Here is a 57,671-nt window from a genome sequence, read left to right as displayed (position 1 = left end):
CTGGAAATGTTTACATCTCCCATGTTGCCGCAATCTCCACCTTCTTTACTTACAGAGCCCAGGTTGAGGTTTTAGCTACCCCGAGAAAGTCTGTTCAAAGAATCGCTCGTTACGCATCCAACCTTAAAATTGGTCTTACCAATTTACCACAAAAATATTAACACAGAGCCGCGCTGTCGGCATCTGATATCGGCCTTTCCCCACAGGGAAAAGCTAAATTTTGCGAGCAGGTTAACAATTGTATGCCATAGCGCCGACACTGGGGGATCCGCCGACAGTCTATTTAAGTAAATCCTTATTCCTGCGGCCTCACAAACTGGTGTCAAAGTTTGAGTCAGGTCTTGAATTTTGGGCCGTTGTGACCTGTTCGGGAGCAGGCTCAGGGCTGTGAGTCCTGTCATGGTTAATTCGGCATGCAGTCAAAAAGTTAACGGAATATCATCAGGTAACCGGGTGATAACTTTATCCCACAACCAAAGCGTAACTTGAGTCATGCCTTGGCACTCGGGGGAAGAGTTGATTAGAATCAACGCTTTCTTTTTGCTGTCACGCTCCAACCCCAGGAGCAATCCAAGGAGGCCGTTATGCCATCCATGGCACGTCTGGCCATCATACTTACCCTGATTTACGCCCTATTGTGGGCTCTGGGGCCCCTGTTGACCGATATGGGTGTCTGGGACTCAAAACCTGACTATTACGGCCTGCCTTTATGGTTTTGGCTGTCCTGTATCCTGACCCCGCTGTTTTTCATTATGGGACTCTTCTACCTGTTTGGCCGGGGAGGGCATAAAGAGTGACCACTCTTATCCCGGTATTACTTTATCTGTTGCTCAGCCTGGTGTTGACCCGCTTTATAGCCGCCAGACAAGACAAGGCCAGCCTCTATCAGGATAAGGCGGCGCGCTTTTTTATCGGTGGCCGTTTTCTCAATGGCCCCATGTTGGCCTTGACGCTGGTGGCCACCTATACCAGCGCCAGCTCTTTTATCGGTGGTCCGGGCGCCGCCTACAAGATAGGTTTGGGCTGGGTTTGGCTTGCCTTGATCCAGGTGCCGGTTGCCATGCTGACCCTGGGAGTACTGGGGCCGAAGATCCTGGCGGCCAAGGCGCCTTACGCCACCTTGATTGAGTGGTTGGATGCCCGCTTCGAGCATAAAGGGGTCAGCGTGTTGGCGCTGGGCTCCTTGGTGCTTGGATTTATTGCCATGATCACAGTGCAGTTTATCGGTGGCGCCAGGTTGTTTGCCGGGGTCAGCGGTATCGACTACAGCCTGGGGTTGGCACTGTTTGTGGTGACAGTGTTGGCTTACACCCTGAGCGGTGGTTTTAGGGCGGTGACCATCACAGATGCCTTTCAGGGAATAGTAATGCTAATGGGGCTCTTGCTGCTGTTTTTCACCCTGCTTGGCCATGGTGGGATGACAGAGTTGATGTCCAAGGTGGCCAGCGAAGATCCTGCCTTGTTGCAGCCCCACGGCAATGAAGGGCAACTGGGCTGGCCCATGATGCTGTCGTTTTGGGTGCTTATCTGTTTCGGCACCTTGGGGCTGCCACATACTGTGGTGCGTTTATTGGCGGTTAAAGATACCCAGGCGCTCAAGAAAGGCATTATTTGGGGCACCCTTATCAGTGTTTTGATGACACTGTTACCGCATCTTATCGGTTTGATGGGCAGGGCACTTTATCCCGATTTGCAGGTACCGGATGAAATCATGCCTACCTTGATCTCCGGACTGTTTTCGCCACTTTTGGCCGGGGTGTTGCTGGCGGCGCCCATCGCCGCTGTGATGTCGTCGGTGGACTCCATGTTGCTGCAGGCGGCGGTCAGTCTGGTGCGGGATGCCTGGGTTAAGGTGAGGCCACAAACCTCGGCGCAAAGCCAGCTGCGTTTGAGCCGCATCGCTATGTTGATGATTGCTGCGCTCGCCTGTTACTGGGCGCTAGAGCCGCCGGCCATGATAGTCTGGCTCAATCTGGCGGCTTTCGGCGCGCTGCAGGCGGTGTTTCTCTGGCCAATACTGGCGGCGGTATTCTGGCCTTCATTGACTGGCAACTCGGTGTTTGCCGCGATGATTTCCGGATTGCTGAGTTATGGAATGCTGCAATGGCTGGCCTTGCCTTTGCCGCTTCATATTCACCCTGTGGTACCGGCCTTGCCGGTTTCCCTCGTGGCCATGCTGGGCTGTCAGGCATGGTTGCCGGTACGGGAAGTTTTGGTTACCACACAGGACAAAGCGGAATGAAGCTCCATGCTTGATTGTTGAGGATGGAATTAAACAAAAAAAAGCGCAGTCAATGACTGCGCTTTTGGCTATTAAAGCGCTTATCAGAAGCGGATCTGATAACCCGCGTAGACTACGCGACCGATAATGTTGTGGGTATCGGCGTCATAACCTGGGTAGGACAGCTCATAGTTCACCGCAGGCATGGCATCGAACAGGTTACGGGCACCGACTGTGACTTTACCGAACTTGTCAAAGTCATAGTTCATGGCCAGATCCCAAGTGGTGAAGGAACCGAAGTCCTGCTTGTCGATGTTGGCAGCTTGCTGCTGTGGCGTTTCACCGGCATAGGAGTCTATGTACTTGGCGATCAGCGAGGCGCTGAAGGCATCATACTCATAGCTGAAGGTGGAGTTGAAGCGCAGCTCTGGATATCCCTTGGTACCCAACACATCGTAACGTGGGTCGACCGGGCTGGCCTGCTCTGTGTATTCCAGTGCATAAGTGCCTTCCAGCGCGAACTTCAGGTTACCGTAGTTACCCAGCTCGAAGCGCGAGCTGAAAGAGACGTCCAGACCCGAGGTTTGTACCCCGTCCATGTTGATGTAGCCGGCGCCAATCTCTTCAATCTTGCCGTCGGTATCACGCTTCACATAGACATATTTAGGATCGTACGCACCGAGGCCGGTTGTGGCTTCCAGATCCAGAATAGTCTGGGCACCGACGTAGCTGACCTGGTTGCTGATCTCTATGTTGTAGTAGTCCACAACCAGGGAGATATCATCAGTGATGTTCCACACTGCACCGAAGGCATACTGATCAGACTCTTCAGGTTTCAGCTCCGGATTACCTGAACTCTTGCGCAGATACTGAGTTGATTCACACACATCAGCGCCTTCGCGTTGGTCAGCCGGCAGCATCTGACAGCCTTTGGTGTCGATCACTCTGTCATAACTGGTAGCGGCTTCGCCCAGCAGATCATCCAGTGACGGAGCACGGAAACCCTGGCCGTAAGAGGCGCGCAGTACCAGGTTATCCAACAACTGGTAACGCAGGTTGATAGAGCTGGACAGCTGGCCTTCGTCCGGCAGGCTGTATTGGTCATAACGGCTGGCCAGTTTGATGTTCAGATCGTCAGTGACCGGCAGTTCCAGCTCAACAAAGGCAGCCTTGTAGTTACGCTCACCGGCGGAGTCACCACCGTAAGTACCCAGTACTTTGCCGGCAGCTTGCTGCGCGTCGCGGCGATCGCTGAATTCCATCTTCTGGTACTCGGCACCCACGGCATAACCTATGTCACCGCCTGGCAGTGCGATAGGCGCCAGCGCAGCCCAGGAAATGGCAGTCGCTGTGGTCTTGGAGTCAGCTTGACGGGTGGCGGTGTGCAGGAAGCTGTCCAGGGTTGCCTGAGTCGCATTGCCGCCCAGAACAAATGGGTTGTACAGGCCGGCGTCTACGGCTTGTTGCAGGTTGTCTTCAAACACATAGGAGTCAGTGCTTATGTCTACCTGCTGATCTGAGTACTGTACATACCAGTTCAGTGAACCGGCATCCAGCTCCAGGTTCAGACCGGTAACCACGTCAATCACATCGGACTTGAACGTCGTGCTGCGATCGGCCACACCGGTAAGACGGTGGTAAGCCTGTACTTCGCTGGCGTTGGCCGTGCCATAAGTTGGATTCAGTGGGTTGTCGGCAGCTATGTACAGGTTAGGGGTCCACAGTGCGGTAGAGGAAGTCGTGGACTTGTCACGCATCACAATCGCCTGACCGAACCATTCCAGGTTGTCGGTAATTCTGTAAGTCAGGTTGCTGAACAAAGAGTCTTTGGTCTGATCCGGCAGGTAATCGGTGCCTTCATACATGCTATAGCCACAACGTGGACCATCTTTGCTCTGAACGATTTGATCGGCCGGACAGTCTTTACCCGGTACATAGTTACCTGTGTAGGTTGGCGTTTCAAAGGTTCCGTCTTCTTTTTTGCCTGGGCGAGCAGCCACAGGGCGCCAGGTACCTTCCGGTGCATACAGAGAGCTGCGGCCATAGGCCTCATCCCAGTTGGCGGTCAAATGATCACGCTGACCACCCTTGAGAGGATCAAACTTCTTGTGCTCTATGATTACCAGGCTGGTGCTCTTATCGCCTGTGTTACCGAAGGTCATCGACGCCGACATTTCATCACGGCCACCCTGAGTCGGGTTGGCGTATTTCAGATCGAATCCAAGACCGTCATAGTTCTTCTTCAGAATGATGTTGATTACACCACCAATGGCATCGGAACCATAGATGGCAGAAGCGCCGTCACGAAGGATCTCAATGCGCTCGATGGCGTCCATAGGGATCAGGTTAAGGTTGGTTGCATCGGCACCAAAAGTGGCTGATGGTGCGATACGACGGCCATTGATCAGGGTCAGGGTGCGGTTTGAACCCAGACCACGCATGCCTGAGCTGGCATGGTTACTGGCAGAGCTGCCGGCGTCGCTGATGAAGCTGCCCGCAGTGTTGTATGGCATTTGTGCCAGTACCGCAGAAACATCTGTCAGGCCGGTTTTGGCTATGTCTTCAGAACTCATCACAGTTACCGGCAGTGCCGATTCCATGTCGGTACGCTTGATACGTGAACCGGTAACTTCGATGCGCTCCAGTTGTTCGTTTTCGTTGGCTTGAACTGCAGGTAGGCTAAGAGTGGCCGCTGCTGCACCGCCAAAGAGGGCGAAGCGCACAGCTTTGCTGACACTGAGATTCATCATTTATATCCTTTTATGATATTTATTTTGTCTTTTTGTATTTATTCGAGCCGGCATAGAACAATTCGGCGACAAAATGTAACCATTAAGATACAAATAACGCAAGCGGTTAAATGCTTGTTACCCGATTATTTATTGTAATAAAGATGTAATCAGATGTTTTGAAACCATTAAAGAACATTGGCCACCATATTTAAAAACACAATAAAAACATTTAATTAACATTTTTGGGTAATTGAATAAATAATAAGCGGCGCAAAATGCGCCGCTTATTTACCGAATAATATTCAGTTTAAATGAGCTTAGAAGGAATAGCTCAGACTGGTGTAGTAGAAGCGACCGACGTTATCGTACACTGCAGAACCTGCTGTGGTACCGGTCGTACCATAAGGCAAGTCTTTATCGAACAGGTTATCGATACCGAACTTAAGCGTTATACCGGCTTTTAAACTTCAGAAAGCCAGGTTCTTAGGTTCGTGATAAAGGATCTTCGGGGAAGAAATGAGCATAAAAAAACGGCACATTATGATGTGCCGTTTTTGTTGTTGTGGAACGATTAGAACTTCACTTCACCTTCAATGAACCACTCTCGCCCACGGGCATTGTATATGGAGCGTGGGTAGTGAGGCCATGAAGTATAAGTTGGGTCAAAGTTTGGACCCGCATCGAACATGTTGACTACACCGGCAGTGACTTTGATGCTGTCTGTTATGTTGTAGGCAGCAGTCAAGTTCCAACGTGTTTGAGATGCAACTTCGTGGGCGCTCTCATCAAACTGTTCACCGTTTTTGATAGCTGAACGTTTGAATGATTTGTATTGTAGGCCGTGCATACGGGCTGTATGGTATGCTCCAAGAGTCGCTTCAAAATCATCTATATACCAGCCCAATACCAGGTTGGCACGATAACGTGGGAGACCACCATCATCCAGATCGTCATCAATTTCTGCTGTAGGATCTGTTTGACCTTCTGACAATAAGATATAGGTACCATTGAAGTTCAGTTTCAGTTCACCGAATTCGTTTAGATCCCAACCATAACCTGCGGTCAGGTCAATACCGCGAACTTTTTGGAACGCCAGGTTTTGAGCAACCGCGTTGATGTGAGTAATGGTTCCAGCATCGTTACGGGTGATCATATCGGCGTAAGTATCGTACTCACGAGCTGCTTTTTCGGCACTGATATCACTGACCATATCGTCCAGTTTCCACTCCCAAATGTCTAAAGAGGCATTCAGAGCATCGCCACCATAAACGGCACCAATGTTTGCGGTGTAACCTTCTTCAGCCTTCAGATCCTTGTTGGCACCTGTAGTACTGTCGATATGAAGTTCTTTACATACTTCATTGAGGGTCGGATTGTTGTCATAAGCTTCACCAGGTATTCCACCCAACGCTTGGCATTGCTTGAAGTCGATAACAGTGGCGTAACCTTTGGTGGCATCGCCATATACTCTGTGCATATCGGGGGCACGGAATACTTTACCTATGGCACCGCGCAGCAAGAGTTCGTCGATAGGACGATATTCAATGGTCAACTGTGGAGACAAGTTGCCGCCAAAGTCATCATATCTGTCATAGCGAACCGCCGCATCGACCACCAATTGCTCTGTTACAGGAACGCGAAGCTCTGCATACGTTGCCCAGAATGAACGTTCACCTGCACCAGACGAACCACCTCGGCTGAGGATGTTACCTTTAGTTGATTCGGAATCAGATTCAGTTTGATAATCTTGTTTGGTCCACTCTGCACCGAAGGCAAACTCAGCATCGCCGGCTGGCAGTTCAAACGCAGGTCCGGAGATATTGGCTTGAACGTTCTTCTGAGTTGATTGGGCACGCTCGAAAGGTGAGTAGCTAGTGTTCTTGACATCTGAGGCACTCATAGGTGCAAGGAAAGAAACACCATCTTTGCCTTGGGCTATGTAGTTATACATGTTGGCAACACTGGCGAAGCCACTGCTGTATACATCAACATTGGTACGACCATAATTGACGGAGGCGTCCCAAGAGTAGGTATCGGCCAGCATGCCTTCAAGACCAGCAGTGAAAAAATAATTGCGGGTATTGGTTTCACCGGCACGATGACCAAACTCATGCAAACGTCGTACATAGGTGTAATCGCCATCAGTTGCATTGGCAAAGTCACCACCGAGACCGGTTGTCTTATTAAATGTTTTACTCAGCGTAGAATCTAAATCTGTCGTCAGAGTCAGAGTGTCACCGGCAACCTTAACTTTGAAGTCATCGGTAGCCATAGGCTCGATACGAGTTGTAGATTTGGCTTGAGCAAAGTCAAGACGACCAACAAAAGTCAGGTTGTCAGACAATTCATAGTTGAAGTTGGTTGAACTAATGAAACGGCTGCTCTCAGGTGCCAGATCTCGCCATTGGGTGCGATCAAAGCCACAGGTACCATTGTTCCACAAGTAACCTTCTGCGATACAGCGATCCATTGGCAAGCTGCCTACTGCTGGGCTACCCGCTGGGCCTGTAATACGTGCGCCGTACGAACTGTATGCAGAAAACTCACTGTAAGGTACTTTGTCCGTATGCAGGCCAAAATTGTCCCTGTCAGTTGCTTTCAACTGTTCAGTGTCAGTGAATTCGATAAAAGTAGAAATGTTACCGCGGTCGTTCGATGCACCCAATGAAAGGGCAATACGATCGCTGGCGCCACCGCCATTGGTTGTATCCCCATGGCGGTATTTCAGGGCAACGCCTTCAAAGTCTCGCTTAAGGATAATGTTAACTACACCACCAACAGCGTCGGCACCATAAATAGCTGAACCACCAGACTGTAATACTTCAATACGTGCAACTGCTTCCATTGGCAGGTTCGCAGTATCAACGAAATTGTCAGTGCCACCAGCAGGCTTTGGATACTGATTCAAGCGTTTGCCATTGATCAGCGTCAGGGTACGACTCGCTCCCGCGCCGCGAAGGCTGATGGAAGATGCCGCTGGGGTAAACCCATGTACGGCCTGAGTTGTCATAGCACTTGTCGTTGAAGTCAAGCTTTCCAACGCATCTTGGACGTTGGTAAAGCCTTGTTTGGCCATGTCATCGGCACTGAGCACTGTCACTGGAGTAGCCGTTTCCATATCGGTACGCTTAATGCGTGAGCCCGTTACTTCAATACGTTCCACTTTTTCGCCATCATCTGCAGCTTGAACAGTGGGGATGGATATAGCGGTTACTGCTGCGCCACTAATTAACGCAAAGCGCACCGCTTTGGCTAATTTAGAATTAGCTTGCATGTTTTTCTCCCTGATACTTTTGTGTGTTTTTTATTTTTTTCATCCGAATTAATTAAATAATGTTTCCGGATGTATCAGGAATATAACCTTAGTGAAATAAAAAGTGCAACAAGGATGATACAGATGTAATTAAATTAGCCTGAAACCAAACTTAATCATTTTTTTATCATAATTATAACGTACAGCATTTATTTATTGTGATTCTTGGTCATGCTGACTAATTAGTCATATTAATTAGTAAACTATTCCTTGGTGTGAATTTATATGATCGAAAATGTATTTTATTTGTTTAAATTTGTTCGGAATAAAAAATTGAATTTGCTTTGTCTAGGAGCTTGAGTAGATTTCAATGGACCATTGAAGATTCAATAAATCGCAAAAGCGTGATGCAAATCACGCTTTTGCAGGTTTCTGTGTATGGGAATTTCAGTTTCCCAGAGACCAGGGGCGGTAGTGTCTGAGGTAACTGATAGCGACGAAGCCGACAATAGCACTGGCTATCACAAGCTCAATATTGCCAAGTAGCGCCAGTGGCCGGTGCAGCGATTGCAGCATGGGTTGGCTGTTGCACCAGGCGGCTGTTTTCAGTAGGGCAGTGGCTCCTATCACCATGGGGAAGGTGTAGGCAGCAAACCCAGGGCTGAAAGGGAGGCGCAGCAAGTGCAGGAAGGCCAGATAGATGACCAGGGTCATCAGCAGGGCCAGACTCAGCAGCAGGGCGACCAACCAAAGCTCAGGCTCCGGGGTCAGGGTCAGATAGCCGGCCAGAGACAGGCTGGCCGGTGCTGCCAGAATCGCTATGGTCGGCTTGGCTGCATCCGCGACCGGATTACAGAAGATCAAGCGATAGAGCATCACAGGCAGCATCACCAAGTAACTCACCAGGCCGAACATAAGAATGATGTGAGCGATTTGGGCGCCTAACTCGCCGGCTTCGGCGCCGGGAAAGGTCACGGCGGCCACCACCATGCCGATAGGGGGCACAAACCAACTGGGCACCATATGCTCCAGGTTGAAGTCCATTGCTCGATGTAGCACAAAGGCCGTCAGTAAACAGCAGTGAATGGCGATAGCCGTCAACCAGATCAGGAAGCCACATAAAGGAAGATGGATCCCTACGGCTTTGGAGATCACCATCAGTGCCATGGCAAAGGTGGGCAGCACACTGCCGACCACAGGGTGGCGCAGTTCTTCATTCAGTAATTCAGGATGCAGAATGAATTTGACTGTCAGCAGAGACAGTAATATGCCGGCAACCGCCGCGCCCAATGCCAGGCCGGGAAATTCTGCTGACACGTTTTCCCAGGCCCAGCCCAGGCTGGCGATAGCCAGCGCCAATCCGGCCAGTGGGCTTGGCAGCCGCCTGAAGGCGGCTTTACTGAATTTGGACTCGCGAGTGCTGAGTTCTTCAGTGGTAGTGGCAACGAGTTTCATACTGTGACCTCTAGATTCCGATTTGATGGTCCTAGTCTAAAACCGGCCTTTGATTAATAAAATTGAAATTAAATTATTCATTGATTCAAATTTATTTAAGCTTGCAGCGCAGCAGAGTATGCCCAAGCCCTATGTCATCGATATCTTCATCGACATAGAAACCTGCCTGTTGCAGTAGTTTCAGCAGTACCTTGGAGTGATACATACGACTGTTGCCATTGGCCATGGCTGTGAAGTAGAGCGAGGTGGCATTGACACAGTAGGCGGAGGCGGCATTGGGCTGCCTGTCCCAGAAGGTTTCCAGAATGCAGAGCTCGGCTGTCGCCGGCATGGCTTTGGCACAAGCCTGCAGGATGGCCAGGATTTGTGCCTCGCTGAAACAGTCGAGGAATTGGCTCATCCAATAGAGATCGCCGTCGGTCACAAAGGGGCCGTCAGGGGCAAGCAGATCGCACGCCAGGCCGGATATCCGCCCGCTCAAACCTGCGGCTTTTGCTGCCTCGGCGGCCAGCTCAAGCTGGGGAGCAAGATCCATTATGGTTACCCGGCACTGTGTATTGTAGCCGGCACATTTCAAGGCCCATTTGCCGGTATTGCCGCCGATATCCACCAAATGAGCCGGCTCTTTGGCAAATATGCGCGGCATCAGGCTGTCAAAGGCGTGATCTGAATAATAGTGATCGAAGGCGAACCAGCTGTGTTTGGCCTCTGTCGGTAACTGGCTCAGGGCTGGGTAAATAGTGGGCCAATCGCCGAATACTTTCAGTCCCTCGGGAGAGCCTTGCTCCAGCGCCTGTTGCAGATGAAACAGGCCTTGGTAACAGATGTCGTGGATAAAATTGAGGTTGGTGGCGGCCATATCGTCATGCAGCAGAAACCAGCCTGTCTTGTCGAGGATGTAATTGTCTCCCTTGTGCCAAACTAGCCCCATGGAGAGCGCCATATCGAGCAGAACGCCCAGAGCATATTCTGTCAGCCCGGTTTGTTCTTTAAGTATCTCAAGGTGTATGCCCTCATCGCCTGCGGCATCTATATGCTTGAGGATGTCGAACTGCAGCAGGCAGCGGGTTACCTGAAAACTGACCGGAGCGAAGGCGATTTTTTGTGCTTCAAATTTGGCTTCGAAGGCACTGAGTTTGGCGGGTTCACTGAAAAAGGGCATTGTCTTGGGAGCCGTGGGAAAGGTTCAAAAAAATCCTTTATGGCCCAAAGCCCAAGTCAAGTACAGGCCAGTTGCATAAAACTTTGATCAAGAGGGCAAATATGTGATTACTGCTGCTTTGAATTGTGGCATCAAAAGGGGTCTTCAGTTCGCTGCATTTGGGGTGATAGCGTTAGAGGCATAAAAAAGCCCCGTCATTAGACAGGGCTTTCAAGTTGCGGTTTATGCTTACTTATTGCACGTTTTCCTGATCGCCGAATTGGCCGACAAACAGGGCCGAGGACAGATAACGCTCGGCGGCAGATGGCAGGATCACCACTATGTTTTTGTCTGCAAATTCCGGTAGAGCGGCGATGCGGTTGGCGGCAACGACGGCGGCACCGGAGGAGATCCCCACCAAAATGCCTTCTTCTTTCATCAGCCTGTGAGCCATCTCTATCGCTTCGTCATTGGTGACCAGCTCTACCTTGTCAATCAGCTCCAGATCCAGGTTACCCGGAATAAAGCCGGCGCCTATACCCTGGATCTTGTGCGGACCCGGCTGCACAGGTTGGCCCGCCAGAGTCTGGCTGATCACGGGGGAGTCGGCTGGTTCAACGGCCACAGCAGTGATCGCCTTGCCTTGAGTGTTCTTGATATAACGGCTCACCCCTGTGATGGTGCCGCCGGTACCGACACCGGCAACAAATACATCGATTTGACCATCGGTATCGTTCCAGATCTCAGGACCTGTGGTTTTTTCGTGGATCTCGGGGTTGGCCGGGTTGTCAAACTGCTGCAGCAGCAGATATTTATCCGGCGCCGATTGGCGGATTTCCTCGGCCTTTTCGATGGCCCCTTTCATGCCCTTGGCACCATCAGTCAGTACCAGGTTGGCGCCCAGTGCCTTGAGCAGCTTGCGGCGCTCGAGACTCATGGTGTTGGGCATGGTCAGAGTCAACTTGTAACCTCGGGCGGCGGCAACATAGGCCAGCGCAATACCCGTATTTCCCGAGGTGGGCTCAATCAGCTCTTTGTCTTTGGTCAACAGGCCTTTTTTCTCGGCGTCCCAAATCATATTGGCACCAATACGGCATTTGATACTGAAGCTTGGGTTACGGGCTTCTACCTTGGCCAGCACCTTGCCGTTGCTGACGCGGTTAAGACGAACCAGTGGAGTGTTACCAATGGTGTAGGAATTGTCTTCGAAAATTTTGCTCATGGCTTGCTGGCCTCCTTTGATTGCATCCCTAAAGCATAATCTCCATGAGATCAAAGAGAAGTGAATCTTTGTTCTTCTTTATTCTTTTTAGTTATTACATGAATCTCTGTTATTCGTAACTTCGGAGTAAGCCAGTTTAGCTTTATGTTAATCTCAACGCCAATTCGACGTTAACCAAAAATCAACATTCTATTCCAAATAGGAGAGCAGGCTTGGATCATAACTTCAATGCCGAGGAGGCAAATCCGAATCGAGCCGGGGAACAGAGCGGCTTTAAGCTGTATCCGGGCAAAGATCCCCGCAGCATAGTGACACCGGCCGCATTCAGTGTGGCGCCGGAGCTACTCTACACCCCCTTGGCAAAGCCTTGGAAACGGGCACTGGCTATCACGATAGACGGTTTGTTGATAGCAGTACTGGCCGAACAGGCCGGCCCGCTGTTTGTGCTTTTGGTGTGCCTGCTGGCTTATTATATACACAATCACGCCAACAGGATCTCCACTTGGGCCAAGGGGCTTTTGTACCTGTTTATGGCGGTGGTTTTGCTTTGGTCTGCGGTGCCGCAGATGATAAAAGTCAACGGCCTGCAAGAGCGTCGCGATAATGAAATTCAGGGGCAGACACTGCTGACCTTGACGCCGCAGCTGTTGCGTTTGAGTTTGTGTGAGGACAAGGCCTGTGCCCAACATGAAGCGGGTTTGCTGGTCAATGCCGCGGCTGAGGCAGGGCTGTCACGTACCCAGGCCGAGACCATGCTGCAAGGTGCATTGGATAACTTGCCGCTTGCTTCAGCCGATATTGCGGCGATAAATGCAGACTTGATGCCGCAGTTGGCTTCAATCAAGCCCGAGTCTGTAGCGGCACTCAATGAAAGGGCTAACGCACAAACCGATGCAAAAAACGATGTAAAAACCGATGCAAAAATCGATGCAAAAATCGACACACAAACCCAACCAGCATCTGCCGAAGACGACTCAAGACCGGAAGCTGAAGAAGACGAGCAGGAGGAAGAAACACAATACAGTTTGCTCGCTTGGGCCAAGGGGATGCTCAATGACCTCGGGTTTGGATTTGGCTGGGCGGCATTCTATTTTACCTTGTTCACTGCCTGGTTTGATGGTCAGACTTTAGGCAAAAAAATCATGCGGGTGCGGGTGATTGCCCTCGGAGGTGGTAAGCTTTCCCTATGGGACGCCTTTGGCCGTTACGGGGGATACGGTGCAGGCTTTGCCACTGGACTGCTGGGTTTCTTGCAGATTTTTTGGGATGCCAACAGGCAAGCCATCCAGGATAAGATCTCAGCAACAGTTGTTATCGATCTGAGTAAGCCACGCATGAGTCCAACAGAGACGGTGCTGCAGGCGGATCCGGTCACAAAACAATAAGAAGGTAGTTTATGAAGGATGCGATTGTCATTTCCGGTACCGGGCTGTTTACCCCTCCGGAAGGAATAACCAATCAAGAACTGGTGGACAGCTTCAATCAGTATGTTGACCTGTTCAATACCGAAAACCGTGCCCAGATAGATCTTGGCCATGTGGCGGCGCTGAATTACTCATCGAGTGAGTTTATTGAGAAAGCGTCAGGCATCAAACACAGATTTGTGATGGTCAAAGAGGGGATCTTGGATCCTGAAGTCATGATGCCGCTGATCCCTGAACGTGCCAGCGACAGCCTGTCACTGCAGGCTGAAATGGGCTTGCATGCGGCCAAGCAAGCCCTTGATAATGCCGGCCTCAAGGCGGATGACATTGACTTGGTGATAGTCGCCTGTGCCTACACCCAGCGGGCCTATCCGGCGATGGCGATTGAAATTCAACAAGCCCTCGGCACTCGGGGTTATGGCTTTGACATGCAGGTTGCCTGTTCCTCGGCGACTTTTGCCCTGGTGACAGCGGCCAATGCCATTCGCAGTGGTAGCGCCGGGCGCGTGTTGGTCATCAATCCTGAGATATGTTCGGCTCAGGTCAATTATCGTGACCGCGATAGCCATTTTATTTTCGGTGATGTGGCCACAGCCTTGGTATTGGAGCCGGCCGCAACTTGCCGCGCCCAGCAAGCCTTTGAAATTTTGTCGAGCCGCTGCTTTACCCATTACTCGAACAATATCCGCAGCAACTTTGGTTTCCTTAACCGTTGTGATCCGGCCACTTCCGGCGAGGCAGACAAGTTGTTTCATCAACAGGGGCGCAAGGTCTTTAAAGAGCTGCTGCCCATGATATACCAGCATTTGGATGCGCAGCTCGAAGAAGCAGGTATCACGCCGGAGCAGTTCAAGCGTCTGTGGCTGCATCAGGCCAATATCAATATGAACCAGTTTGTGGTGAAAAAGCTCCTGGGTGAAACACCCGAGCCTTTGAAGGCGCCCGTGGTGCTGGATCAATACGCCAACACGGCATCGGCCGGCTCGGTAATCGCTTTCCATAAATATCACCAGGACTTCAAACAGGGGGAGTTGGGCCTGTTGAGCTCCTTCGGTGCGGGTTACTCCATCGGCAGTTTAATTCTGCGTGCCTGTTAAGACAGAGCTTTCCTCAGCAATAAAAATGCCTGCAACTGCAGGCATTTTTGTGTCTCAATTGGCCTTACGGCGCTTAATCTGGTGCTATGGCCGGATTGCGATAGGCTTCGCGATACTTGTCGACCCACATGGAGGTGGCACCGCAAATGGCAACCGGCATCACGATAAAGTTGACTATCGGGATCATGGAAAACAGGGTGACGGCGGCGCCGAAGCTCATACTGCTGCCCTTGGTATTTTTCAGGGCAAACTTCATCTCTTTGAACGCCACCTTGTGGTTATCGAAAGGATAGTCACAGTATTGGATGCTCATCATCCAGGCACTGAAGATAAACCAGACCACAGGGAAAACGGTTTGGCCAATCACAGGAATAAAAAACAGCAGTAAGATCAGTATGGCTCGCGGCAGGTAATACACCAGCTTTTGCCATTCGCGGCCGAGGATCCGCGGCAGATCCTTGATTAAATCCAAGGTGCCGCCGGTATTGAGCGGCTTGCCGGTCAGTAGTTGCTCCACCTTTTCGGCCAACAGGCCGTTAAATGGCGCTGCCAGCCAGTTCATCACAGAGCTGAAGATAAACGACAGCAGCACCAGCAGGGTGATAATCGCCAGTGGCCAGAGGATCACATTAAGCCAGCTGAGGTAGTCGGGCAGTTGGCCTTCGAGCCAGGCAAACACATTTCCCAGTTGGCCTATGGCAAAATAGATGACTCCGGCAAACAACAGCAGGTTGATCATCAGCGGAATAAACACAAAGCTGCGCAAGCCCGGACGTTTGATTAGGCTAAAGCCTTCGAGAAAATAGTTGACGCCGCTCTTGGCGGGTCTTGAAGATGCGGACATGTACCACTTACTCTCAATAAAAGAACACTTAGGGCCGATTTTGAGCAACCAAGGCCACGAAAACAAGGGAAAAACGCAGCCAAGGGAATAAAAAGCGTTACAAAATGCGGCCCGCTTTGCTAAAGTGACAGCGCTTATACAGCTTATTGGGCCAGGACGGCGGCGTTTCAATCAGGCTATTGAATTTCCTTCAGGATTGGCCCGCAAAACAAAAACAATCGGCACTGACATCCAACGGCAAATATGAGACTCAAACAGATAAAACTCGCTGGCTTCAAGTCATTTGTCGATGCTACCAAAATCCCTTTTCTCAATCCGCTGACGGCCATTATCGGCCCCAATGGCTGCGGTAAATCCAATGTGATTGATGCCGTGCGCTGGGTGCTGGGTGAAAGCTCGGCCAAACACCTGCGCGGTGACTCCATGGCCGATGTTATCTTTAACGGCTCCAGTGCCCGTAAGCCTGTTTCTGTCGCCGGCGTTGAGCTGGTATTCGACAACACCCTTGGGCGTATCGGCGGCCAGTATGCCAACTACGGCGAAATTTCCGTCAAGCGCCAGGTCTCCCGCGATGGCGAAGCCCTTTATTTTCTCAACGGTCAAAAATGCCGCCGCAAGGATATTACGGATATCTTTATGGGCACCGGCCTTGGGCCGCGCAGCTACGCCATCATAGGCCAGGGCACCATCTCCCGCTTGATCGAATGCAAACCGCAGGAACTCAGGGTCTTTATCGAAGAGGCCGCAGGCATCTCCCGTTATAAAGAGCGGCGCAAGGACACGGAAAACCGTATTCGCCATACCCGCGAAAACCTTGAGCGCCTGGGGGATATTCGCTCCGAGCTTGGTAAGCAACTGGATAAGTTGACGATTCAGGCTCAGGCCGCCAAACGCTATCGGGAATACAAGCAAAGCGAGCGGCGCTTGCATGCCGAACTCTTGGTGATGCGTTTCTTGGAGCTCAATGAGCAGGCCGAAGCGCAAAACAGCGAGATAGAAAGGCTGGAGACCGAGCTGGCCCAGCAGCAGGCGCAGAAGCAAGAGTTGGAGTTGAGCCTGACTCGGCAAAAGCTGGCTCAGGATGAACTCAGTGAAAAGGAGCAGCGCCAGGTTGCCGATTTTTATCACAACAACACTGAAATCGCCCGTATCGAGCAGCAGCTCAAGTATCTCAAAGAGCGGGATAAACAGCAGGCATCTGAATTGGGTGCACTGCAACAGCAAATCGCCACATTGAATGAACAGCTGGCTCAGGCCAAGCAGCAGGAGCAAACCCTGGATGACAGTTTGCAGCAACATTTGCCGCGCCAGGAAGAACTGGAAGAGCAGCAGTTTGAACTGACCCAGCAGTATGAAGCGGCGCTCTCGCAAAGTGAAAGCCTTGCCGGCGAGTTGCAACAGGCGGTGACTGCGGTCAGAGATATCAAGCATCAACAGGAGCTGGCCGCCACCCGGGAGCAGCATCTTAAGCAGCAACATGCCCAGCGCAGCGAGCAGCTTGATAAGCTCAGTGCAAGATTGCAGCAACCTGAGGCCGATAACGGGGCAAACCCGGCTGAGCTTCAGCAGCAGGTCAGCTTGTGTGAGTCACAATTGGCGGCAGCTAAAACCGATGTCGAACGGCATGGCGCAGAGTTGACCAAGGCCCAGAACGCGTTGGAGCTGGCAAGACAAGCGGAGCAACAGTTGGTGCAGCGCCGCTCGGGGCTAATTGGCCGCCTGGAGCTGATAAGTCAGTGGCTCGAAGGCGCCGCTCAAGCAACGCAAGAAACACAAACTGCCTTGACTCAGCTTTGGCAGGACATTCAGGTTGAGGCCGGTTGGGAGCAAGTGGTTGAGGCCTGGCTTGGGCCCTTGATGCGCGCCGCTGTCTATCCTGACTCCAAACCATTTGATGGCAAAGGTTTTGCTCAGACTCGTCGCCAAAGTTGGGGGCCGGTCAGCGCCAGCGTCAACTTAAGCCCCTGGCTTAACAGGGTGCGCTGGGCCGAGTCGGCGCAGCAGGCATCCAACTTGCTTGAGCAGGGGCTGGCAGAGGGGGAACTGATCCTCTGCCGCGATGGCAACCTTTTTGCGCATGATGTAAAGCTGACACTTGCCGAGGATGGCCAGTCACTGGTGAAGCTTACCGCCGAGCAGGGCGCCATTCAGGCCGAGCTCGATAAGCTTGCAAGCGAGAGCCGGCAGGCGCAGCAACAAACCACTGCGGCTCAGGATAGGTTCAACGAATTAAGGCAGGCTCAGCAGCTCAAGTCCGAGGCGCTACAGCAACAGCAACTGGCGTTGACCCGCGCAGTGATGGCTTGTGAGGCGGCCACCGAGCAGGCGGCACGCGAACTCAGACAAAGGCAACAGATAGAAGCGGAAATCGCCGAGTTGAAAGAGCGCCTCGAGCAGGAGCAGTTTGAGCTGGAGACGCTGATTGAGAGTCAGTTTGCTGCCGATGATACTCTGTATGAGCGCCAGCGGCAGGAGCGATTGCTGAGTGAGCGCCACAACGAGGCCAATCAGCAAAAAAACAGCCTTAAAGTCAGCCTGAGCGAACTCGAGCGCCAGTTAAAAACCTTGAACGGGACTCTGGCGGAGCAGAAAACCGCCTTGGCGTTGGCATCGCAGCGGCGTAAACAGTTGACCGAGCAGTTGCAGCAGGCCGAGCACAAGCGCAGGGAATTGTTGGATAAACCGCAGCAAGATGCAGATACAGCCGAGCTGCAACCGCTGGAGCAACGCCTGGAAGGATTGCTTGCGCAGCAACACGGGATGCAGACGGAGCTTGAGCGCACCCGGGCCAAACTTGCCGAGCAGCAACAGCAGTTGGATAGTACAGCTTTAAAGCAAAAACAACAGCTTGGACAACTGGAGCACTTGACTCAGACAATCAGCACGTTAAAGTTACGTCGCGAGGGATTGAAAGGTCAGGCCGACAGCCAATTGGCGCAGCTCAGCGAGCAGCAGATCAAGCTGCATGAAGTGGCGGCAAACCTGCCGGATGAAGCAAAAATAGCGCCCTGGCAGGATGAACTGGAATCAGTTCGGCGCAAGATAAGTCGCCTCGGCGCCATTAACTTGGCGGCCATTGAAGAGTATGAGCAGCAAAAAGAACGTAAGGCTTATCTCGATGCCCAGGATGAAGATCTCAACAAGGCGCTGGCCAGTCTCGAAGAGGCGATCCGCAAGATAGACAGGGAAACCCGCAGTCGCTTCAAGGCGACTTTTGAGCAGGTCAATGCCGGACTGGGCGAGTTGTTTCCCAAGGTATTTGGTGGCGGCAGTGCCTATTTGGCACTGACAGACGATGATTTGCTCGATACCGGAGTGACCATCATGGCCCGGCCACCGGGCAAGAAGAACAGCACGATTCATCTACTTTCGGGTGGAGAAAAGGCTTTGACGGCTTTATCATTGGTGTTTGCGATTTTCAGGCTCAATCCGGCGCCTTTTTGTATGCTGGATGAGGTCGATGCACCCTTGGATGACGCCAACGTCGACAGATTCTGCCGTCTTTTGCAGGAGATGTCGGACAGCGTACAGTTTATCTATATCAGCCACAATAAACTCACCATGGAGATGGCTGATCAGTTGATAGGTGTCACTATGCATGAGCCGGGTGTCTCTCGCATAGTCGCAGTCGATATTGAAGAAGCGGTGGCTATGGCCGACGCCGGATAACCATAGGAAAACAGGTAACCAATGGAAAATTTGCAACTGGTATTGTTTGTGTTGGGTGCGATTGCCATCATCGCCGTGCTGGTTCACGGTTTCTGGTCTATCCGCAAACAGCAGCCCAAGTCGCTGAAAGAAAATCCGCTGACAGGTTTCTACAAGGACCAGGCCCGGCGTGACAGCGAAGGTTTCGATGCCGATGGAATTGGTGAGGTGAGGGTGCGTAAAATTTCGCCGGACGAGAAGCCGCCCAAGCTCAAGAGCAGCAAGTTGCGTAAACCTGGTTTCCAGCCGCCTCAGCAGGATGAAGTTGAAGGCGAACAGTCGTTTTCCCTCTCAGGCGCCAAACCCGAGCCGAGAGTGAACAGCAAGCCACAACGGCAAGAGCCTGTGTTACATATCGATGATGAAGAAGATACTGCCGAAATGCAGATGGAGCTTGGGCTGGGCGCGGATAATCACAGCGACACTCAAACCACGGCCCAGGCCGGTCATCAGGTAAACAGCCAGCCAGAGCCACAACTTGCCACTGAACAACAGACCCGCGAGCAGGCCAAGGAAGAATCGCGCCACGATGAGTTGCCCGATCCCACAGATGTTTTGGTACTGCATGTGGTTGCCAAAGAGGGCGAGAGCCTCAGCGGTGCTGAGCTGCTGCCTTGCCTGTTGGCACTGAATTTCAAGTTCGGTGACATGAACATTTTCCATCGCCATGAAGACAACGCCGGAACAGGTCGGGTGCTGTTTTCCCTGGCCAACATGGTTAAGCCCGGGGTGTTTGACCCGGACAACATGGAGCAGTTCAACACTCAAGGGATAGTCCTGTTTATGACCTTGCCTTGTCACGGTGATCCACTGATGAACTTTTCCATCATGCTCAATTCCGCCCATCAATTGGCGGATGATCTTGGTGCCGATCTGTTGGACGGCCAGCGTCAGCCATGGCATCAGGACACCAAACAAGCTTACCTGGGCCGTATTCGGGCTCAGGGCTGATATCCATCAGGGAGCCTGTGTGAGTCTCTCTATCCAAGGCCGCCTCTGCGGCCTTTGTTTTGTGCGGAATTTTTATGCAAGCCATTGAAAACGAAATTGATCAGCTGATAAGTACCATTAACGAGCACAACATTCGCTACTATGTGGATGACAATCCCAGCATTCCCGACGCCGAATATGACCGCCTGATGCAGCGGCTCAAGACACTGGAGGCTGAGCACCCTGAACTGCAACGCAGCGACTCTCCAAGCCTCAGAGTCGGTGGTCTGGCGCTGGCCAAGTTTGAACAGGTGACTCACCTCAAACCTATGCTCAGTCTGGACAACGCCTTCAGTGAAGAAGACTTTGCTGCCTTCCATAAGCGGGTGACTGACAGAGTCGGCGAGTTCAGCTATTGCTGCGAGCCCAAGCTCGATGGTCTGGCGGTCAGTATCCTCTATCGTGATGGCGTGTTGGAGCGCGCCGCCACCCGGGGCGATGGCGCGGTCGGTGAAGATATTACCGAAAACGTTCGTACCATTCGGGCCGTGCCGCTGAAACTCAGGGGCAATGATTATCCGCCGCTGTTGGAAGTGCGCGGTGAAGTATTCATGCCCAAGGCGGCCTTCGAGGCGCTCAACGAGCGTAACCGAGCCAAGGGAGACAAGCTGTTTGTCAATCCGCGTAATGCCGCCGCCGGCAGTTTGCGGCAGCTGGACTCCAAGATCACTGCCTCCCGGGCACTGGCGTTTTACGCTTATGCATTGGGTGTGGTTGAGCCGGAATCCTTCCCGCTGGCGGACACCCACCTTGGGCAGTTGCAGCAGCTTAAAACTTGGGGATTGCCGATCAGCAGTGAGATCCGCCTTGCCAAGGACCTCAGCGAAGTGGATGACTACTACCGGGATATTATGGCGCGCCGCAGTGCTTTGGCCTATGAAATCGATGGTGTGGTATTCAAGGTCAACAGCATAGAAGCGCAGCAAACACTGGGATTTGTCTCCCGTGCACCGCGCTGGGCCATCGCCTACAAGTTTCCGGCCCAGGAAGAGATGACTCTGCTCGAAGGGGTCGACTTTCAGGTAGGCCGCACCGGCGCCGTGACACCGGTCGCCAGGCTCAAGCCTGTGTTTGTCGGTGGGGTGACAGTTTCCAACGCCACTTTGCACAACGCCGACGAAATCGCCCGCCTTGGGGTCAAAATTGGCGATACAGTGATCATTCGCCGCGCCGGTGATGTTATCCCGCAAGTGGTTGCCGTGGTGCCGGAAAAAAGACCTGAGGATGCCAAAGAGATCTGTTTCCCGGCGCATTGCCCGGTTTGTGGCTCTCAGGTGGAACGCCTCGAGGGGGAAGCCGTGGCTCGCTGCACCGGTGGCCTGTTCTGCGAAGCGCAGCGCAAGGAAGCCATCAAACACTTTGCCTCCCGCAAGGCGCTGGATATAGACGGCATGGGCGACAAGATAGTCGAGCAGCTGATTGATAAGGAGCTGGTGGAGAGCCCGGCGGATCTGTTCTCACTCACGGCTTCGGCCCTGACCATGCTGGAGCGGATGGGGCTCAAGTCGGCCACCAATCTGGTGCAGGCCATAGAAGCGGCCAAGCAAACAACCCTGGCCAAGTTTCTCTACGCCTTGGGGATCCGTGAGGTGGGTGAGTCTACCGCCGCCAACCTGGCGCGGCACTTCAAAGAGCTCGATGCCCTCAAGCAGGCGAGTGTCGAGCAGCTTATTGAAGTGGAAGATGTCGGTGCCATAGTGGCTCAGCATGTGGCGCACTTCTTTGCTCAGCCCCACAACCTTGAAGTGATAGATAAACTGCTGGCCGCCGGGGTGACCTGGCCGGCCATCGAAGCGCCGTCTGAAGACGAGCAACCGCTCAAGGGGCAGATCTGGGTATTGACCGGCACCCTGAGCCAGATGAGCCGCACTGACGCCAAGGCGCAGCTGGAGGCGCTCGGCGCCAAAGTGTCCGGCAGTGTTTCCAAGAAGACAGACTGCGTGGTGGCCGGCGAGGCCGCTGGATCCAAATTGACCAAGGCCAATGAGCTGGGGGTCAAGGTGTTGGATGAAGCCGGCCTGCTGGCGCTGCTGCAGCCCTGAGCTTTATTTCTCTGTTTAAGCCTCGCCAAGCTGCGCAACGTAGATCAGATAAGGATCGGTTGACCGAACCTCCTGATGAGAGACAATCGGAAACCTGTTTGTAGGTTTCCGATTTTTTATGTCTATTCAAAACTGCTTTGCCGACTTTGGTTATAACTTGGTGTGACGAGAAGCGAGCCAAGCGGCAGTAGAGCATGGTCGAATGCCCAATGAAATCAGCTTTAAGTACGCTTGTCAGTTCATCGCAAGTCAGCTCAAAGTCATGAGCAAAGCGGTGTCACCAGGTAATACGCCGAAGCGTCTAAACAGTCTGCGAGGAGACTTGTCCATCCTTTTTATAGACAAACGCCCTAAGCCAAATCGGCCCAGGGCGGTAAAAATATCAAAGACCCGATATCCTGTTAATCACAAGGCAGCTCCGCTTAAGTGAACTACGTTGCGCTAAGCTGCGGGGCTTTTTTATGTTCACTTAGCATCAACTGACCCGAGTTGATAAGGACTCTTAACATTTCAGACTCAAAAAAGCCAAACAGTCTGTTCAGGCCCTCCTTATTTAGCTTATTTGCCTTACACAACTTGAATTGCGCCGCCGCAGGACCCACCTCATTGTTTTGGAAGATGCTTCGGACTCAAGGCCTGTAGGTTCATCTGCCTAGAAGCCGGAGTCAGTCACAAGCGTGAGCGCTTTCGGTTACTTTTTTATGATGGCTGCGCCAGGCCCTGTCTGGGTGAGTCACAATGATGGAATTCTGCCCTTGCTTAAATTTGAACATGTACGCTGGCTCGACAATAACGGTCATATCAAGCCGCCGTTACTGCTTTACATCATAGTACTGTTTCTGGCCCGCGGCTGGTGTGTGTTTGCCGCGTCCCTTACCCAGGCCAGCGACAGGGCCGCTCTGGTGCGGCTGTTTTATCCGGAGAAGAGCGACTTCCTATTGGCTCTGGCCGCCGGCGCCGGCGCCTTGCTGGTCTATGGTTTGATCGTGGCGGAACGTAAACGGGTATTTGAGGTGGTGATCCCACTATTTCGGCAAATTCGTTGGTGGTTGGCGCTGTTGCTGGGGATAGACGGCATGCTGCTTATTCAGCGTCTTGGTCACAGCGACTGGCTGTTCAGTTGGAATCTGGCGCTGGATGCCTTGCTGCTGTTCTGGTCTTTGCTGTACCTCGCCAAGTCGGCTCATTTGCGCCACTATTTGAACGACTGGCAAAAACAAGACAAGTTGGAGTGACATACAAGGCAAGATTGGCGGTTTTTTGCTATATAAAACAGAGACCCATTGGCATATTTCGGCTTAAAGAGTTATCAATTGCAGCTATTTTGGATGAAATATGAACAGAAAAGGGCTTCAGCGGCCGTTTAGGAACTAAAACACTGTCAAATATGCTGTTTTTGTCATAAATTTGGCGCTGAAGTCTTACGCTTGGTTTTCAATGGTCTATAGTTAAGACTCTTGGGTATTGGTTTTTTAAAACCTTGTTTATCAAGTTGTTCTCTGGAGAAACTTTGAGTGGCCAAAGCTGAAAGGATCCATCTCCCGCTGTCACGCCTGCAAACCGGCATTACAGTCAAGTTGCCTCTGTCCTGGACAGATCATCCCTTTTTGTTCAATCGTATAGAAATCAAAGATGCCAGCCAGATAGAGATGATCCGTAATCTCGGGGTGCCCTATGTCATCTTGCTCTCCGACGAGGAGCTGCTCAATGATGTGATTGAAGAGGAAGACGAGGCGCAGCAGGCAACAGAGCAAACAAAGGACAATAAACCGGATCCCAAAGCCTCTGCCCGCAAGGCGATACGCAAGAGCCAGGGGCGTTTTTTGAATGCCATTAATGACAGTCGTACCGTGGTCAGTAAGTTGGTGTCCGATCCCGAAGGCGCCGTTCGTGAAGCCTCAGCTCTGGTAGAGCTGATGCTGGAGCATCTGTTGGAATCCGATAATCCCAAGTTGGCCTTGGTGTCCAGTGGTGAAGGCGCTCCCAGCGTGACTCAGCACGGGATATCGGTGGCGGTACTGGCCTTGATGATCGGTCATTCGCTTGAGTTGTCCAAGGACAAGCTGAGGGACATCGCTCTGGGGGCACTGCTGCACGATATAGGCAAACTCAAGGTGCCCGATGCCATCAGGCGCAAGCGCGGCCCCTTGAGCCCCCATGAAAGCAATTTTCTCTCCATGCATCCCAATTTTGGCTATGACATGCTCAAGCGCAGTGGCCTGTTCGGCAATGAGGTACTGCATATAGTGATGCATCACCATGAGTTTATCGATGGCTCAGGCTACCCCGATGGGCTCAAGCTGGCCAAGCTGCCCCTGACCACTCAGATAGTGGCACTGGCCAATGACTATGACAGCCAATTGGCGCGTCAGGAGATGGTGTCACCGCAAATTGCCCTGGGTTATCTGTTTAAAAATAGGGTCGGCCAACATCAGGAGCAGTTGATTTCGGCGCTGGTCAAGGTGCTGGGTATATATCCGCCTGGCACCCTGGTGAGTCTGTCTGACAACAGTGTCGGCAAGGTGATGATGACGACTGCAGAGGTGCGACAACCCCAGGTCTGGGCCTGTAAACGCGATGGCAGCGAGCCTAAGTTGCGCTTTCTTATGGATGAGGAGGTCAGCGTGGAGGCCGTGCTCAAGTCTGATGAACTGACCGAAGGCGCCTCAAAAACCCTGCAAACCGGTGCCAGCATCAGTTTCTATTTCAGCGCCCTGGAATAGCTTGCAACCCGCTTTCTCTTGCCGTGAGCGGCCAAAGTTTGGCCACTCATAGGCCCACCTCTGGTTTTTATTGTTATTTGTCTTATGCTTGAGCTCGGTTTACAACGGAGTAGGGCGATGAAACATATTGCGGTTTGGGGCTGCGGCTGGTTTGGTTTGCCACTGGCGAAGGAACTGCAGACCAGAGGCGTTAAGGTTTGCGGCAGTAAGCGTACCGAGGAGGGCGCGGATCTGTTGAGAAAAGAGGGGATGGATGCCGTAACCCTCAATCTTGCTGAGCCTGCACCTTTACCTTCGTTACCGGATGGCTGTGATGCCTTGGTGCTCAATATCCCCCCCGGCCTCAGGCGTGGCGCCAATGATTATCTGTCCTCTCTCGAGCGTTTATTGCCTGTGATTGCAGCAAGTTCCATCAAACGTCTGTTGTTTATAAGCAGTTCAGGGGTTTACCCACAGTCTCAGGGCGTGGTCACAGAGGCGACATCTGTTGATGCTCCGGCGGACAGCTATTCCGGCACCTTGGCGATGGCTGAGCAGAAGATACTGGCGCTTGCCAACGAAGGTCTCAAAGTCACTGTCATCCGATTTGCTGGCTTGGTCGGACCTGGCCGTCACCCCGGGCGCTTCTTGGCCGGCAAGAAAGGGCTGCCCGGAGCAAACGCCGTGGTGAATCTGGTGCATCTCGATGATTGCATAAATGCCTGCCTGCAGTTATTGACCGCCGCTAACCCAGGGGCCATCTATAACCTTTGTGCGCCGTGTCATCCAACCAGGCAAGAATTCTATCCGCTTGCCGCCAAGGCGCTTGGCCTGGCATCGCCTGAGTTTGCAACAGAGAGTGAAACCGGTAAGTGGGTGGATGGCTCTCTCATCTGCCGCGAGCTTGACTTTGAATACAGTTACCCCGAGGCTGATAGCCTTATTGCCGCTTGCCAATAAAAAGCGTGACTAAAAACAGAACAAGAGGAAACCCTATGTCTTTTTTATCCAGAATGGTGAGAGCCTTGCCGCTGATACTCTTGGCCTTCGGCAGTTTCAGTGCCAGTGCGGCCGATTTTCAGGAAGGGCGCGATTATGTCAAGGTGCCAGGGATCCCGGAAGCCAAGAGTGGCATAGTCAGAGAGTTTTTCTCCTATAACTGCCCCCATTGCTATCACAAGGATCCCTTGATGCAGCAAACTGCTGCCCTGCTGAAGGGGAAACTGGATTTTGAACGAACCCCGGTCGGTGCCGGGCGTCCCTCCTGGATCCTCAGTCAGGAAGCCTATTATCTGGCGCAAAAATTCAGGATAACCGATCAGGTGCACGGCAATATTTTCAACAGGATCCATGAGAAACATCAGGCTTTTGATCGGCCGCAGCAGTTGAAGGATTTCTTCTTGGCGCAGGGGGTCAATGAGCAAGAGCTTAACCAAACCTTGGGCTCGGCCGACAGCAAGCTGGCGTTGGCCAATTATGATACCCAGACTCAGCTCTCAGGGATCCGTGGTGTGCCTTCACTCTTGGTCAATGGCAAGTATTTGATCACCACCCAAAGCTCAGATCCCAAGGAGCTGGCAGCGCTTGTCCTCTATTTGAACCAGGAAGCGCCATAGCGACCACTTTGCAAATGCAGTCAAGAAAATGCAATCAAGAGGCCGAATGGCCTCTTTTTTTTACGCTTTTTGGCATTAATCTGCCGAACAAATTCAGACAAGAGCCTGAATGGTCATAAGAGTTTATTCCACCTCGGTTCGATAAAAGCGTTTATGGCAGCTTTGGGTTCTTGTTCGACCCTTCCCATGGCGGAGAAGGGCCGCTTCCTGATGCAAACCATCCTGAAAATCACTTCGACATTGGTCTAATAATAAGCGCCAATTAAACGAGCGTTTTATTGGCGTATTTTGTTTTAACCAGCTGATAAATATTGGATTTTTACAATTGTTATTAATGTGTAAATTTGGGGTTAGACTAAGGTCTTGATTGTGGCACTCCCGGCGGTTGCTAGATTAACTGTGACTTAATAATTATTACCACAGGGGAGTCGCTATGGGTTTTGAAAACAATGACAAGGCAAAGGGGTACTGGCGCGAAAACTTGCGCTTGGTACTGGCACTACTGGCCATCTGGTTCGTGGTTTCCTACGGTTGTGGGATTTTGCTGGTGGATGTTCTCAATGAAATTCATTTTATGGGATTCAAGCTTGGCTTCTGGTTTGCCCAGCAAGGTTCCATGTATGTATTCGTAGTGCTGATTTTCGTATATGCGGCCAAAGCGAATGCCTTAGATAAAAAATATAACGTACACGAAGACTAAGGAGCGGGCCGATGGATGTTCAAGCATTAACGTTTTTGATTGTGGGGCTCTCGTTTGCCCTTTATATAGGGATTGCCATCTGGTCAAGAGCCGGCTCTACCAAAGATTTCTATGTTGCCGGTGGCGGGGTTCACCCAGTGATGAACGGTATGGCGACGGCTGCAGACTGGATGTCGGCCGCTTCCTTTATCTCGCTGGCGGGGATTGTCTCTTTCGTCGGATACGATGGCAGTGTGTACCTGATGGGCTGGACCGGCGGCTATGTGTTGCTGGCTTTGTGTATGGCGCCTTACCTTCGTAAGTTCGGCAAGTTCACTGTGCCTGACTTTATTGGTGAGCGTTATTACTCCCAAGCGGCCCGAGTGGTGGCTGTGATTTGCGCCATCTTTATCTGCTTTACCTATATTGCCGGGCAGATGCGCGGTGTTGGGGTGGTGTTCTCCCGCTTCCTGGAAGTGGATGTCGATACCGGGGTGTATATAGGTATGGCAGTGGTGTTCTTCTACGCCGTACTCGGTGGCATGAAGGGGATCACTTACACTCAGGTGGCCCAATATTGCGTGCTTATTTTCGCCTTTATGGTTCCGGCCATCTTTATCTCTGTGATGATGACAGGCCATATCATTCCACAAATCGGTTTTGGCGCTGAACTGATAGACGCCGCCGGGAATAATACCGGGGTGTATCTGCTGCAAAAACTCGACGGCCTGCAAACCCAGCTGGGTTTCACTGAATACACAGAAGGCGCCAAGAGCACCATAGATGTATTCGCCATCACTGCTGCGCTTATGGTAGGTACTGCCGGTTTGCCACACGTTATTGTGCGTTTCTTTACCGTACCTAAGGTGAAAGATGCCCGTATCAGTGCCGGTTGGGCGCTGGTGTTTATTGCCATTATGTACACCACTGTGCCTGCCTTGGCGGCGTTCTCCCGGGTGAACATGATAGAAACCATCAATGGTCCTGAATCGACAGGTGTTGCCTATGAGTCGGCGCCGCAGTGGATCAAAAACTGGGAAACCACCGGGCTTATCAAGTGGAATGATAAAAATGGCGACGGCAAGATGTACTACGCCAAGGGTAATCTCACCGACGACAGCAGCAATGAGATGAATATCGACCGCGATATCATGGTGCTGGCGACCCCTGAAATCGCCGATCTGCCGGCTTGGGTGATTGCTCTGGTTGCAGCCGGTGGTCTGGCGGCGGCGCTGTCGACTTCTGCGGGCTTGCTGCTGGTTATCTCAACCTCGGTATCCCATGACTTGTTGAAGAAAAACTTTATGCCGGACATCTCAGACAAGAAGGAGTTGTTCTATGCCCGAACCGCGGCGGCTGTTGGTATAGTGATTGCCGGTTACTTCGGGATTAATCCGCCAGGGTTTGTGGCGGCAGTGGTGGCCTTTGCCTTTGGCTTGGCGGCATCGTCACTGTTCCCGGCAATCGTGATGGGTATTTTCTCCAAGTCGATGAACAAGGAAGGAGCCATAGCCGGTATGGTGGTGGGGCTTGGCTTTACCGCGGCTTATATCATCTACTTCAAGTTCATTAATCCTGCCGATAACAGCGCTGAAAACTGGCTGTTTGGTATTTCGCCTGAAGGAATAGGCATGATTGGCATGATACTCAACTTTGTTGTGGCGATTATTGTTGCCAAGATGACAGCCGCTGTTCCGGAGCATGTACAGGAAATGGTTGAATCCATCCGTTTCCCCAAAGGTGCAGGCACGGCGCAGGAACACTGATAGTCTGATGCTGCATAAATGGAAGATCCCCCGCTTGGCCGGGGGATTTTTTTATCAGTGCAGTTTGGGTTGGATACTCAACTTTCTATTTTTCTTTGGTTTGGGCTTTCTGTTTCGGGCTTTCTGCCTTGGTTCTGGCTGTATTCGACTAAAGCCAGATAGCCAGCATGATACAGAGTGGGCAATATTGAGATTAGTCAGTCCAACTCTAAAGGCCGCCCATGGATGAGAGTGAACTGCTGCCTATTCGCAGCTTTCTGCAACAGACGGTTCCTTTCGATGAACTGCCGCAACCCTTGCTGGAGCAATGTTGCCGCGCCATCGGCATAGGTTATTACAGCAAGTCGATGAAAGCCGTGCCGCTGGATTCGGCCAACCCCATGCTCTATATCGTTCGCAGCGGTGCCTTTGAAGTGCGCGATGCCGAAGGCGAGTTGCTGGACCGTTTGGGGGAGGGCGATTGCTTTGGCTTTCCCTCTCTGCTGTCGGGCGAGGAGATCAGTAACAAGGTGCTGATCCTCGAAGATGGCTTGGTCTATCATGTGCCACCGGCGCTGTTTGACACTCTGCGCCTGGAGTGTCGCAGCTTCGACCGCTTCTTCAACCGCGCCTATGCCAAACGGTTGCGCCACCAAGGTCGTTTTCGGGCCAGGGATTTGACCACCACCAGCCGTATCAGCACCCTGATGACCCATGAGCCTGTCAGTGTCGATCACCGCCTTTGTATCACGGATGCGGCCAAGCTGATGCGCAAGCACAGGGTGTCGTCTGTCTTGGTACTGGATAATCACAAACTGGTGGGGATCCTCACCGACAGGGATCTGCGTAATCGGGTGCTGGCCGAGGGGCTTACCGGCAATGAAGCCGTGTTTCAAGCCATGACCCGCCAGCCCGTATACATAGATGCCCAGGCCCTGGTATTTGAAGCTATGCTGCTGATGAGCGAGCACAACATTCACCATCTGCCGGTCATGGAGCGAGAGCAGCCGGTCGGGATGATCACCAGCACAGACATACTGCGAAGTCAGGCATCCCAACCTTTGTTGCTGATAGGCGAGATAGAGCGGCAAAAAGATTTGCAAAGCCTTATCGGGGTCAGTCGGCAAATACCGCTTTTGTTGCAAAACCTTATCAGCGCCGATGCCCGTGCCGAGGAGATTGGCCGGGTACTGACCTCAGTTACCGATGCGCTTACCCGCAGACTTATCCAGCTCCATCAGGCGCTGCTCGGGGAGGCGCCGATGGCGTTTTGCTGGTTGGCATTTGGCTCTCAGGGGCGGCAGGATCAGGCCGCCTGCTCGGATCAGGACAATGGTTTATTGCTGGCCGAAGAGCCGGATGAGCATGCCAGAGGTTACTTTCAGGCCTTGGCCAAGGGAGTGTGCGCCGGGCTCAACGAATGCGGTTATGTATACTGCCCCGGGGATATCATGGCGCAAAACCCCAACTGGTGTTTGTCGCTGGCAAGTTGGCAGCAGAAGTTTGCCTCTTGGGTCAACACCCCTGAGCCCAAGGCCTTGATGCATGCCAGCATCTTTTTCGATATGCGCTCCGTATATGGGCCGGACAGTTTGTTCGATGCGCTGCAAGACAAGGTGCTGGCGCAGACCAAAGACAAGGATATCTTTCTGGCGGCCCTGACCGGCAATGCCTTAAGTGAGTCGCCGCCATTGGGATTTTTCCGCCAATTCGTGCTCGACAGGGATGGCAGTGAGGTCAAGGGGATGGATCTTAAACACAGGGGCAGCGCCCTTATCAATGACATCGCCCGGGTATATGCCTTGGCCGCCGGCGTCAAAGAGGTCAATACCGCCAAACGGATCCGCGCCTTGATGGAGAGCAAGCTGTTGAGCCGCAAAGATGCCCTCAACCTTGCAGATGCCCATGAATTTATTGCCCATATGCGGCTGGCCAATCAGGGGCGTCAGTTTGAGCAAGGCCAGAAGATAAGCAATTTTCTGATGCCGCAGGCACTCTCTTCACTGATGCGTCATCAACTCAGGGATGCCTTCAAGGTGGTGCATGATGCCCAGGCGGCGCTGAGACTCAAGTTTACCCGGAGTTTCTAGGATGCCTTTGCTGCATAGAACTCGCCTTGCCTGGCATTGCTGGCAGGCAAGAGAGCCTCTCAAGTCTTTTTACCAGGCCTTGAGTCCAGTGTTATCCAAGCCTGTGGCAGAGGCGCCTTTGATGGCGCTGGACCTGGAAATGACCGGCCTAGAGCCGGGTTGCGATCAGATACTCTCCATCGGTGTGGTGCCCATCAACAAAGGCAGACTGGAGCTCAGCGGCGCCCGCCACAAATTGGTGAGTATTGCCGGCAGTGTCGGTCAGAGCGCCACGATTCACGGCATTATGGATCGCCATCTTGAACAGGGGGCGCTGGCGCCCGAACAGCTCTTGCCTTGGCTGTTACGGCAAAGTCAGGGGCGCATTTTACTGATGCATCATGCTCCTTTGGACTGCGCTTTTCTCAGCAGGCTTTGTCAGCAGGCATACGGTACTAAGCTGCATCTTCCCGTGATAGATACCCTGCTGCTGGAAAAGACCCGCCTGCAGCGGCAACAGGAGGTGCTGCCAAGCGGTAGTCTGCGCCTCGGCGCTTGCCGCAGCCGCTATCATCTGCCGCCGTATTCGGCCCACAATGCCCTGACTGACGCGCTGGCCTGTGGTGAGCTGTTTCTGGCGCAAAGCTGTGATGCTGCCAAAGAGCCTGTGGCCGATTTCCTCTCCTGGGTATAGCAGTCGGTGAGCACTTCCTGGGTGTATTCCCTTGGTTTGACACTGAGCAGAGCGTTGTCAGAACTGAGCTTGGTCGAATTGAACTTTGCCAAGCGGCCCGAATTCGATTAATTTCAAAGTGCCACTCAAGGCGTTAAGGAGCAAAGCTATGGCACTTCCGTTACTCTGGCTCGGCTCTGCCGCACTCGGCGCCGTGTGGCTTGCCGATGAAGGGCAGAAGCGTAAGAAAGTCGCCCGCAATCGAGTACTCAAGGATATGCCGACAAAGGGGGCCAAGGGGCAGGCGCGGCTGACACCCAGTGAATGGTTTCACAGTCAGAGTGTCAAACGAGTGCAGCCCGGGATGCTGGTGTGCTGCCACGTATTCGGGGTCATTGAACACACAGGTATCTGGCTCGGTGACGGTATGTTGGCCGAGCTCCACGGCAGCGGCCTGGTGCGGCCAGTATCGGTGAAGCGTTTCCTGGCAGGTCATAGCGGCAGCAAGGTGTTTGTTGCCTGCGATCATCAAAGAATGCCCCTGGTCAGTGAACATGCGCTGGCCCGCGCTGGCGAGAGCCTGTTTCAGTATCGGGATTACGACCTGTTTGACAATAACTGCCACAGGTACGTGTGGCACTGTATCAGCGGCAAGCCGCAAAGGGTGAGTAGTTTTTCGCGGCTCAATCAACTGTTGGAAGACTTCTTCGGTCAGGGCATCTATTGGGATCAACTGCCGCTGGAACCCTTTGGGTACGAGTGAAGATGATTGTCGCCGCAAGGGCCTTAAATATTAACCATGAATTATCTTGGGTGGTTTGCCATTCATGCAACTCAATCGCTTTGAAAAATCGATAGTCAGGCATCCGCTGCGTTTGTGGCTGCAAAGACAGCTGGAGCGGCGGATGTTGTTGAAGCTGTTTGCCAAGCCTTTACCTGCTTTTAGTCGCGCCTTGGAGATAGGCTGCGGCTTTGGTGAGGGAATCGCGCTTGTGCGTCAGGATCTGGGGGCGGAAGAAGTGTGGGCGCTCGATTTTGATTTCGACATGGTCAGCCACTGCGCCGGGCGGTATTCGGATCAAAACTGGTTGCATCTGTGTCAGGGCGATGGCAGCGCCTTGCCTTTTGCCGATAGCCAGTTTGACCTTGTGGTCGATTTTGCCGCCTTTCATCATATTCCGGATTGGCAACAGGCGGTGGCCGAAGTACACAGAGTATTGCGCCCTGGTGGCTATTTCGTCATGGAAGAGCTTTATCGCGCCGCTATCTGTAATCCCTTGAGTCGGCGTCTGTTTGAACATCCCCAGGAAAACCGTTTCAATCACGCTGAACTCTTGGCTGTTCTTGAAGATACCGGCAACTTTGAGATTATCCGCCAACACCAGTTGCCGGCGCTGGCGGGTATCATCCTGGCCCGTAAAACCGTCGGCAAAGCTTGAGCAGGATAATGACGGGTCAAGCTGGGCCTTGTCGTGCTTGGCGGTTTGGTTTTGCCCAGCTCCACTCTATAAGCACTTATGCGTTTAATCCTATCTTTTTGCAACCGATATAACAGCATCCAAGTGCGTATCATTTAAGACAATTTAGCCTAAATTTGCCCTGAAGCATGGTTTGTTGTGCCGCTTTACCACTATAATTTGCTCAATACTCCGAAGTTAAATTGGAAACGCAGTCGTTATGGCAAAAGTATTGGAATCCGTAGATCAACGTACCCAACTCGTGGGTGAGAACCGTCTGGAACTGCTGCTGTTCAGGATCAGTTCGACCCAGCTGTTTGCCATCAATGTATTCAAGGTCAAAGAGGTAGTTAAACTGCCGGAACTGTCTGCCATGCCCGGCAGTCATCCCGCCATCAGTGGCGTCGCCAATATCCGCGGTACGTCCATCCCTGTCATTAACCTGCGCAGTGCCATAGGTTTTTCGCCCATGCCGGTGGGCGAAGACGCTAACCTTATCATCACAGAATACAACCGCAGTGTGCAGGGTTTTCTGGTGGGCAAGGTTGAGCATATCGTCAACATGACCTGGGGCGATATCATGCCACCGCCGAAGACTGCCGGCCGTAATCATTACCTTACCGCCATTACCCGTATTGAGACTCAGGGTAAAACTGAGTTGGTGTCAATTATCGATGTGGAAAAGGTGTTGGCGGAGATCATCCACTATGACGTGCGTCTCTCGGAAGGTGTGCTGGATGAGTCCTTGGTGGCCAAGATGCCGGGGCACAAGATTTTAATTGTCGACGATTCGCCCACTGCCAGACGCCAGGTTCGCGATACTTTGGGGCAGTTGGGGCTTGAAGTGATTGAACGCAGCGATGGGCGCGAGGCGCTGACGCTGCTCAAGTCCTGGTGCGATCAGGGGCTCAAGGTGACAGATCAGATTTTGATGATGATCACCGACGCCGAGATGCCTGAAATGGATGGTTACCGTTTGACTTATGAGGTGCGCAACGACAAGCGGATGGCCGATCTCTATATCACCCTCAATACCTCACTCAGTGGCAGTTTCAATAAGGCGATGGTGGAAAAGGTGGGGTGCGATCGTTTTATTTCCAAGTTCCAGCCGGATCTGCTGGTGGAAGCCGTGCAGGACAGAATTCGTCAGCTCGGCTGATTAGTGGCTGTTTTCCAGCTCCAGTTCGCGGATAAGTTGCTTCTTGGTGCGTTTGTCCGCGGCTATGTTGAGTCTGGCCAGGCGCACGGCAAAGGCAAATCTGTCGCGGCCGCAGATGGCAGTCAAGGCCTGCAGAAAGTCTTTATCCAGTGCAAAGTTTTTGGCGTAGTGCTCTATGGCGGCAAACACTGAGCTGTAGTGCAAACCGTCGAAGTCAAACCCGGTATTTGGCGTCTCGTCGCGCAGCGGAACCCCATCAATACACAAGGGCCAGCCCTTGGCATTGATCCTGTCTCTGGCCACTTCATACATAAACCAGGCGCTGCGTTTAAAGCCGCCAAGAATTTTGCAGGAAAACTCCGATTCTTCCAGCTCTTCACGGGTCCAATTCAGCCCTATGGCCAGATGTTTGGCGTAGCGCTTCATCAACGCATCTTTAACCGCAATACGGCACTCGTATATCGAGGTGAGAGTATGTTGGCGGGCCAGCGTCAGGCACTCCTTACAGGCGGGCACGCTCAGTGAGGCATGTTCTGCATGGGGGGAGGCTCTAAAGGCAAAAACGTGCTCGCAGGGTTCGGCACAAAACCAGCAGCTGTGACGGCAATTAAAGGGGATGTCGACCAAGGGACAGGGCATAGGGTTGTGCAGATGCTGCTCTGAGTCTTAAAAGAAGTCGGGAGCCTTGGTGACTCCCGACCGGGTAAAGCTTATTCGGCTTCCACGTCCACCAGGAACTTGGCCAGCTCTACCGGCTCAACTTCGGGACATTCCTGCTCGGCGCGCCAATCGATACCTATCAATACGCCATCTTCGTTGAGATCTTCAATCCAGAACTCCAGCAGCTCTTCCAGTGAAATCGCTACGGGTGCGAAGTTGACCCACTCCTCGGTGCAATGGCTCTGGGCCACCGCCTGATCAGACCATAAAGGCATGACATCTGTGTCTTCATATTCACTGGAGTCACACACCACCCAGCCTTCGCCGGAGTCGTCCTGCAAGCCCCACACCTGCTGGTGCTCTTTGACGTTATCGATAAATTGGCTCAGTGCCGGCGCTAAATCAGTCATGATCTCTCTCTTGAGCAAGGGTTAGTGGCGCCATTATACGGCATAAGCACTGGAGTCCAAGTGAATCTTAACCTCAGATGAACAAACAGGAATAAATGCTTAAAAATCGGCTCAACGACAGGGAATTATGCCTGCGGGGCTTAAAAAACACTGTGCGACTGGTTAGGATGGAGCTCGATGGGGTGTTTATTCTTTTAAGGAGTCGGAAGGTGTTCAGAGTATTATCCTGGTTTCCCCTGCTGCTGGCCACGCAAACGCTGGCAGCCCCCCAGAATGAGGATCCCGTAGAAGCCCTGATAAAAGCCGGGGAAGCGGCTTTTCCTCAGTGTATTGTGGAGTTGCAGGACAAGGCCCTTAACGAGGGTATCAGTCAACAGACCATCGACTCACATCTTAAGCCACTCAAGTTTGTCCCCAGAGTGATAGAGCTGGATCGCAGTCAGCCCGAGTTTACCCAGACATTTGCCAACTATTTCGATAAACGGGTAACCGATTGGCGGGTTTCCAAGGGCCGGGAACTGCTGGTTGAGCACAAGGCGCTGCTGGACAAGCTCAAGCGCGAGTATGGCGTGCCGCCGCAATATCTCTTGTCTTTCTGGGGCATGGAGACCAATTTCGGAGGCTACAAGGGTAAGATGCCGGTCCTGGACTCGCTGGCGACTCTGGCCTGTGACTCCCGCCGCTCTGGCTTTTTTACTCAGGAGTTGATGACAGCGCTGAAGCTGAGCCAGCAATATGGTTTTGCTGCCGCCGATATGCAAGGCTCCTGGGCCGGTGCCATGGGACACACCCAGTTTATGCCCAGTGCCTACGCCAGTTATGCCGTCGATGGTGACGGTGACGGCAAGGCGGATCTCTGGAACAGCATAGATGATGCCCTGACCTCGGCGGCAAACTTTCTTGCTCACCTGGGGTGGCAGCGCAACGAACGCTGGGGCAGGGAGGTTCGCTTACCTGAGGCGTTTGATTATCAGCACCTGGGGCAGAAAAAGTCTCTCGCCGACTGGCAGGCGCTGGGATTGACCCAGAGCAATGGCGAGGTGCTGCCACAGGCCCAGATGGAAGCCAGACTCTATCTGCCCGCCGGGCACGAGGGACCTGCGTTTCTCGGCTACGATAACTTCCAGGTGATCCAGCGTTGGAACCGTTCTGAGTTTTATGCCATCTCAGTAGGCCATTTGGCCGACAGAATAAGTGGCGCCGGACGGCTGGCCAAAACACCGCCGCAGCAAACCCGCTTGAGCCGCGCCCAGATAAAGGCGCTGCAGCAAAAGCTCAATGAGCAGGGGTTTGATGCCGGAAAGCCGGACGGTATTCTCGGACGTAACTCTCGCGCCAGTTTACAGGCGTTTCAGCTCAGCAAAGGCTTGGTGGCCGACGGTTTCCCCTCTGCCGAAACCTTTAAAGCTCTGGGACTCTAGTTCTGCTAATCAAAATGATTGCCAGCAGCCAAGGGATTGGCTAATGTTAGCTCATAAAGGCGCCAAGAAACTGCCCGGATAATGCCGGCAGCAGAAATTGGCGTTCTCCCTCACCTATTTGAATTCAGGGAATGATATGAGCAGCGAGATGAGCAACATAGATAAGTTGAGTCACGGCCAGCGTCAGCGTCTGGCCTTTATCGATTTCAGTCTGCAGTATTTTGGCCTGGTCAGTCGTCAGGATCTGATTGCCAAGTTTGCCACCGGATTGGCGGCCGCCACCCGCGACTTCAGTCTCTATCGCGAATTGGCGCCGCAGAACCTCAAGCTGATGCACCCCAGTCGTCATTATCAGCGCCAGCATGAATTCAAACCCTTGTTTCATCACGATCCCGAAGCCATTCTCTCGGGTTTGGCCCGTGGCTTTGGTGATGGTTTGTCACAGCCCCTGGTTCCCAGCCAGGTCTGTTTCGATGCGGTGCGGCTTATTCATCCGGATACCGAGATTATCGCGGCGCTGATGCGCTCGATTCAGCAAGGGCAGGCGCTGGCGCTGCAATATGTTTCCACCTCAAGCGGTGAAACCCTTCGCGAAATTGTGCCTCATGCCCTGGTCAACAACGGCCAGCGCTGGCATGTACGGGCATTTGACAGACAGCATGGCAAGTTCAACGACTTTGTGGTGACCCGTATCAAGCAGGCCAGAGAACTTGAAGGCTCTCCCTTGCCCAAGGAGCAACCGGCGGCCGACAGCAACTGGTTGACGCCGGTGGAACTGGTGTTGGTACCCCATCCGAGCCTGAAGCATCCGGAGGCGATTATGCTCGACTATCGTATGGAGGATGGCGAGCTCAAGGTGGCCAGCAACGCGGCCTTGGCCGGATATCTGCTGCGCAGCTGGAGTGTGGATTGCTCCACCAGGCATCAAATCGATGGTGGTGTTTGTCAGTTGGCACTTAAAAACCACCAGGTGCTGGAGCGACTCGAGCATCTGGCGATAGTGCCGGGTGCCGGGCGGTAATCCAAAGCAGTGGAGTGCAGGCGACAGTTTTGTTAAGCTGCGCCGGAATCATGAATACTGAGGACTCAGAATGAGCGTTAAAGAAGATATGGTGGTGCAGTTCAATTACACACTGCGCGATGAAAAGGGTGAAGTGCTGGAAACCAACGAGGGGCACGATCCCATCGCCTATCTGCATGGCCATGACAACATGATGCCTGGAGTCGAGAAAGCCATCGAAGGCAAAGAGGTAGGTGCCAAGCTCAGTGTGACCTTGCCTGCCTCTGAAACTTACGGTGAGCGGGTTGAAGGCGCCGAGCAGCGCGTATCGGTAAAACACCTGATGGGCGCCAAAGTATGGAAGCCAGGCATGCGCGCGGTCGTCAATACAGATCAAGGCCAGCGTCAAGTGACTGTGGTCAAGGTGGGCAAGTTTATGGCCACTGTGGACATCAATCACCCATTGGCCGGTCGCGAGCTGACCTTTGATATCGAAGTGGTCTCAGCCCGTGAAGCCACCCATGAAGAGATAGCCCATGGTCATGCCCATGGCGTCGGTGGCCATCACCACTGAGTTTGGCTTTAACTGAATACGCCCGCTTCTGCGGGCGTTTTTGATTGAGAAACCATTGAGAGGAGAGGGGATGAAAATTGACTGCGAGCAGGGGCGATTGCTGCTGAGTCCCAATGAGCTGCAGGTACGCTTGCCGGCCATGCAGACAGTGTTGATGGCGCTGAGCGATGATATCCGTTTGCTCAAAGGCCCTTGCATTCTGCTGGCCGATGCCGGCGCCGTGCGTTGGCAGCTGCGGCTCGACTCCGATGAGCAGCTCGAGCAACTGGCAGACTTTTACGGCCTGACGCCCGAGTGATTTACTATTCCAGTCTGTGGCGTTGATGGCTGCGCTGATAGTCTAACTCGGGGCCCTTGGGTACGACGCGACTGGGATTTATCTGCCCATGGCTGTAGTAATAGTGCTGTTTGATATGTTCAAAGTTGACCGTGGCAGCAATGCCGGGGTACTGATACAGATCGCGCAGGTATTGGCTCAGCGCCGGGTAGTCTTCAATGCGGCGTTTATTGGTCTTGAAGTGGCCCACATAGACGGCATCGAAACGGATTAAGGTGGTAAACAAGCGCCAGTCGGCCTCAGTGACTTGTGAACCGGTGAGAAAGCGGCGTTCACTCAATTGCAACTCCAATCTGTCAAGGGCACTGAACAGCTGCTCAAAGGCCTCTTCATAGGCTTGTTGTGAGGTGGCAAAACCGGCCCGGTAAACCCCGTTATTGATATTGGGATAGATGAACTCGTTGAGCGTATCTATCTCCTCTCTCAGATGGGGCGGGTAAAAGTCCAGGTTATTGCCGGTCAGATGATCGAAGGCGGAGTTGAACATACGGATGATTTCCGACGATTCATTGTTGACTATGGTCTGATGATGTTTGTCCCACAGCACAGGTACTGTCACCCGACCGCTGTAATCGGCCGCGGCGAGCTGGTAAATTTGGTAGAGGAATGCTTTGCCAAACAAAGGGTCTTGCTCGGCGCCCTGAATATGGTGGCCGCCCTTGGGGCCCGCCGCCTCTGTGGCAAATTCCCAGCCGTTTTCCAACATGTGGGGCTCGACCACAGTGACAGGGATCAGCGCTTCCAATCCCTTCAAGGCGCGAAATATCAAGGTTCTGTGGGCCCAAGGGCAAGCGAGTGAAACATAGAGATGATAGCGGCCCGGCTCGGCCTTGAATCCGCCTTGGCCACTGGGGCCCGGACTGCCGTCCGGGGTGATCCAGTTTCGCAGCTTTGCATCTTCACGGACGAACTTGCCGCCGCTTTTGTCTGTCTGATACCACTGATCAACCCATTTGCCCTGCTGCAATAATCCCATCTGTCGCTCCTTTAACGGCTTTGCTTTCATGGCTCGCATCTCAGTCTAGGTGGTGGTTATTTATGGGTAAAGCGCGAAATACATGTGTTTTTATTCGAATTTTTAGAATGGTACTGGCAAGGAATCTTCAGCCTGATATGATGTCGGTCACATTTTTTGCCTATCAAGAAGGATGTTGTTATGTCGTCAGCCACCCTGGATGCCGTTGTTGTTGAACCCCGGGAGCCGGCCACGGCCTGTGTTATCTGGTTGCATGGTTTGGGTGACTCGGGTGACGGCTTTGCCCCTGTGGTGCCGGCATTGGGACTGCCTGCCGATCACTCGATACGCTTTGTGTTTCCACATGCGCCTGAGCAGGCTGTTACTGTCAATGGTGGCTATGTGATGCGCGCCTGGTATGACATCAAGAGCCTCAATCTCCATGACAGAGCTGATATGCCAGGGGTGTTGCAATCCGAGCGTTTGGTTCGACAACTCATAGAGCAGCAAGTCGCCCAGGGCATTGCCGCCAACCGTATTGTGCTTGCCGGTTTCAGCCAAGGTGGGGTGATGAGCCTCTTTACCGCACTGCGCTATCCCGAAGCCTTGGCCGGTATTATGGCGCTGTCCTGTTATTTACCGGGGGGGGAGCAACTGCCGGAAGACGTGAGCAGCGCCAACCGTGATATACCTATTTTGCAATGCCACGGTGAGCAGGATGATGTGGTTGCCCTCAGTGCCGGGCTTATGGCTAAAGAGGCGCTCGAGCAGGGGGGATATCGGCTTGAATGGCACACTTTCCCAATGGCGCACGGCGTGGTACCGCAGGAGCTTAATCTCATCAGTCAGTGGCTGCAGGCGCGTTTGAGCTAAGTGACAGTTAAGGGTTGAGCGCCTGAAAATTAAGCAGCCTGGGGCAAGAAAATTATCACCCGGGCTGTTTGTTTTGCCAAACAATGGCCATGTCTCATGGCAAGCTTTAGTTATTATCTTAAATAACAGCAAGATAACTATGGTTGGTTAGAGTTCTTAAATCCTGGTCCCGCAGCATATCCCGCTTTGATATCCCCCTCGTTTAGGGGGTTATTTGGTAACGTAAACAAACTGTATTATTTCCCGCCTTAAAATCACACATTTAGCTCACTTTTATTAATAAAAATGACACATGTTCGACTTAATCTTGCTAGTATGTCGGGCGCGGGAAGTTCGCTTCACCGCTTATTAATGATGATGGTAAAAATAAATAAAAACATGGGGTTGATTTAATTATGTCTAATAAACTGATGAAAGGACTTTTGGCGACAGCCATTCTGGCTGCTCTCGCCGGTTGTAACAGTGATGACAAGGATCCGGCACCGGAAGTCTGCGGCGCCGATAACTGCACCAAGTTCACCATTTTACACACCAATGACAACCATGGCCGCTTCTGGGAAAACAGTGACGGTGAGTATGGTATGGCAGCCCGTAAGACGCTGGTTGAGCGCTTACGCAACGAAGTGGAAAGCAACGGCGGCCAGACTCTGTTGCTCTCCGGTGGTGATATCAACACAGGTGTGCCTGAGTCGGATCTGCAAAACGCCGAGCCTGACTTTATCGGCATGAACCTGATTGGCTATGACGCCATGGCCGTGGGTAACCACGAGTTTGATAACCCACTGAGTGTGTTGGATATGCAGCGTGAGCTCGCCGAGTTTCCTATGCTGGCTGCCAACATCTACAAAAAAGATGGCACCCGTTACTTCGAGCCTTACAAGGTTTTCGATGTTAAAGGTCTTAAAGTAGCTGTCATAGGTTTGACCACAGAAGATACCGCTAAGATAGGTAACCCTGAGTTTATCGGCGAGCTTGAGTTTACTGATCCCAAAGAAGAGATCAAAAAGGTCATCAAAGAGATCAATGATAACAAAGCCGCCGACATCATAGTGGCGACCACTCACATGGGTCACTATGCCGATGGCCAAAATGGCAGCAACGCCCCGGGTGACGTGGCCATGGCTCGCGCCCTGGAAGAGGGACAGCTGCAGGTTATCATAGGTGGCCACTCACAGAACCCGGTTTGTATGGAACCCGGTACCCAGAGCTATGCCGATTTCAACCCAGGTGATGATTGTCGCCCTGATCAGCAAAACGGCACCTGGATCATGCAGGCCCATGAATGGGGTAAATATGTTGGCCGCGCCGATTTTGAATATTATGGCGGCAAACTGCACCTGGCCAGCTACAAGCTGATCCCGGTCAACCTGAGAAAACTGGATGCCGAAGGCAAGAAGACAGAGGAACTGGCCGGTGAGCCGATCCCTGCCGATACCACAGTGAAGGCTGTACTGCAGCAATATCAGGACAAGGGTAGTGAAAAACTGGGCGAAATCATCGCCACTACCGATGGCAAACTGGAAGGCGATCGCGCCGTGGTTCGTGGTCAGCAGACCAACCTGGGCCGTTTGCTCGCCATGGCGCAGGCCACCAAGGTTAATGCCGATATCGGCGTAATGAATTCGGGTGGTGTACGTGACTCTATCGCCGCCGGTGATATCAGCTACCGTGATGTACTGACAGTGCAGCCTTTCGGTAACATGATCACCCTGAGCACTATGACAGGTGCCGAGCTCAGCGATTATCTGGGTGTAGTGGCTACCATGCAGCGCGGCTCAGGGGCTTATGCCCAGATCACGGGCGTGAAAATGACAGTTGACTGTCAGGCCAAGTCGGTCGCTATCAGCGAAGTCAACGGCAAGGATTACAGTGCAACAGATAGCTACACCTTCACTGTACCCAGCTTCAACGCCGCGGGCGGTGACGGCTATCCCAAGCTGGATCCGGTACAAACCGGCTATGTTGATGCCGAAGTCTTCTACAGCTTCCTGAAAGAGAAGCAAAGCATCAAGGCCGTTGATTACGAGCCGGTAGGCGATATCGTTTATGAAAACTCTAACAGCCCACTGGGTTGTGAAGTGCCTCAGTAAATAGCACTTTAAGTCACTTTACAGGCAGCCCTTCGGGGCTGCTTTTTTGTGGCAAAAGAGCAGGGCAGTCATGTGGGTTTGGGTGATTTTTAACCAAATAATTCTACCGGGACTTGAAATACCATTGCCCGACCCTATCTATTGAGTGTCGGCAGGGGAAGCGCCTTGACCGATAAATTAAAGGCCGTGCCATTGGGCGGCCGTTTGAACCTAGGGTGCGATGATTCGGCCCGACACTACATATTGCTTAATCTATGAGGATATGACTATGCGTAACTATGATTTGACTCCCCTTTACCGCAGCGCTATCGGTTTTGATCGTTTGGCCCGTTTGGCCGAACATGCCGCCGCCAACAATGGCAATGCCGGTTACCCTCCATACAATATCGAGCTCTTAGGTGAGAACCGTTACCGGATCACCATGGCGGTTGCAGGTTTTGCCATGGATGAGCTGGAGATCACCAGCGAGGGCGAAAAGCTGTTGGTGAAAGGCACCAAGGGCGAACAGGCTCCGGAGCGTAAATACCTGTATCAGGGCATTGCCGAGCGCGGCTTTGAACGTACCTTCCAGTTGGCCGATTATGTGACCGTCGAAGGCGCCCATCTGGAACACGGCCTGCTCAATATAGATTTGGTGCGCGAGATCCCTGAAGCCATGAAACCGCGCAAAATTGAGATAGGCTCAGGTAACCGCCTGATAGAAGAAACTCAGGCCTAAAACAGCGCTGATAAGCTCGGCCCCGGCTTGTAAAGCAGGCCGCTAAAGCAAAAAAGCCAGTCTGATACAGACTGGCTTTTTGTATTCAGGGCCATCATTCCCCAAGGCAGTGCTTAGAGTACCATGGCGGCAATCCAGCCGAAGATCAGCAGCGGGATATTGTAGTGAATAAAGGTTGGGATCACGCTGTCGCGGATATGGTCGTGCTGACCATCGGCATTCAGGCCGGCGGTGGGGCCGAGCGTCGAGTCCGATGCCGGTGAGCCGGCATCCCCAAGCGCCGCGGCGGTGCCGACCAGGGCGATAACCGCAGGCACAGAGAAACCAAAGTTCAGTGCCAGTGGCACATAGATGGTGGCAATAATGGGGATAGTCGAGAAAGATGAGCCAATACCCATGGTGATTAACAGGCCCACCACCAGCATCAACAGCGCGCCCAGGCCCTTGTTGTCACCAATCAACTCACCTATGGCACTCACCAGAGTCAGCACTTCACCGGTTTGTTTGACCACGGCGGCGAAACCGGCGGCGGCTATCATGATAAAGCCTATGTTGGCCATCATGCGCACGCCTTGGTTAAAGATATCTTCATCGGCCACATGTTTGAGCGCGCCGCTGAATGAGAAGATCATAAAGCCAACCAGCGCGCCGAAGATCATCGAATCTGTCTGCAGCTGCACCAGCAGAGTCGCCAGAATGGCCAGCACAGCAATGATGATGTTGCGCTTGCTGAGTCCGGTTTCCGGCTCGGCGGCGAGGATCTGCTCTTCCCGATACTCTCTTGGCTTGCGATAGCTGATAAACACGGCCGTCAACAGTCCGGCCAGCATGCCGGCGGTCGGAATAAGCATGGCTTGGGGAATATCCCCTGACTGGGCCTCTAAGCCGTTGGACTGCAGGTTTGCCAGCAGTATGTCGTTTAGAAATATGCCGCCAAAGCCCACAGGCAACACCATATAAGTGGTGACCAGGCCGAAGGTGATAACACAGGCGACCAAACGCCTGTCCAGCTCGAGTTTGGACATCAGATGCAAGAGTGGCGGCACCAGAATGGGGATAAAGGCGATATGGATCGGCAGAATGTTTTGTGAGCTGATAGCCATGGCTAACAGGGACAGCAGCAACAGGCTGCGAACCCACTTGAGGTTTTGACTATCGGGATCTTTGCCAAGGGCCTTGATCACAGAGGTGGAGATCAAAGTGGTCAGCCCGGAATGGGACAGGGCCACGGCAAAGGCGCCGAGCAGGGCATAACTCAGGGCTATCTGGGCTCCACCGCCCAGGCCGGTATTGAATGCCTCTATGGTCTGGTGGATGTCCAGTCCTCCCATCAAGCCGGCGACCAGGGCGCTGATCGTCAAGGCGATCACCACATTGACCCGGGCCAGGCTGAGAGCGAGCATCAGACAGACGGCAATCACAACTGCGTTCATAGTAAAGTCTTATTCGCTAAACAAAGGGGCTATTTTTGACTGGGGGGGCTTGGATGTCCAGCTGCAATCAGTGTTTGCGGGAAAAAATCTCTCTTTGTGAACTGGATCCTAAGGTTATTGAGTCGCTTTGTGAGCCAGGTAATTGCGGTGGCCGCACACTTGCCGATTTCTTACCCAGACAAGCCTTAAAATGCAGCAAAAGCGTGATATTGATCCTAAATAGGTTGTCAGGTGCATGGCACCTCTTATAATGGCTTGTAGTTAAAACGGATTCTGTTTTATTCACAGCTCAATCCATAGATGGAGGTATAAAATGAGCGTATTAGTAGGCCGTCCGGCTCCGGACTTTACTGCAGCAGCTGTTCTGGGTTCTGGTGAAATTGTTGACAGCTTCAACCTGACTGCAGCAATCAAAGGCAAGCCTGCGGTAGTGTTCTTCTACCCACTGGATTTCACCTTCGTGTGCCCATCTGAGCTGATCGCCTTCGATCACCGCATGGAAGAGTTCAAGAAGCGTGGCGTTGAAGTGATCGGTGTTTCTATCGATTCTCAGTTTACTCACAATGCATGGCGTAACACCCCAGTGGAAAAAGGCGGTATCGGCCAGGTTCAATACACTCTGGTAGCCGACGTTCGCCACGATATCTGTAAGGCTTACGATGTTGAGCACCCTGAAGCCGGTGTGGCTTTCCGTGGTTCTTTCCTGATCGACAAAGAAGGCATGGTGCGTCACCAGGTCGTTAACGATCTGCCTCTTGGCCGTAACGTCGATGAAATGCTGCGTATGATTGACGCGCTGCAATTCCACGAAGAGCACGGTGAAGTTTGCCCTGCAGGTTGGGAAAAAGGCAAGAAAGGCATGAAAGACAGCCCAGACGGTGTTGCTGCCTACCTGTCTGAGAACGCTGAAGAGCTGTAATTGCTTGTATAGCTTTATAAAGCTGCCCTCGGGCAGCTTTTTTTATACCTATCTAAACCTTTATTGCCCATTCCAGAGCTCAGAGCTTGACGAAAGGTTCAGGATAGTTGCTAATTGAACCGGAAAAATAGCAAGGAAAACAGGATGAATTCAATGGAGTTTGCTATTCCGGAGCAAGACAAGCAGGCCTTCGACCAATATTATGCGCAAAAGATTGCACCCAAGTGTCGGCGTTATGAGTCGGTTCGAGAGGCCGCTGCTGCCAGGTATAAAGAGCGTAGAAAGATAGTTGCGCCTCTCACCTTTATCGGCATTCCGGCATTTTTGCTGTTTTTTGCCATGAGTTTCTACGGCGCCTTCATGCTGGATTTTAAAGAAGGGGTGTTTTTTATCGGCTTTGGCGGCGCCGTGCTATCTCTGGCGGTGGTGGTGTTGGCCAACATCTGGGCTGGCAGTGAGATAAGTGAACTGCGTACCCAGATAGTCGAGGAGATCTATCCTCTACTGCTGGGGTATTTCGGTAAAAGCTTTGCGTTCAACCCCTCGGGATTGCCTGAACTGGAAAGCTATAAAGACTATGGTCTCTTTCCCGACTATGACAAAGGTTATTTTCAAAACTCGGTCAGAGGCAAATATCTTAATGTGCCTTTTCTGCTTAGGGAACTGACGTTACTCGAACGCACAGGCAAGAACGATAATGGTCCCCAATATAAGACGCTGTTCGATGGCATAGTGATAGAGTTTGACCTGCCGAAGACATTTTCCGCGACCATCCAAGTGCGCCGCGATAAAGGTTTTATGGCCAATGGCTTGGCGCAGTTTAGAAACAAGCTCTCGAGGGTAAAGCTGGAAGACCCGGACTTTGAGCGTAGATTTGAGGTCTACAGTGACGATCAGCTTGAAGCCAGATATGTGCTCAATACAGCGACTATGGAACGTTTGTTGTCACTATCAGGATTTTATCAAGGCGAGCTGGAAGCCTGTTTTAGACAGGGTCGATTGTTTGTCAAAATAGCCTGTCAGCACAGCTATTTTGAGCCGCAACTGGATCTACTCAAGCCGCTGGATCTCACCGCAGACATAGAGCAAGTGTTCAAAGAAATCCATGAAGTATTCGACTTGATTAAAACCATGAAACTCGATAATCGCACCGGGCTTTAAACATGAGGCTCAAGACCTTAGTTTTGAGCCAGGCTATCTTTGGTTTCCGGTCACTGGCTTCTGGTCACGGGTTTCTGAACGCTGGTCTTTGGTCGCTGGGTTTTGATGCGCCCTCACGCCAGATGCTCAAAGGATTTGGCGTGAGGACGGGAAACACTTTAGTTTGAGTCGGCTATATGTTTGAGCCGACTTGCTATGTTTGAGCGTATCTTTGAGCGGGTTTAGACCACATCCTGTGGGGTTTCGGCAGCTGCAGGCAAAGGCCAGCCGCCAAGGGCTTTCCAGCGGTTCACTATATAGCAGAACAGCTCGGCGGTGCGCTCTGTATCATAAAGCGCCGAATGGGCTTCTTTGTTGTCGAAGGGGATCCCGGCCAAGGCGCAGGCCTTGGCCAGCACTGTGTGGCCTATGGCCAATCCGGCCAGAGTAGCGGTATCAAAGGTGGCAAAGGGATGAAACGGCGAGCGCTTGATATCATTGCGCTCAATTGCCTTACTGACAAAGCCGTGATCGAAGGCGGCATTGTGAGCCACTATGATAGAACGGTGGCAATCGGCCGCCTTCTGCGCCTTCTTCACCGCCTTGAATATTTCCAGAAAAGCTTCTTTCTCGCTGACGGCGCCCCTGAGAGGGTTGTTGGGATCTATGCCGTTGAATGCCAGTGCCTCCGGCTCTAGATTGGCGCCTTCAAAAGGCTCGATATGGAAGTGCAGGGTTCTGTCTATTCCCAGATTGCCCTCGGTATCCATCTTCAGCAGGGTGACGGCAATCTCCAGCAGCGCGTCGGTCTGCGCATTGAAGCCAGCGGTCTCCACGTCGATCACCACAGGGAAATAGCCCCTGAATCTGTGCTTGAGTTGGTTGGTTAGGCTTGGCTGAGTCATGCATTTCCCCTGGAAAATAACGAAGCGGCTATTATGCTAAAACATCAACAGGGTGTCATGTTCGATTGTTGTTTTTATAGGCTAAAGGAATGAATTTCTTTGCCGATAGAGACAACATGGTATGCGAAAAGAGAGATTTCTATGTGGCGTAAACTGTTCCTGCTGTCGACTCTTTGTCTGCCGCTGTCGGCGATGGCGGATCTCAGGCACTATGTGGCGTCACTTGACGACTCTCATTGGCGCGTGGCGCAAAATACCCCCATAGGTTGCAGCCTGGAGCACGACATTCCCGCCTACGGCAAGGCGGTGTTTTCCAGTCATGCGGGTAAAGAGCTGAATCTGCAGTTTACTCTGGATATGTGGCAAAAGCCTGATGCCGTGACCCATGCCCGCTTGATGAGCAAGGCGCCGGCCTGGCGTCCCGGGGTGACATCCAAGGCGATTACCGAGTTGAGCTACCAGAAATACTTCAATGGTGAAGTGCCGAAAAAGGCCGCCTGGTCCATGCTGGCAGAGCTGGATCGCGGTATGGAACCCACTTTCTACTACAGCGATTGGTACAACCAAAGCAACAAGGTGGCGGTCGGCCTTTCTGCGGCCAACTTTGCCCAGAAATACCGCGAGTTCAAGCAGTGCCTGGCCAATCTACTGCCTTACAGTTTCGATGATATCGCCTTTACCGTGCTTACCTATGAGATGGGCGGTACCGAGTTGACCCGTTATTCCAAGGCGCAGTTGGCGCGGGTGCAGGAGTATCTGGCCTATGATCCCGAAGTGGAACTGGTGCTGATAGACGCCTATACCGACAGCTATGGTGGTCGTAGTATCAACCAGAAGGTGTCTCAGCAGCGCGCCGGTTCAGTCAAAGAGTTCTTCGTGGCGCGGGGTATCCCGGGTGACAGGATCCACACCGAAGGGCACGGCGAGCGCCGCCATGTGGCTTCAAACGACTCCAGTGACGAGCGGGCCCGCAACCGCCGGGTGGTTATCCGGATAAGCAAACCTCTGCAATAACATAAGTTTTCACAGACAGTAAAAAACCAGGTTCAAGCCTGGTTTTTTCATGCGTGGACTTTGACGGGGGACTCAGGCGCGCATCGCCTTGTCGCCTCTGGCAAGCCCCACGACTCCGGAGCGAGACACTTCCACCACCTTGGTGACCTCGGTCAGCGCGGCAATAAAGGCATCCAGTTTATCGCTGGTACCCGCCATCTGTACTGTGTAGAGATTGGCTGTCACATCAACGATTTGGCCGCGGAAGATATCGGCGGTGCGTTTCACTTCTTCCCGCAATGCGCCGCTTGCCTTGACCTTGACCAAGGCAAGTTCCCGCTCCACATGGGTGGACTCTGTGATGTTGGATACCTTGAGCACATCGATAAGCTTGTGCAGTTGCTTCTCTATCTGCTCCAGAATGCTTTCATTGGCCTCAACTGCGACTGTCAGCCGGGACAGGGTAGGGTCATCGGTGGGCGCAACCGTAAGAGTTTCAATGTTGTAGCCGCGTTGGGAGAAGAGACCGACAACTCTTGACAGGGCGCCGGGCTGGTTTTCCATCAATACAGATATGATTCGACGTCTCATCAGCTTTTCTCCGTCTTGCTCAGCCACATTTCATTCATAGCGCCACCACGAATTTGCATCGGGTAGACGTGCTCGGTTTCATCGACACTGATATCCACAAACACCAGCCTGTCTTTCATGGCCAGGGCTTGTGCCAGTTTGCTCTCCAGTTCATCCACATGGTCGATATTGATCCCCACATGGCCGTAGGCTTCGGCGATTTTGGCAAAATCAGGGACTGAGTCCATATAGGAGTGGGAGTGGCGGCCCGAGTAGATCATGTCCTGCCACTGTTTCACCATCCCGAGGAAGCGGTTGTTGAGGTTGATGATTTTCACCGGCACATCGTATTGCAATGCGGTGGAAAGCTCTTGAATATTCATCTGAATCGAACCGTCGCCGGTGACGCACACAACAGTTTCGTCCGGCATCGCCATCTTGACCCCCATGGCGGCCGGCAAGCCGAATCCCATGGTGCCCAGGCCTCCTGAGTTGATCCAGCGCCGTGGTTTGTCGAAAGGATAATAGAGAGCGGCAAACATCTGGTGCTGGCCAACATCCGAGGCCACATAGGCATCACCGTTTGTCAGGCGATAGAGGGTTTCTATCACTTGCTGAGGCTTGATCCGTTCGGCATTGCGCTGATACTCGAGGCAGTTGCGGCTGCGCCAGGAAGCAATTTGCTGCCACCAGTGTTGCAGCGCCTCGTCATCCTGAGGCGTTACTTTGTCTTCATCCAGCAATTGCAGCATCTCGTTCAGCACCTTATCGGCTGAGCCCACAATCGGAATATCCACCTTGATGGTCTTGGAGATGGATGAAGGGTCGATATCTATGTGCAGTATGGTGGCATCCGGGCAATATTTGGCAACATTATTGGTGGTTCTGTCATCGAACCTCACGCCAATGCCGAAGATTAAATCTGAATGGTGCATGGCCATATTGGCTTCGTACAGGCCATGCATCCCCAGCATGCCCAGGTTGTTGTGATGAGAGCCGGGAAAGGCGCCCAGCCCCATAAGCGTATTGACCACAGGCAGTTTCAGTTGTTCGGCCAGTGTCAACAGCTGCTGGTGGCAGCCGGAGATAATGGCGCCTCCGCCCACATACAGCACAGGTTTCTTGGCGGCCATCAAGGCCTGCAAACCCCGGCGGATCTGGCCCTTGTGACCCGAAAGCGTCGGGTTGTAGGAGCGCATCTTAATCTCTTCCGGGTATTGATACTCGTGCAGTATCGCCGGGTTGAGGCTGTCTTTGGGCAGATCCACTACCACAGGGCCTGGGCGGCCGCTGGCCGCGATATAGAAGGCTTTCTTGATAATGGTGGGAATTTCGGTGGGATCTGTCACCAAAAAGCTGTGTTTCACCACAGGGCGGGAGATCCCTATCATGTCGCATTCCTGGAAGGCATCATTGCCGATCAGGTTACTGGGCACCTGGCCCGAAAGCACCACCAGAGGGACTGAATCCATGTAGGCGGTGGCGATGCCGGTAATGGCATTGGTCGCTCCCGGGCCGGATGTCACCAATACCACGCCGACCTTGCCCGTGGCTCTGGCGTAACCATCGGCCATGTGCACGGCCGCCTGTTCATGGCGGACAAGAATATGTTCGATATCGGATTTTTGATGCAGGGCATCGTAGATGTCGAGAACTGAGCCACCCGGGTAGCCGAATATATGTTTTACGCCTTCGTCAATTAACGAACGCACTATCATGCTGGCGCCTGAAAGCATCTCCATTTGGTACTCCTTGATAAGATACCGTTACGGTAAACAGTAACTTTTACAGCGACGGTTATCGCTCTAATTCGGGCCGGAAGGGTCGTTCCGGCCAGCTGTCGACCCGGCCTTGGGGCACACTTCCCTGTAGGGAATGGGTCTCTGTCACCAATGGACAGAATTTCATCATATTGGAAAGAGAGAAGTTTTCAAGCCCCTGGAAGCAGCTTTTTTATGAGCATGAATAAATTTCATTTTTGCCGCCGAAAAGCGGCCTTGATTGCGGTAGGTCTTTGCTGAAGTGTTATTGGTTAAGTATTGAATTCATTATGTTTTATTCATAATGGAGGATCTTTTTAGACTTTGGTCTAAAGCGCCGCTAATTCCTTGTGTATGAACCCAGTCTTTGAAAATTGTGGTTCTTTGGGTTGCGGAAAGTCGACAAACGGCGCTTTTCGCTCAAGCGGTTTCAAACGCTTGAGCGTGCTTTACCGCCAGCTTTATTTTAGGAGTCGGTACTGCGGCATTCTGGCACAGGGCGGCGACTGACAGCGAACTGGCACAGACCCACCAGTAGCACAGAGGCCAGCATCAACGCGGCAAAGGGCACGGCAGTACCCGTGTAAAACAGCGCCAGCAGCGGTCCTGCCAGAGCACCAAAGCCAAACCTCAGGGTGCCAATAACCGCGGTGGCTGTGCCGGTTTCCTGCTGAAACTTCATCAGTACTATGGCATCGGCGTTAACCGACATTATCCCCAGGCATCCCATCAGGGGGATCAGCATGGCCACGGTAAAGTGGTAACTCAAGTCGAGCAGGTTCACCAGTAACAGCCCGGTAGCGGCAATACTGCCGAGCATAGTGGCGGCAACCAGCATGCGTCTTGAGCCATAGCGACCAACAATGCGTGAGTTGATAATATTGGCCAGCATCAAGGCGCCTACGTTGGTACTGAATAGTATGGCAAACAGTGACTTATCCAAGTTAAATACAGACATATAGACAAACGGCGAGGCTGTCAGATAGCAGAAGAAGGCGAATGAAGTCAGCACGCCGCTGCCGATATGCAGCTTAACGCCGGGCCGGGTAAAGACGGTGGCATAAGCGCCAAAGAATGACTTGCGGCTGCGCTCGGCGCCTTGCATATCCGATGGCAAACGCAGTTTCAGCAATACCAGCATGAGCAGCAGCAGGGCATAGAAGGCGAGAATAAAGAAAATCAAATGCCATTCTCCCAGCTCCAGAATTAAGCTGCCTATGGATGGAGCCAGCAGTGGCGCCAGCATCATTATTAGGCTGACATAGGACATGCCCTTGGCCGTATTATCACCATAGACCTCCTTGATATAGCCGGGGATCACCACGGTAGCGGCGGCGCCGATAAAGGCCTGGACAAATCTGAGGCTTAAAAACATTTCTATCGTTTGCGACAGCGCCAATCCCAGGCTGACCAACATAAATCCCGATAGGCCAATGATCACCAAAGGGCGGCGGCCGAAGCGATCGGCCAAAGGCCCAAAGGTAAGCATACCCAGAGAATACCCGGCCAGATACAGGCTCAGAGACTGCTGCACTGTAGTGATATCGGAATGGAAACTTTCGGCTATGGTAGCCATGGCCGGCAGATACATGTCGATAGCCAAAGGCGTTATCGCCACGATGGCCGACAGCATGGGAATAAGCAAGGCCAGATGCAGCCCTTGGGGCGTGCGCCTGGTTATCTGGGGTTGGGTATCCAATTTAACCTCATTATATTGGCCAAAAAGCATTGGATGCTTGGTCAGGAGTGTGATTCGTGCCACGAAAAGGGGCTTGGGGTTTATGTTAAGTCGCGGCGGTCAATTAGCCAATCCCCCAAGTGTTTTCTTTACATTACTGACAAACAAAAGCGGAAATGTGAATAGTGAGAATATTTTATTTCGCCCTGGATGACTTCCTGGCATAAGCTCACTACATTATCCACTCAGGACAGTATGCGCTTAAATTGATGGAGTTGAGTGCTGAATATGCGAGTTAATTTTCCACAATGGAACACCAGGGAGTTGCTGACTCAATCACTTCCCGGGCTGGCAGGATTGCTGCATTACCAAAAAGAATGGTTGCGGGATGATCTGCGTGCCGCCTTGTCGGTAACCGCGGTGGCCTTGCCTGTGGCCATCGCTTATGCCCAGCTTACCGGGGTCAGCGCCGTGGCCGGGCTTTACTCCTGTATTTTACCTATGTTGATTTATGCCTTGTTTGGTACATCGAGGCAACTGATAGTGGGTCCGGATGCCGCGACCTGTGCCGTGATAGCCGCTGTGGTGACGCCACTGGCCGCCGGAGATGCCAAGGTGCACTGGCAGTTGGTGATGACCATGACCCTGATGACGGGCATTTGGTGCCTGCTGGCCAGTCGCTTTCGGCTCGGGGTGCTTGCCGAATTTCTCTCGCGGCCGATTTTGATGGGGCTGCTCAACGGGGTGGCGATAACCATTATCGTCGGCCAGTTCTCGAAGATTTTTGGCTTTAGCTTCGACTCCCGCTATTTGCTGGAACGCCTGGCAGGCGGCGCCGAGTATCTGTCGCGCACTCACTGGCCAACATTGGGCATGAGTCTGGCCACCTTGCTGGTGTTCCTGCTGGTCAAGCGTCTGCGGCCGCAACTTCCTGCCTCCATGGTGGCGATTGCGGTGGCAGGATTATTGGTATGGCTGTTTGATTTGCAGCAGTATCAACTGGCGGTGGTCGGCACTATCGAAGGCGGTCTGCCGGAGTTTCAGGCACCGGTATTTGATTTGGGGCTCAGCCGTGAACTGGTGATGCCGGCGCTGAACCTTGCCATGGTGAGTTTCGTTTCCATGATGCTGACGGCGCGCAGCTTTGCCGCCAAAAACGGCTACGATATAGATCCTGATAAAGAGTTTCGCGCGCTTGGGGTAGCCAATATCGCCTCGGCGCTGTCTCAGGGTTTTGCCATCAGCGGCGCCGATTCGCGCACCGCAGTTAATGATGCCAATGGCGGCAAGTCGCAGTTGGTTTCTGTGATAGCGGCGCTGCTGATAGCCCTGGTGGCCCTGTTCCTGACTGCGCCGCTGCAATATATCCCTTCGGCGGCGCTCGGGGTGGTGCTGGTTATCGCATCGCTCTCTTTGATTGATATCAAGGGGATCTGGAAGCTGAGAAAGCGTGACAACGGCGCCTTTACCCTGGCGTTGATCACCCTGTTGGCCGTGCTCTTTATCGGGGTGATCCCGGGGATCACCCTGGCGGTGCTGCTGGGTTTGTTCCAATTTATCCGGGTAGTGATGAAACCCTCTGAGCAGCTGCTCGGTGTCGATCGCAAAGGGGTGCTGCGCAGTATCGACCGCAGTGACAAGGCCACGGCGATCCCGGGGATCATGATCTACCGTTTCAACTCACCCTTGACCTATTTCAACGCAGGTTATTTCAAACGCCAGTTGCTGGCCAGGTTAAAAGAGCAGCCCGAGCCGGTGGATTGCGTGATAGTCGATGCTGTGGCCTGTTTCAGTCATCTGGATATCAGTGTGATGGCCATGATTGCCGATTTGGCGCACCTGTTGAAGCGCCGCGGTGTCAGCCTGGTACTGGCGGGCCGTAAACGTCAACTGCTCAGCTGGTGTGAAGCCAGTGGCATAGATGTGGCGGAGGATGGTTTGATCATCAGGCCTGATTTGGCCTTGGCGGTGCGTATGCATCAAAACTACAAACAAGCGGTCGCTGAAGGCCAGGCCCCCGAAGTGCGGCGTTTGGCCGGCGATGATACCAGCGCCCCCAGACCGTCCCATCTGTAAAACCTGGCGGGATCCCGATAGCACGCAAACGCCTGCCAAGATTGCTCGGCAGGCGCTAAAGCGGCTGTTGCTCGCCGCTTTCCAGCCACAGAGGCTTGGGTTTCATGGCGCGGATAAACCAGGGGTGCTCGAGCCAGGCCTGCAGCCATTGAGTCAGACAGGGCAGGGGGGCTGCATTGAACCTGGCTCTATCCACATGGGCAAATTGGCGCACAAAAGGGAAGATGGCGAGGTCCGCCGCGCTCATACGCCCGAGCAACATGGCTTGCTCTTGCTGCCCTTGAGCCTCAGCCAGTCTCTGCTCCAGTGGCAGCAAGTACTCGAGCGCTTGTTCGAAATAGCTTTGCTGGCTGAATTCAGGGTAACGGTCAAAGTATTTGTATCTGTCCAGCAAAGGCTTGAATGCCCTGTCATTGGTTGCAATCAGAGCTGAGATGAGGTTTTCTTCCTCAGGGTTTTGCGGCAGCAATGAGTGGGGATCGGCTTGTGCCAATGCCCAGAAGAGGATATCCAGACTCTCGTCAAGCACTCTTCCATCAGCGAGTTGCATCACAGGCACTGTGCCCTTGGGCGATAGGGCCAGCATCTCCTGCGGCTTATTTTTCAGCAGAATTTCCCGCACCACAACAGACTGGTCGGCGGCAATCAAGCCCAGTCTGGCGCGCATGGCATAGGGGCAGCGGCGAAAGCTGTACAGCATAGTTCGACTGCTTACTTGAGTCACAAGAGTCCCTTGGCATTTCAATAAAACAGCCATTGTAGGAATGACTTGGGTGACAGGCAAGGTCGCTATGCCCAAAGGCGTGTATAGGATTAAGTCGTTACGATACGGCTACTTGCTTCAGAAATTGCCTAATAACCCTACTTTTGCTGTCTATTTGCGCTACTGTGATTGGGGTAGAATGACGCCCCCATTTTGGGAGGCCGATCACCTAAGGAAGGTTCCAGAAGGTAAGGCTGTTATGCACTGGAAATTAGGTTCCAGCCAGCAGAAGTTGAGGTAATGATGTCCAAAATAGTTGTATGCGCTTTATATAAGTTTGTTTCCCTGCCGGATTATGAGGCTTTGCGTCAGCCGTTGCTCGAGACCATGGAAGACAATGGCATTCGCGGCACCTTGCTGCTGGCTGCCGAAGGCATTAATGGCACAGTGGCCGGCTCGGAAAGCGGCATCAATACCCTGATGGCCTGGTTGGATGCCCAGAATGGCCTGGATAATATCGTCTCCAAGCGCTCATTTGATGATGAGATGCCGTTTTACCGCACCAAGGTCAAACTCAAGAAAGAGATAGTCACCATGGGGGTGGAAGGCATAGATCCCAGAGAAGTGGTCGGCACCTATGTCAAACCCCAAGATTGGAATGCGCTGATCTCCGAACCCGATGTGCTGCTGGTTGATACCCGCAACGACTATGAAGTGCAAATTGGTACCTTCAAGAATGCCGTCAATCCCGAGACCGAGACTTTCCGCGAGTTCCCGGAATATGTGAAGCAGCAGCTGGATCCAGCCAAGCACAAGAAGGTAGCCATGTTTTGCACCGGCGGGATCCGCTGTGAAAAGTCCACCGCCTACCTTAAGCAACAAGGCTTTGATGAGGTATATCACCTCGAAGGCGGGATCCTCAAATACCTGGAAGAAGTGCCCGAAGAGCAGAGTCTGTGGCAGGGAGAATGCTTTGTCTTCGACAACCGGGTTTCAGTGGATCACCAGTTGCAAAAAGGCCAGTACGATCAATGTAATGCCTGCCGGATGCCGATAACCGAGGCCGATATGCAGAGCCCGGCCTATGAGCAGGGTGTAAGCTGTCCCCATTGCATAGATAAGCTGGATGAAAAGCAGCGCCGGCGCTTTATCGAGCGTGAGCGGCAGATGCAACTGGCCAAGCGCCGCGGTGAGGCTCACATAGGCGCCGATGTCAAAGAAGTGATCCATAAGCGCCGTGAGCAGAAACAGCGTCAGAAAGAGCAGGCCAAGCAAACCTCTTGATAGCGGTAAAAGTTGAAGCAGGAAATGAGCAGTAGCTACTGAATTCTGTCGTTCGACTGTGAGTTCGGGCAAATAGTTTGGTCTGAGCTACTACAGCGAATGCGGTTTACTGCTCGTTTCCACGTTTCTAATATTGTCGCAGGCGCTGAATATCTTTTTGGGGCGGTAATCCAAATAAACGACTGTATTCACGACTAAATTGAGAGGCACTTTCATAGCCCACCAGATTACTGGCTTGCGTCGCATCAAGACCATTTAATAGCATCTGCTCGCGCGCTTCTTGCAGCCTTAGGTTTTTCATGTACTGCAGCGGGCTGCTGCCAGTCAAGGCTTTAAAGTGCACTCGAAAGCTTGAAGCGCTCATGTGCGCCTGCCCCGCTAGCTCATTCATGCCGACGGTTTCGGTGAAGTTCTTCTTCATCCACGTCACGATTTTCAGAATGTGATTGCTGGGCGAACCAACAGAGGCAATATGGCGCAGTTGCGTGCCATGCGGCCCATGAAGCAAACGAATCACGAGTTCCTTTTTTATCAGTGGCACCACACTCGCGAGATACTCAGGCTCTTGCTCCAACGCTAACAAACGGCTCATAGTCCGGTATATGCCATCGTCCATGTTCTGAATGGAAATTGATTGATACTCCACCTGACGATCGGGCTTGTCGAGCTTCAGCTCCGTGCACGTTTGCATGATCAGGTCATAATCTAATTTCAGGGCGATCGCCAAAAATGGCTGATGACGTGTCGCTTCTGTCACATGCGACACAATCGGAGTGTCAAAGGTGGTCAACATTGACTGCCCGGCTTCGACAGGGACTTGCCTGTCATCAATCGCCAGTTGCTTGCTCCCTTGTAAAATCAGCGAAAATCCAAGGCTATAAATGCAATGCAGCGGCGCTGTTGGCGTATTTCGAATATGCACTTCAAGCCCGGGGATATCGGT

General features: G+C 52.7%; 47 protein-coding genes and 1 pseudogene. 32 read left to right on the top strand and 16 right to left on the bottom strand.

The features are described 5' to 3' along the window. Window positions 1-584: 584 nt before the first annotated feature. Both ACF8D4_RS03835 and panF read left to right on the top strand, forming a co-directional pair. On the top strand, window positions 585-797 hold the full coding sequence (locus ACF8D4_RS03835) for a DUF997 family protein (RefSeq protein WP_025011781.1): 213 nt from the start codon (window positions 585-587) through the stop codon (window positions 795-797). Next, window positions 794-2,242, top strand: coding sequence for a sodium/pantothenate symporter (gene panF, locus ACF8D4_RS03830; protein WP_392464678.1), 1,449 nt, complete (start codon window positions 794-796; stop codon window positions 2,240-2,242). Before ACF8D4_RS03835 ends, panF begins: the two co-directional genes overlap by 4 nt. A gap of 83 nt (window positions 2,243-2,325) precedes the next feature. On the opposite strand, the gene ACF8D4_RS03825 is transcribed toward panF, so the two are convergent. After that, window positions 2,326-4,971 (bottom strand): TonB-dependent siderophore receptor, encoded by a 2,646-nt coding sequence (locus tag ACF8D4_RS03825; protein WP_028779373.1) that lies wholly within the window; start codon window positions 4,969-4,971, stop codon window positions 2,326-2,328. Between the two features lie 293 nt (window positions 4,972-5,264). Here ACF8D4_RS03825 and ACF8D4_RS03820 point away from each other — a divergent pair, with 293 nt between their 5' ends. Then, window positions 5,265-5,417, top strand: coding sequence for a hypothetical protein (locus ACF8D4_RS03820; protein WP_273642553.1), 153 nt, complete (start codon window positions 5,265-5,267; stop codon window positions 5,415-5,417). Between the two features lie 107 nt (window positions 5,418-5,524). Here ACF8D4_RS03820 and ACF8D4_RS03815 read toward each other — a convergent pair whose 3' ends face one another. The 4 genes from ACF8D4_RS03815 to cysK form a co-directional block, all read right to left on the bottom strand. Next, window positions 5,525-8,227 (bottom strand): TonB-dependent receptor, encoded by a 2,703-nt coding sequence (locus ACF8D4_RS03815; RefSeq protein WP_208144872.1) that lies wholly within the window; start codon window positions 8,225-8,227, stop codon window positions 5,525-5,527. Between the two features lie 426 nt (window positions 8,228-8,653). Further along, on the bottom strand, window positions 8,654-9,661 hold the full coding sequence (locus tag ACF8D4_RS03810) for a TDT family transporter (RefSeq protein WP_392464674.1): 1,008 nt from the start codon (window positions 9,659-9,661) through the stop codon (window positions 8,654-8,656). A gap of 91 nt (window positions 9,662-9,752) precedes the next feature. Next, on the bottom strand, window positions 9,753-10,823 hold the full coding sequence (locus tag ACF8D4_RS03805) for a methyltransferase (protein WP_144132031.1): 1,071 nt from the start codon (window positions 10,821-10,823) through the stop codon (window positions 9,753-9,755). A 232-nt stretch (window positions 10,824-11,055) separates the two neighbouring features. Next, window positions 11,056-12,024, bottom strand: coding sequence for a cysteine synthase A (gene cysK / locus ACF8D4_RS03800; protein WP_144220800.1), 969 nt, complete (start codon window positions 12,022-12,024; stop codon window positions 11,056-11,058). Between the two features lie 278 nt (window positions 12,025-12,302). Here cysK and ACF8D4_RS03795 point away from each other — a divergent pair, with 278 nt between their 5' ends. Together ACF8D4_RS03795 and ACF8D4_RS03790 are read left to right on the top strand one after the other, a co-directional pair. After that, complete coding sequence (locus tag ACF8D4_RS03795; RefSeq protein ID WP_392468445.1) at window positions 12,303-13,409, top strand: RDD family protein; 1,107 nt, start codon at window positions 12,303-12,305, stop codon at window positions 13,407-13,409. 11 nt (window positions 13,410-13,420) lie between these two features. Further along, window positions 13,421-14,545, top strand: a complete 1,125-nt coding sequence (locus ACF8D4_RS03790) for a beta-ketoacyl-ACP synthase III (RefSeq protein ID WP_101058192.1) — start codon at window positions 13,421-13,423, stop codon at window positions 14,543-14,545. Between the two features lie 73 nt (window positions 14,546-14,618). Here ACF8D4_RS03790 and cysZ read toward each other — a convergent pair whose 3' ends face one another. After that, window positions 14,619-15,389, bottom strand: a complete 771-nt coding sequence (gene cysZ / locus ACF8D4_RS03785; RefSeq protein ID WP_025011788.1) for a sulfate transporter CysZ — start codon at window positions 15,387-15,389, stop codon at window positions 14,619-14,621. A gap of 243 nt (window positions 15,390-15,632) precedes the next feature. On the opposite strand from cysZ, the gene ACF8D4_RS03780 reads away from it, so the two are divergent. The 15 genes and pseudogenes from ACF8D4_RS03780 to ACF8D4_RS03710 all read left to right on the top strand — a co-directional run bounded on the left by ACF8D4_RS03780 (window position 15,633) and on the right by ACF8D4_RS03710 (window position 34,229). Next, the gene (locus tag ACF8D4_RS03780; RefSeq protein WP_208171036.1) at window positions 15,633-19,058 is read left to right on the top strand and encodes a chromosome segregation protein SMC; all 3,426 of its coding nucleotides are present in this window, start codon (window positions 15,633-15,635) and stop codon (window positions 19,056-19,058) included. A gap of 21 nt (window positions 19,059-19,079) precedes the next feature. Beyond that, the gene (zipA, locus tag ACF8D4_RS03775; RefSeq protein WP_096141646.1) at window positions 19,080-20,048 is read left to right on the top strand and encodes a cell division protein ZipA; all 969 of its coding nucleotides are present in this window, start codon (window positions 19,080-19,082) and stop codon (window positions 20,046-20,048) included. Between the two features lie 74 nt (window positions 20,049-20,122). Continuing rightward, window positions 20,123-22,129, top strand: a complete 2,007-nt coding sequence (ligA, locus tag ACF8D4_RS03770) for an NAD-dependent DNA ligase LigA (protein ID WP_392464671.1) — start codon at window positions 20,123-20,125, stop codon at window positions 22,127-22,129. Window positions 22,130-22,277: 148 nt separating this feature from the next. Continuing rightward, window positions 22,278-22,559: pseudogene (locus ACF8D4_RS03765) on the top strand (IS4 family transposase); the annotation flags it as partial. Between the two features lie 325 nt (window positions 22,560-22,884). Next, on the top strand, window positions 22,885-23,364 hold the full coding sequence (locus ACF8D4_RS03760; RefSeq protein ID WP_037436491.1) for a DUF2919 domain-containing protein: 480 nt from the start codon (window positions 22,885-22,887) through the stop codon (window positions 23,362-23,364). A 279-nt stretch (window positions 23,365-23,643) separates the two neighbouring features. Then, window positions 23,644-24,852 (top strand): HD-GYP domain-containing protein, encoded by a 1,209-nt coding sequence (locus ACF8D4_RS03755; protein ID WP_028779362.1) that lies wholly within the window; start codon window positions 23,644-23,646, stop codon window positions 24,850-24,852. Between the two features lie 117 nt (window positions 24,853-24,969). Beyond that, window positions 24,970-25,791, top strand: a complete 822-nt coding sequence (locus ACF8D4_RS03750) for an SDR family oxidoreductase (RefSeq protein WP_025888352.1) — start codon at window positions 24,970-24,972, stop codon at window positions 25,789-25,791. A 35-nt stretch (window positions 25,792-25,826) separates the two neighbouring features. Next, complete coding sequence (locus ACF8D4_RS03745; protein WP_044734333.1) at window positions 25,827-26,447, top strand: thiol:disulfide interchange protein DsbA/DsbL; 621 nt, start codon at window positions 25,827-25,829, stop codon at window positions 26,445-26,447. Window positions 26,448-26,880: 433 nt separating this feature from the next. Next, the gene (locus ACF8D4_RS03740; RefSeq protein WP_025009490.1) at window positions 26,881-27,147 is read left to right on the top strand and encodes a DUF4212 domain-containing protein; all 267 of its coding nucleotides are present in this window, start codon (window positions 26,881-26,883) and stop codon (window positions 27,145-27,147) included. An 11-nt stretch (window positions 27,148-27,158) separates the two neighbouring features. Then, a complete protein-coding gene (locus ACF8D4_RS03735; protein WP_025009491.1) occupies window positions 27,159-28,892 on the top strand; it encodes a sodium:solute symporter family protein in 1,734 nt (577 codons plus the stop codon). Between the two features lie 221 nt (window positions 28,893-29,113). After that, complete coding sequence (locus ACF8D4_RS03730; protein ID WP_392464669.1) at window positions 29,114-30,961, top strand: DUF294 nucleotidyltransferase-like domain-containing protein; 1,848 nt, start codon at window positions 29,114-29,116, stop codon at window positions 30,959-30,961. Between the two features lies 1 nt (window position 30,962). Continuing rightward, entirely contained in the window at window positions 30,963-31,634 is a 672-nt protein-coding gene (locus tag ACF8D4_RS03725; protein ID WP_392464667.1) for an exonuclease domain-containing protein, read from the top strand. Between the two features lie 148 nt (window positions 31,635-31,782). After that, window positions 31,783-32,376 carry a hypothetical protein gene (locus ACF8D4_RS03720; protein ID WP_392464666.1) on the top strand — a complete coding sequence of 198 codons (594 nt, stop codon included), beginning with the start codon at window positions 31,783-31,785 and terminating at the stop codon, window positions 32,374-32,376. A gap of 64 nt (window positions 32,377-32,440) precedes the next feature. Then, window positions 32,441-33,052, top strand: a complete 612-nt coding sequence (locus tag ACF8D4_RS03715) for a class I SAM-dependent methyltransferase (protein ID WP_392464664.1) — start codon at window positions 32,441-32,443, stop codon at window positions 33,050-33,052. Between the two features lie 238 nt (window positions 33,053-33,290). Next, on the top strand, window positions 33,291-34,229 hold the full coding sequence (locus tag ACF8D4_RS03710; RefSeq protein ID WP_028779355.1) for a chemotaxis protein CheV: 939 nt from the start codon (window positions 33,291-33,293) through the stop codon (window positions 34,227-34,229). Here ACF8D4_RS03710 and ACF8D4_RS03705 read toward each other — a convergent pair whose 3' ends face one another. Together ACF8D4_RS03705 and ACF8D4_RS03700 are read right to left on the bottom strand one after the other, a co-directional pair. Continuing rightward, window positions 34,230-34,868: a hypothetical protein gene (locus ACF8D4_RS03705; RefSeq protein ID WP_044734336.1), complete on the bottom strand. Its 639-nt coding sequence runs from the start codon at window positions 34,866-34,868 to the stop codon at window positions 34,230-34,232. A gap of 71 nt (window positions 34,869-34,939) precedes the next feature. Beyond that, the gene (locus ACF8D4_RS03700) at window positions 34,940-35,299 is read right to left on the bottom strand and encodes a DUF2750 domain-containing protein (protein WP_025009498.1); all 360 of its coding nucleotides are present in this window, start codon (window positions 35,297-35,299) and stop codon (window positions 34,940-34,942) included. A 209-nt stretch (window positions 35,300-35,508) separates the two neighbouring features. Here ACF8D4_RS03700 and ACF8D4_RS03695 point away from each other — a divergent pair, with 209 nt between their 5' ends. From ACF8D4_RS03695 to ACF8D4_RS03680, 4 genes are all read left to right on the top strand, one after another. Beyond that, complete coding sequence (locus ACF8D4_RS03695) at window positions 35,509-36,720, top strand: lytic murein transglycosylase (RefSeq protein ID WP_392468375.1); 1,212 nt, start codon at window positions 35,509-35,511, stop codon at window positions 36,718-36,720. A gap of 136 nt (window positions 36,721-36,856) precedes the next feature. Then, on the top strand, window positions 36,857-37,741 hold the full coding sequence (locus ACF8D4_RS03690) for a WYL domain-containing protein (RefSeq protein ID WP_392468372.1): 885 nt from the start codon (window positions 36,857-36,859) through the stop codon (window positions 37,739-37,741). Window positions 37,742-37,811: 70 nt separating this feature from the next. Beyond that, window positions 37,812-38,294, top strand: coding sequence for a peptidylprolyl isomerase (locus ACF8D4_RS03685; RefSeq protein WP_044734338.1), 483 nt, complete (start codon window positions 37,812-37,814; stop codon window positions 38,292-38,294). A 70-nt stretch (window positions 38,295-38,364) separates the two neighbouring features. After that, window positions 38,365-38,592 (top strand): DUF3389 family protein, encoded by a 228-nt coding sequence (locus ACF8D4_RS03680; protein ID WP_025009501.1) that lies wholly within the window; start codon window positions 38,365-38,367, stop codon window positions 38,590-38,592. Between the two features lie 4 nt (window positions 38,593-38,596). On the opposite strand, the gene ACF8D4_RS03675 is transcribed toward ACF8D4_RS03680, so the two are convergent. Next, window positions 38,597-39,607: a glutathione S-transferase family protein gene (locus ACF8D4_RS03675; protein ID WP_144159562.1), complete on the bottom strand. Its 1,011-nt coding sequence runs from the start codon at window positions 39,605-39,607 to the stop codon at window positions 38,597-38,599. Window positions 39,608-39,787: 180 nt separating this feature from the next. Here ACF8D4_RS03675 and ACF8D4_RS03670 point away from each other — a divergent pair, with 180 nt between their 5' ends. From ACF8D4_RS03670 to ACF8D4_RS03660, 3 genes are all read left to right on the top strand, one after another. Continuing rightward, the gene (locus ACF8D4_RS03670; protein WP_392468367.1) at window positions 39,788-40,459 is read left to right on the top strand and encodes an alpha/beta hydrolase; all 672 of its coding nucleotides are present in this window, start codon (window positions 39,788-39,790) and stop codon (window positions 40,457-40,459) included. A gap of 395 nt (window positions 40,460-40,854) precedes the next feature. Next, a complete protein-coding gene (gene ushA, locus ACF8D4_RS03665; RefSeq protein WP_044734341.1) occupies window positions 40,855-42,549 on the top strand; it encodes a bifunctional UDP-sugar hydrolase/5'-nucleotidase UshA in 1,695 nt (564 codons plus the stop codon). A 268-nt stretch (window positions 42,550-42,817) separates the two neighbouring features. Beyond that, window positions 42,818-43,267: an Hsp20 family protein gene (locus ACF8D4_RS03660; protein ID WP_028779347.1), complete on the top strand. Its 450-nt coding sequence runs from the start codon at window positions 42,818-42,820 to the stop codon at window positions 43,265-43,267. 113 nt (window positions 43,268-43,380) lie between these two features. Here the strand turns inward: ACF8D4_RS03660 and ACF8D4_RS03655 are convergent, their stop codons facing one another. Then, complete coding sequence (locus ACF8D4_RS03655; protein WP_392468364.1) at window positions 43,381-44,700, bottom strand: Na+/H+ antiporter family protein; 1,320 nt, start codon at window positions 44,698-44,700, stop codon at window positions 43,381-43,383. Between the two features lie 313 nt (window positions 44,701-45,013). Here ACF8D4_RS03655 and ACF8D4_RS03650 point away from each other — a divergent pair, with 313 nt between their 5' ends. Next, a complete protein-coding gene (locus tag ACF8D4_RS03650) occupies window positions 45,014-45,619 on the top strand; it encodes a peroxiredoxin (RefSeq protein ID WP_025009505.1) in 606 nt (201 codons plus the stop codon). A 144-nt stretch (window positions 45,620-45,763) separates the two neighbouring features. After that, window positions 45,764-46,780, top strand: a complete 1,017-nt coding sequence (locus ACF8D4_RS03645; RefSeq protein WP_392468361.1) for a DUF3137 domain-containing protein — start codon at window positions 45,764-45,766, stop codon at window positions 46,778-46,780. Window positions 46,781-47,001: 221 nt separating this feature from the next. Here ACF8D4_RS03645 and rnt read toward each other — a convergent pair whose 3' ends face one another. Continuing rightward, window positions 47,002-47,664, bottom strand: coding sequence for a ribonuclease T (rnt, locus tag ACF8D4_RS03640; RefSeq protein WP_392468359.1), 663 nt, complete (start codon window positions 47,662-47,664; stop codon window positions 47,002-47,004). Window positions 47,665-47,805: 141 nt separating this feature from the next. On the opposite strand from rnt, the gene ACF8D4_RS03635 reads away from it, so the two are divergent. After that, the gene (locus ACF8D4_RS03635) at window positions 47,806-48,678 is read left to right on the top strand and encodes an OmpA family protein (protein ID WP_025009508.1); all 873 of its coding nucleotides are present in this window, start codon (window positions 47,806-47,808) and stop codon (window positions 48,676-48,678) included. A gap of 72 nt (window positions 48,679-48,750) precedes the next feature. On the opposite strand, the gene ilvN is transcribed toward ACF8D4_RS03635, so the two are convergent. The 3 genes from ilvN to ACF8D4_RS03620 form a co-directional block, all read right to left on the bottom strand. Further along, on the bottom strand, window positions 48,751-49,248 hold the full coding sequence (ilvN, locus tag ACF8D4_RS03630; protein WP_025888373.1) for an acetolactate synthase small subunit: 498 nt from the start codon (window positions 49,246-49,248) through the stop codon (window positions 48,751-48,753). Further along, complete coding sequence (locus ACF8D4_RS03625) at window positions 49,248-50,969, bottom strand: acetolactate synthase 3 large subunit (protein ID WP_025009510.1); 1,722 nt, start codon at window positions 50,967-50,969, stop codon at window positions 49,248-49,250. Before ACF8D4_RS03625 ends, ilvN begins: the two co-directional genes overlap by 1 nt. A 484-nt stretch (window positions 50,970-51,453) precedes the next feature. Beyond that, window positions 51,454-52,620 carry a multidrug effflux MFS transporter gene (locus ACF8D4_RS03620; RefSeq protein ID WP_186295315.1) on the bottom strand — a complete coding sequence of 389 codons (1,167 nt, stop codon included), beginning with the start codon at window positions 52,618-52,620 and terminating at the stop codon, window positions 51,454-51,456. Window positions 52,621-52,953: 333 nt separating this feature from the next. On the opposite strand from ACF8D4_RS03620, the gene ACF8D4_RS03615 reads away from it, so the two are divergent. Then, complete coding sequence (locus ACF8D4_RS03615) at window positions 52,954-54,741, top strand: SulP family inorganic anion transporter (protein WP_044734343.1); 1,788 nt, start codon at window positions 52,954-52,956, stop codon at window positions 54,739-54,741. Window positions 54,742-54,796: 55 nt separating this feature from the next. Here the strand turns inward: ACF8D4_RS03615 and ACF8D4_RS03610 are convergent, their stop codons facing one another. Then, window positions 54,797-55,441: a glutathione S-transferase gene (locus tag ACF8D4_RS03610; protein WP_052658006.1), complete on the bottom strand. Its 645-nt coding sequence runs from the start codon at window positions 55,439-55,441 to the stop codon at window positions 54,797-54,799. A 306-nt stretch (window positions 55,442-55,747) separates the two neighbouring features. Here ACF8D4_RS03610 and ACF8D4_RS03605 point away from each other — a divergent pair, with 306 nt between their 5' ends. After that, on the top strand, window positions 55,748-56,728 hold the full coding sequence (locus ACF8D4_RS03605) for a rhodanese-related sulfurtransferase (protein ID WP_144168505.1): 981 nt from the start codon (window positions 55,748-55,750) through the stop codon (window positions 56,726-56,728). Window positions 56,729-56,855: 127 nt separating this feature from the next. On the opposite strand, the gene ACF8D4_RS03600 is transcribed toward ACF8D4_RS03605, so the two are convergent. Then, window positions 56,856-57,671 (bottom strand): AraC family transcriptional regulator N-terminal domain-containing protein (locus tag ACF8D4_RS03600; RefSeq protein ID WP_392468354.1); only part of this gene is annotated, 816 nt, incomplete at its 5' end.

This window comes from Shewanella sp. YQ_9 (genome assembly GCF_043103185.1).
Taxonomy (GTDB): Bacteria; Pseudomonadota; Gammaproteobacteria; order Enterobacterales; family Shewanellaceae; genus Shewanella; species Shewanella algae.
Note: the sequence above shows the minus strand (reverse complement) of the source record. Positions and strands in the feature narration are given on the sequence as shown.

Coding starts and splice junctions, on each gene's coding strand:
- ACF8D4_RS03835 (WP_025011781.1), top strand. CDS start 585: ATGCCATCCATGGCACGTCTGGCCATCATACTTACCCTGATTTACGCC.
- ACF8D4_RS03825 (WP_028779373.1), bottom strand. CDS start 4,971: ATGATGAATCTCAGTGTCAGCAAAGCTGTGCGCTTCGCCCTCTTTGGC.
- ACF8D4_RS03820 (WP_273642553.1), top strand. CDS start 5,265: ATGAGCTTAGAAGGAATAGCTCAGACTGGTGTAGTAGAAGCGACCGAC.
- ACF8D4_RS03815 (WP_208144872.1), bottom strand. CDS start 8,227: ATGCAAGCTAATTCTAAATTAGCCAAAGCGGTGCGCTTTGCGTTAATT.
- ACF8D4_RS03810 (WP_392464674.1), bottom strand. CDS start 9,661: ATGAAACTCGTTGCCACTACCACTGAAGAACTCAGCACTCGCGAGTCC.
- ACF8D4_RS03805 (WP_144132031.1), bottom strand. CDS start 10,823: ATGCCCTTTTTCAGTGAACCCGCCAAACTCAGTGCCTTCGAAGCCAAA.
- cysK (WP_144220800.1), bottom strand. CDS start 12,024: ATGAGCAAAATTTTCGAAGACAATTCCTACACCATTGGTAACACTCCA.
- ACF8D4_RS03790 (WP_101058192.1), top strand. CDS start 13,421: ATGAAGGATGCGATTGTCATTTCCGGTACCGGGCTGTTTACCCCTCCG.
- cysZ (WP_025011788.1), bottom strand. CDS start 15,389: ATGTCCGCATCTTCAAGACCCGCCAAGAGCGGCGTCAACTATTTTCTC.
- ACF8D4_RS03780 (WP_208171036.1), top strand. CDS start 15,633: ATGAGACTCAAACAGATAAAACTCGCTGGCTTCAAGTCATTTGTCGAT.
- zipA (WP_096141646.1), top strand. CDS start 19,080: ATGGAAAATTTGCAACTGGTATTGTTTGTGTTGGGTGCGATTGCCATC.
- ligA (WP_392464671.1), top strand. CDS start 20,123: ATGCAAGCCATTGAAAACGAAATTGATCAGCTGATAAGTACCATTAAC.
- ACF8D4_RS03750 (WP_025888352.1), top strand. CDS start 24,970: ATGAAACATATTGCGGTTTGGGGCTGCGGCTGGTTTGGTTTGCCACTG.
- ACF8D4_RS03745 (WP_044734333.1), top strand. CDS start 25,827: ATGTCTTTTTTATCCAGAATGGTGAGAGCCTTGCCGCTGATACTCTTG.
- ACF8D4_RS03740 (WP_025009490.1), top strand. CDS start 26,881: ATGGGTTTTGAAAACAATGACAAGGCAAAGGGGTACTGGCGCGAAAAC.
- ACF8D4_RS03735 (WP_025009491.1), top strand. CDS start 27,159: ATGGATGTTCAAGCATTAACGTTTTTGATTGTGGGGCTCTCGTTTGCC.
- ACF8D4_RS03730 (WP_392464669.1), top strand. CDS start 29,114: ATGGATGAGAGTGAACTGCTGCCTATTCGCAGCTTTCTGCAACAGACG.
- ACF8D4_RS03725 (WP_392464667.1), top strand. CDS start 30,963: ATGCCTTTGCTGCATAGAACTCGCCTTGCCTGGCATTGCTGGCAGGCA.
- ACF8D4_RS03720 (WP_392464666.1), top strand. CDS start 31,783: ATGGCACTTCCGTTACTCTGGCTCGGCTCTGCCGCACTCGGCGCCGTG.
- ACF8D4_RS03715 (WP_392464664.1), top strand. CDS start 32,441: ATGCAACTCAATCGCTTTGAAAAATCGATAGTCAGGCATCCGCTGCGT.
- ACF8D4_RS03710 (WP_028779355.1), top strand. CDS start 33,291: ATGGCAAAAGTATTGGAATCCGTAGATCAACGTACCCAACTCGTGGGT.
- ACF8D4_RS03705 (WP_044734336.1), bottom strand. CDS start 34,868: ATGCCCTGTCCCTTGGTCGACATCCCCTTTAATTGCCGTCACAGCTGC.
- ACF8D4_RS03700 (WP_025009498.1), bottom strand. CDS start 35,299: ATGACTGATTTAGCGCCGGCACTGAGCCAATTTATCGATAACGTCAAA.
- ACF8D4_RS03690 (WP_392468372.1), top strand. CDS start 36,857: ATGAGCAGCGAGATGAGCAACATAGATAAGTTGAGTCACGGCCAGCGT.
- ACF8D4_RS03685 (WP_044734338.1), top strand. CDS start 37,812: ATGAGCGTTAAAGAAGATATGGTGGTGCAGTTCAATTACACACTGCGC.
- ACF8D4_RS03680 (WP_025009501.1), top strand. CDS start 38,365: ATGAAAATTGACTGCGAGCAGGGGCGATTGCTGCTGAGTCCCAATGAG.
- ACF8D4_RS03675 (WP_144159562.1), bottom strand. CDS start 39,607: ATGGGATTATTGCAGCAGGGCAAATGGGTTGATCAGTGGTATCAGACA.
- ACF8D4_RS03670 (WP_392468367.1), top strand. CDS start 39,788: ATGTCGTCAGCCACCCTGGATGCCGTTGTTGTTGAACCCCGGGAGCCG.
- ushA (WP_044734341.1), top strand. CDS start 40,855: ATGTCTAATAAACTGATGAAAGGACTTTTGGCGACAGCCATTCTGGCT.
- ACF8D4_RS03660 (WP_028779347.1), top strand. CDS start 42,818: ATGCGTAACTATGATTTGACTCCCCTTTACCGCAGCGCTATCGGTTTT.
- ACF8D4_RS03655 (WP_392468364.1), bottom strand. CDS start 44,700: ATGAACGCAGTTGTGATTGCCGTCTGTCTGATGCTCGCTCTCAGCCTG.
- ACF8D4_RS03650 (WP_025009505.1), top strand. CDS start 45,014: ATGAGCGTATTAGTAGGCCGTCCGGCTCCGGACTTTACTGCAGCAGCT.
- ACF8D4_RS03645 (WP_392468361.1), top strand. CDS start 45,764: ATGAATTCAATGGAGTTTGCTATTCCGGAGCAAGACAAGCAGGCCTTC.
- rnt (WP_392468359.1), bottom strand. CDS start 47,664: ATGACTCAGCCAAGCCTAACCAACCAACTCAAGCACAGATTCAGGGGC.
- ACF8D4_RS03635 (WP_025009508.1), top strand. CDS start 47,806: ATGTGGCGTAAACTGTTCCTGCTGTCGACTCTTTGTCTGCCGCTGTCG.
- ilvN (WP_025888373.1), bottom strand. CDS start 49,248: ATGAGACGTCGAATCATATCTGTATTGATGGAAAACCAGCCCGGCGCC.
- ACF8D4_RS03625 (WP_025009510.1), bottom strand. CDS start 50,969: ATGGAGATGCTTTCAGGCGCCAGCATGATAGTGCGTTCGTTAATTGAC.
- ACF8D4_RS03620 (WP_186295315.1), bottom strand. CDS start 52,620: ATGCTGTCGGCCATCGTGGCGATAACGCCTTTGGCTATCGACATGTAT.
- ACF8D4_RS03615 (WP_044734343.1), top strand. CDS start 52,954: ATGCGAGTTAATTTTCCACAATGGAACACCAGGGAGTTGCTGACTCAA.
- ACF8D4_RS03610 (WP_052658006.1), bottom strand. CDS start 55,441: ATGCTGTACAGCTTTCGCCGCTGCCCCTATGCCATGCGCGCCAGACTG.
- ACF8D4_RS03605 (WP_144168505.1), top strand. CDS start 55,748: ATGTCCAAAATAGTTGTATGCGCTTTATATAAGTTTGTTTCCCTGCCG.